This is a genomic window from Sphingomonas kyeonggiensis (genome assembly GCF_014196745.1).
Taxonomy (GTDB): Bacteria; Pseudomonadota; Alphaproteobacteria; order Sphingomonadales; family Sphingomonadaceae; genus Sphingomonas; species Sphingomonas kyeonggiensis.
In genome coordinates this window covers 390594-446646 of sequence record NZ_JACIEH010000001.1, presented here as the reverse complement: position 1 = coordinate 446646, position 56053 = coordinate 390594, and the positions used below count along the sequence as shown (strand labels likewise).

The window sequence follows — 56053 nt, the reverse complement described above, 5'->3', positions numbered from 1 at the left end:
TCGCACCCGGCGAAGTCCCCGTGGAACGCTCCGTGCGCTTCCGCACGCTCGGCTGCTATCCGCTCACCGGCGCGGTGGAGAGCGAGGCGGCTACGCTGGAGGCAGTGATCCAGGAGATGCTGCTGACCACCACCTCCGAGCGCCAGGGCCGCGCGATCGATCACGATCAGGCGGCGTCGATGGAGAAGAAGAAGCAGGAGGGGTATTTCTGATGACCTCCTACCGCCCAGACGCGCTCATCGCGTCCGACATCTCCGCCTATCTCCAGCTCCACCAGAACAAGTCGCTGCTGCGCTTCATCACCTGCGGCAGCGTCGATGACGGCAAGTCGACGCTGATCGGGCGGCTGCTCTACGATTCGAAGATGATCTTCGAGGACCAGCTCGCCAGCCTCGAGGCCGACAGCAAGCGCGTCGGCACCCAGGGTGGCGAGATCGACTTTGCGCTGCTGGTCGACGGCCTGGCCGCCGAGCGTGAGCAGGGCATCACGATCGACGTCGCCTACCGGTTCTTCGCCACCGAGAAGCGCAAGTTCATCGTCGCGGACACGCCGGGGCACGAGCAGTACACCCGCAACATGGTGACCGGCGCCTCGACCGCCGATCTCGCCGTGATCCTGATCGATGCGCGCAAGGGCGTGCTCACCCAGACGCGGCGCCACTCCTATCTCAGCCACCTGCTCGGCATCCGCCACATCGTGCTGGCGGTGAACAAGATGGACCTGATCGGCTACGATCAGGCCGCCTATGACGCGATCGTCGCGGACTATCGCGTGTTCGCGGAAAGCATCGGGATCACGGCGTTCACGCCGATCCCGATCTCGGGCTTCAAGGGCGACAACATCACCGGGCCGAGCGCGAACACGCCCTGGTACGCCGGGCCGGCGCTGCTCGAGCATCTCGAGACGGTCGCGCTCGACGCGGATGCCGATGCCGCCCGTCCCTTCCGGCTGCCGGTGCAGTGGGTGAACCGCCCGAACCTCGATTTCCGCGGCTTTGCGGGCATGATCGCCTCGGGCAGCGTGAAGCCGGGTGACAAGGTGCGCATCCTGCCTTCGGGCCAGACCACCCAGGTCGCGCGGATCGTCGGGTTCGGCGGGGACCGCGCGGAAGCGGTGGCCGGAGAGAGCGTGATGATCACGCTCGCCGACGAAGTCGATTGCTCGCGCGGCGACGTGATCGCCACGGCCGATGCGCCGCCCCAGGTCGCCGACCAGTTCCAGGCGACGATCGTGTGGATGGACCAGGCCGAGATGCTGCCGGGCCGCGCCTATTGGCTCAAGCTCGGCACCCAGACGGTGAGCGCCACCGTCCAGCCGCCGCGCCACGCGATCTGCGTCAACACCATGGCCGAGCTCAGCGTGAAGACGCTGGGACTCAACGACATCGGCGTGGCCGAAGTCTACACCGATCGCGGCATCGCCTTCGAGGCCTATGCCGACAGCAAGGACCTGGGCGGGTTCATCCTGATCGACAAGGCGACCAACGCCACCGTCGCCGCGGGCATGCTCAACTTCTCGCTGCGCCGCGCCCAGAACGTCCATTGGCAGGCGGTCGAGATCAACCGCGAGGCGCATGCCCGGCAGAAGCACCAGGCCCCCCGCCTGCTCTGGTTCACCGGCCTGTCCGGCTCGGGCAAGTCGACCATCGCCAACATGGTCGAGAAGCGCCTCCACGCGATCGGGAAGCACAGCTTCCTGCTCGACGGCGACAATGTCCGCCACGGCCTCAACAAGGACCTGGGCTTCACCGATGCCGACCGGATCGAGAATATCCGCCGCGTCGGCGAAGTGGCCAAGCTGATGACCGATGCCGGGCTGATCGTGCTCACCGCCTTCATCTCCCCCTTCCGGGCGGAGCGTGAGCTGGTGCGGGCGATGCTGCCCGAGGGCGAGTTCTTCGAGATCTTCGTCGATACTTCGCTCGAAGTGGCCGAAGCGCGCGACGTGAAGGGCCTCTACAAGAAAGCCCGCGACGGCCAGATCGCGCACTTCACCGGCATCTCCAGCCCCTATGAGGCACCCGAGCGGCCCGAGATCCGCGTGGACACGACGAAGGAAACCCCGGAGGAAGCCGCCGAACGGATCGTCGAGACGATCATGGGTACTTGGAGTCCGGTGATCTGATGACCGACGCTGAGCTGGCACGCGAAATCGCCGAAGAGGCAGGTGCGCTGCTGTTGCGCATCCAGGACGAGTGCGCCGGCGGCGATCGCGGTGATCGCGAGGCCAACACCCTGATCCTGGCTGCGCTGGCACTGGCCCGGCCCGACGATGCGATCCTCTCGGAGGAATCCGCCGACGACCCCGCGCGGCTCTCGGCCAGCCGGGTATGGATCGTCGATCCCCTGGACGGCACGCGCGAGTTCGCCGAACGGCGCGGCGACTGGGCGGTGCACATCGCCCTCGCCATTGACGGCCAGGCGGCGGTGGGCGCGGTCGCTCTGCCGCGGCTCGGCTGCACGCTCTCCAGCGATTGCCCGCCGGCGCTCCCCGAAGGCGAGCTGCCGCCACGGATGCTGGTCAGCCGCACCCGCCCGAGCGCGCTCTGCGCCGGCGTCGGCGAGCGGATCGGCGCGGTGCACATCGGCATGGGATCGGCCGGCGCCAAGGCGATGGCCGTGGTCCGCGGCGAGGCCGAGATCTACCTCCATTCGGGCGGCCAGCACCAATGGGACAATTGCGCGCCCGTCGCGGTCGCGCTCGCCGCCGGGCTGCATTGCTCACGGATCGATGGTTCGCCGATCGTCTACAACCAGCCCAGCACGAGCATTCCGGACCTGCTGATCTGCCGCAAGGAATGGGCGCCGATCGTGCTCGAGGCGGTGAAGGATTGCGGGGCCTGAACCCATTCCGTCCTCCCGGCGAAAGCCGGGATCTCGTGCGGCTCTTTCCCGCCTTCGCCTGAGATCCCGGCTTTCGCCGGGAGGACGGGTTTTGTGAGATTCCGCCCCTAAGTGACTCACGCTGACTCCCAGCGACTCGCGGAGTTACCGCGAGTCGCGCGTAGACGGCGAATCCTGGACATGGTAAATGCTCCGTTTGGGAGGGAGCGTTTTGACCGCCGATATCTGGTTCTTTCTGGCGATCGGATTCAGCTTTGCGGGCTATGCGACCTACCTGATCGGGCTGCGTCGCGAGCTGGTGGAGCCGAACCGTGCGTCCTGGCTGATCTGGAGCGCGGCGACCACGCTCGAGGCGCTGACCTATGCCGCGGTGAACCCCGGCGCGCCGCAGGGCTGGGTGTTCGCGCTCTCCTCGGTCGCCTGCATCCTGGTCACGCTCGGCATCTGGCGCCGCTCGTCCTGGGCCGCACCCTCGCCCACCGAGACCTTCTGCATCGCCGCCAGCCTTTCCGCGCTGATCCTGTGGCTCGCCTTTCGCGAGGCCTTCTGGGCGCACATGCTCGTCGTCCTCGCCGTGCCGGTGAGCTTCTGGCCGACCTGGGCGAGCGTATGGACCGATCGCAACCGTGAACGCTCACCGGCCTGGGGCCTGTGGACCTTCGGTGATCTCGCCACACTGCTGATCGCCGTCCGCGCGACCCAGCCGGGCGTCGCCGAGCTGGGCTATGTGATCGTCGAGTTCCTCTGCCATGCCAGCGTGTGGTTCCTGATCGGCCTGGCGACGATCAACCCGCTGCGCTCGTTCGGTACCCGCCGGGGCGGGCTGCTCTGGTTCGATCGCTACCGGCCTTCGAGCAATCTCTTCAAGGTGGGCGACAACCATCTGGGCAAGGCCGTCTATGCCGCGAGCGCCTTTGCCGAAGGCGACGTGCTGATCGAGTTCACCGGCCGCCGCTTCCGCGCCGATCAGATCCCGAGCCTGATGCGCGGCCGCGGAGACCGCTTCGTCCAGGTGACGCCCGATCATTATATGGGCCCGTCCGGCCGGATCGACGACCTGGTCAACCATAGCTGCGATCCCAATGCCGGGCTGCGCTTCACCGATACCGGCGTGTTCCTGGTCGCGGTGCGCACGATCCAGCCGGGCGAGGAGATCGCCTGGGACTATTCCACGACGCTGCGGGAATCGAACTGGCACATGATCTGCCAGTGCCGCTCGGAGGGTTGCCGCCGCGTGATCGGCAATTTCGACAGCCTCGATCCGGACCGCCAGGAATGGTTCCGGGCCAGGAACCTGGTCGCGCCGTATCTGCGCCGCAAGGACGAGGTGGCGGGCAAGCGGGTCGTGGGCGGGCGGTAAGCGCGTCCGAACCGGATGCGGTTCGGCCCCAATCGACGGAAAGCGGCATAGGCTCGCTTCTCCCTCTCCCCCTCAGGGGGGAGGGAGAACGCCGCTAGGCCGCGATCCCGCTCGGCTGGGCCAGCTGCGCCGCGCCCAGGGTCAGGATCGCCTTGGCGCCCGTGCCCTTGCCGTCGCTGATCAGCTCCAGCTTGCCTTCCATCGTCAGCATCGAATTGGCGCACCAGTGCAGCCCGAGCCCCCCGGACTTGTGCGCCCGGGTCGAGAAACCGCGCTGGAACAGCGTCGGCGCCACCGAAGGATCGAATCCCTCCCCATCGTCGCGAATATGGACTTCGGTGCTGTCGCCCTTGTCCCGGATCGTCACCGAAATCGAGCCGCTGCCGCGCCCGGTCGCCGCGATCGCCTCGGCGGCATTGGCGAAGAGGTTGCCGACCACCTGCGACAGGATCACCCGGTTGGCCATCACCCAATGCGCCTTGGACGGGAAGGTGAACGCGATCGAGGTCTCGCCCGAATAGCGCGCGATCGTGGCGTTCTGGGCGACGATGTCGGTGATGTCGCAGGCATCGAGCGGCGGGCGCTCGTGCGCGGCTTCCTGCTGCTGGCCGATGATCTCGAGGACATGGTGCAACGCCTGGCGACCGATGCCGATCTGTTCGCGGCGATCCGCCCGTTCCTGCTCGACGCTCTCGATCGCAGCGGCGAGGAAAGCGACCAGCTTCTGGCGGCGCACGGCGGGGACTTCCTCCCCGGCCAACTCGGAAAGCGCGCGGTCGAGCAAGGCACGATCCATCGGTGCACCGGCACCCAGCCCCTGGCTCAGCACGGTGCTGATCGGGTTCAGCGCGTTGCGGACATTGTGCATCACCGCCACCGCGCTCTCGCTGCGGCCCAGGGTGAAGCTCTGCACCTCGAGCTGCTCGCGCAGGTCCTTGAGCTGCTTGAGCATCGAATTGAAGCTGGTGACCAGGCTGCCGATCTCGTCGTCGCGCCGCTTGTCGGTGAGCAGGCCGAGCGTGCCCGAGGCACGGACCACGCCCATGTGACTCTCGACCCGCTTCAGCGGCGCGAGCACGAGCCGCGCGATCATCCGGCGCAGCACGAGCAGCACGATCGCCAACAGGATCGACGATCCGACCACGGCGAGCACCAGCATGCGGGTGCCCAGCGTCGAAAGGTCGCGCGGCACGGTATAGGTCGCGGTGGCCACCGGGCGTCCGTCCGGTCCGGGGATCGGCACGGCGATGCGCGTGCGGGTGGCACCGGGGGTCTTGGTGATCTCGGACACCGGATTGTCGAGCGGCAGGTTGACCTGGAGCTCGAGCAGCTTGCTGAGCTGCGCGGCGGTGACGGTGCGTGCCATCAGCACATAGCCGCGCGGATCGCCGCTGCCGTCGCTGCGGCGCACCTGGGCGATGCCCATGGCGACGAGCGTATCGCCCAGCCGCAGGAAGAAGCCGGTGGAGTTCTTCTCCTTCGACGCGGCCAGCACCTTCGCGAAATCGAGCCGCCCGATGGCATCGGTCAGCCGCGCGCGCATCGCCGGCACGTCGGTCTGCTTCTCCAGGTCGAGCCATCGCGCGATCACGATCGAGCGATCGGGCCGGACATAGGCCATGGCGTTGACGTCGAGATTGACCATGGCGAGCGTCGAGAAGCTCTCCTTCTCGAACGCGCGCGTCGGGTTGGCCATATAGTCGTAGGACGAGGTCCAGTCGCCATAGTCACGCACCGCCAGCTCGACCTTGGCCGAAACGTCGTGGACCACGGCCTGGGTGCGCGCGACATGCGCGTCGACCGCGTCGCGCTCCAGCCGGCTGAAGCTCGGCATGATGACGGTGGCGAGCATCACGGTGAGCGCGACCGCGCCGATCACGCCGACGCCGGTGAGGATCAGGACCAGTTTCGCGCCGAGCGAGGCCGGCGCCTTGAGGCGCCTGGTGAGGGCCATCAGCCGTGCGTCCCGTTGCCCAGCTCGAGCTCGGCCGGCTCTTCCCCGATATAGCCCCGGTTGGCGAGGACGAGCGCATCCTCGACGTCCATCGGGCGGGCGAGATAATAGCCTTGGAGATGGCTGCAGCCGGCTAGGCGGAGCGCCTGGAGCTGCGCTTCGGTCTCGACGCCCTCGGCGACCACTTCCATGCCCAGCGCGCGGCCGAGATGGATGATCGAATGGACGATCGCCGCGCTCTCACGCTCGCGGCCCATGCCGTCGACGAAGCTGCGATCGATCTTCAGGCAATCCAGCGCGAAGCGGCGGATATTGTAGAGGCTCGAATAGCCGGTGCCGAAATCGTCCAGCGCGATGCGGAAGCCCATCTGGCGCAGCTTGAACAGCGTCTCGGCAGCGCGCTCGACATCGTCGAAGATTGCCGTCTCGGTGATCTCGATCTGGAAGCGGCCCGGCTCGACGCCGGCATTGGCGACACGCTCCATCACATGCGCCACGAAATTGTGGCGGCGGAACTGGCGCGGCGAGAAGTTCACCGAGACATACTGCCCCGGCCAGGTCTTGAGCGTCTCGACCGCGCGGTCGATCACCCAGTCGCCCAGCTCGTGGATCAGGTTCGATTCCTCGGCGATCGGGATGAACATGCCCGGCGAGACCATGCCGTATTCGGGGCTGCACCAGCGGATCAGCGCCTCGAAGCCGGTGATCTCGAGCTGGTCGCGGGCGACGATCGGCTGGAAGACCAGCTTGAGCTCGCCCTTGGCGATCGCTTCGGACAGGCCACCCTCGATCTGGCGGCGGAAGCGGATCGACTCGTCCATCACTTCATCGAACAGGCGGACGATTCCGCGACCGCCATGCTTGGCTTCGTTGAGTGCCAGGTCGGCGCGGCGCATCACGTCGATCGGATCGTGGATCGTGCCCGGCTGGACGACCATCAGGCCGACCGAGGCACCGCCCTGGACCGAATGGCCGAACACCTTGAAGCTGATCGATACCGCCTTGAGCATCCGCTCGGCGGCCATCTCGGCCTCGTCCTCGCTGGTAACAGGATAGAGCATCGCGAACTCGTCGCCGCCCAGGCGGGCGACAAAGCCTTCGGCGGGTATATTGTCCTGGAGAATCTCGCAGACCATGCGGATCAACTCGTCACCGGCGAGATGGCCAAGCGTGTCGTTGACGATCTTGAACCGGTCGAGGTCCATCATCGCCATGGCGAAGCAGCGGTCGCCCTTCACGGCCTTGCCCAGCATGTGGAGGAAGGCGAGACGATTGGGCGCGTCGGTCAGCGAATCATGGTTGGCGATATGGACGGCGCGCGATTCATTGGCGGCCAGCTCGAGCTTCTGCTCCTCGAGCAGCGCGATGGCGCTGCGCAGCTTGGCATCGGCTTCCCAACGATGGGCAAGCGCGGTCGCGGTCTGCAGCACCTCTTCGGCCTGGAAGGGCTTGGCAATGTAGAAGATCTTGTCCGCCGGCCCGGCGGCGCGGCTGATGTCGAGGGGCGAAAAGTCCGAATAGCCGGTGACGATGACCAGGTTGATGTCAGGATCGAGCGCACGGATGCGGCGGGCCGTTTCCTTGCCGTCGATACCCGGCGGCATGCGCACGTCGATGAAGGCGACGGCGAAGCGCGCGCCAGTCTCGATCGAATCCTGAAGCGCCTCGACTGCGTCCAGGCCCTGGTTGAAATGCGCGCAGTCGAACTCGATCAGGTCACCAGCGGACGCCTTGGTTACCGGCTCTTCATCGCCGAACAGCTCGGCTGCCATGGCATTGAGCGCGCTGGCATTGCCGGCGCTCCGGGCCCCGAACACCTGGCGATACGACTCGTGCATCGCCGGTTCGTCGTCCACGATCAAAATGCGCACTTGCGAAATCCCCTCGCTCATTCCTTCAAACGAGGTAAGCGGACAGCGTTAAGGAGGGGTAAAATCGCGGGAGCGCCCAGGGGAAAAGCGCACAGAGAGGGTTAAGACCCCGGCCATGATCTGCGTTGGTTTACCCGCCCGCCGCCACGCGATAGCAATGCCCGCACAACAGGAGGATGCATGACCGACCCGCTGGCCGCCCGATCGCTGCTGTTCGCGCCCGGGGATTCCGAGCGCAAGCTCGCCAAGGCGGGCGCGAGCGAGGCCGATCTGGTGCTGCTCGACCTGGAAGATGCGGTGGCCGAGGCCAACAAGGCCGCCGCCCGCGCGCTGGTCGCCGAGCATCTCAAGACCGGCACGCGTGCCCAGCCGCATTGGGTGCGGATCAACCCGCTCGACACGCCGCACGCGCTTGCCGATCTCGCCGCTATCGTGCCCGGCCGGCCCGACGGGATCATGCTGCCCAAGGCGACCCGCGCCGAGGCGGAGCTGCTTCACCATTACCTGACCGCGCTCGAGGCGGCGCATGGCCTGCCTCAGGGCGGAATCCGCACGATCGTGGTGGCGACCGAGACTGCGCAGGCGATCTTCGGACTCGGCAACTATGCCGGCTGCCCGCGCCTCGCTGCGTTGACCTGGGGTGCGGAGGACAGCGCGACGGCGCTGGGGGCGACGCACAATCGCGACGAGAGCGGGGAGTATGACTTCCCCTATCAGGTGTTCCGCGCCCTTGCCCTTGCCGGGGCGGCGGCGGCGGGGGTCACGCCGATCGAGACGATCCATGGCGACTTCCGCGATCTCGATGGACTGGAGAAGGTCGCAACCAGGGCGCGCCGCGCGGGTTTCCGCGGGATGCTCGCGATCCATCCGGACCAGGTTGCCGTCATCAACCGCGCCTTTTCGCCCTCCACTGCCGAGATCGAGCGCGCCGAGCGGATCGTCGCCGCCTTCGATGGAGCACCGGGGGTGGGCACGATCGGCCTGGACGGCGAGATGCTCGACATGCCGCACCTCAAGCGCGCGCAGGCCGTGCTGGCGATGCGGCGGTGACAAGGCTATGAAATTCCGGATGTATTCCAGCGGGACCCGATGATCGAAACGCCGGCCGAACCCCTTCCGGTTGGCGAGGACGAGTTCCGCCTGATCGCGGACAGCGCCCCCGTCGCGGTATGGGTCACCCGCCTCGACCGCAAACGCAGCTTCGTCAACCGCGCCTATGTCGAGTTCCTCGGCGTCTCCTATGAGGAAGCCCTGGAGTTCGACTGGCGGCGGATCATCCACCCGGAAGACGCCGCGCGGGTTCTGGAAGCCTCGATCGCCGGTGAGGCCAGCCTGGGGACCTTCGCGCTGGAGGGGCGCTACCGCAACGCCGCCGGCGCATGGCGCTGGCTGCACTCCACCTCACAGCCCCGGCGCGACGCGCAGGGCCGGCATATCGGCTTCATCGGCGTCGCGCATGACGTGACCGAGGCCAAGACTGCCGAACTCGCCCTTCGGGAACGCGAGGCGCAGCTTTCCGCCTTCATCAACCAGACCACCGCCGGCTTCGGCCAGGTCGACCTGGAAGGCCGCTTCACGCTGGTCAACGACCGGTTCTGCGAAATCGCCGGCTGGAGCCGCGAGGAACTGCTCGGCATGACCATGCAGCAGATCACGCATCCCGATGACCTTGCCCGCAACCAGCCCCTGTTCGCCCGGGCGGTGCGCGACGGCACGCCCTATACCCACGAGAAGCGCTATATCCGCAAGGACGGCCGGATCGTCTGGGTGAACAATTCGGTGGCGGTGATCCGCCGGCCCAGCGGCGAGCCCTTCGGCGTGCTGGCGGTGGCGCTCGACGTCACCCAGCGGCGCGAGGACGAGGAGTCGCTGCGCAAGAACGAGGAGACGCTGCGCCTCGTCACCGAGACCGCCGGCATGGCCACCTGGGAAGCCGATCTGGAGACGCTCGAGGGCGAATGGTCGCCCAACCGCTTCGACCTGCTCGGCATGCCGCGGCGGCCCGACAGCCGCGGCACCTTCGAGGAGTGGATCGCGCGGGTCCATCCCGAGGACCGCCAGATGGCCCGCGCCGCGGCGGAGCGCTGCTTCACCAGGGGCATTCCTTACACGATCGAGTATCGGATCTGCCGCGCGGACGACAATAGCGAGCGCTGGCTGCAGAGCCATGGCAACCGGATCGACTATGGCGATAGCCGGCCGAGCCGCTTCGTCGGCGTCTCGTTCGACATCACCGGCCGCAAGCGCGCCGAAGAGGAATTGCGCGAGAGCGAGATCCGCTTCCGGACGATCTTCGAACAGGCCAACGACTTCCTGATCACCACCACGCTCGACAACCGCGTGACCTCGGTGAACCCCGCCGTGATCGCCGCGCTCGGCTATGCGGAGGACGAACTGATCGGCCACTCGATCCGCGAGTTCATGGACGAGGACCAGTTCGCGATCAGCATGGACGCTTTCAACCGCAAGCTCGTCCATGGCGGCTCGACGCGGCTGACCGTGAAGCTGCGAGCCAAGGACGGGCGCGAGCTGATCTGGGAGGTCAATTCGCGGCTCAGCCTCGACGAGCAGGGCCGGCCGGTGGCGCTGCACGCGATCGGCCGCGACATGACCGAGGCCAAGCGGGCCGAAGCGCATCTCCGCCTGCTGATCGACGAGCTCAACCACCGGGTGAAGAACACGCTGGCGATCGTCCAGGGGATCGCCCAGCAGAGCTTCAAGGACGACGTCCCGCCCCGCCAGGCCCGCGCCGCGTTCGAGGGACGGCTGGCCGCGCTCTCCGAGGCGCACAACCTGCTCACCCGCGAGCATTGGGGGCTCGTCTCGATGCACCAGATCATCGCGGACGCGCTGCGCCCGCACGGCGATGCCGGCCGCTTCACCCTCGACGGGCCCGACCTGATGATCCTCCCCAAGACCGCAATCAGCCTGGCGCTGGCGGTGCATGAGCTGGCGACCAACGCCGTCAAGCACGGCGCGCTGTCGCGGCCCGAGGGGCGGATCGCAGTGCACTGGCAACGCATCCGCGCGGGCTCGCCTGCCCGGCTCGCCCTTCGCTGGGAGGAGAGCGGCGGACCGCCGGTGCAGGAGCCGACCCGGCGCGGCTTCGGCACCCGGATGATCGAGCGCGGGCTGGCCGCCGAGCTGGGCGGCAGCGTGAAGATCGAGTTCCGTCCCGAGGGCCTGGTCTGCACCGTGGACGCGCCGCTGCCCGAGGGCGCCGAATGAGCGGGTTCGAGGGCCTGCGCGTGCTCGTCGTCGAGGACGAGCCGGTGGTCGCCATGTATCTCGAGGACCTGCTCGACGCGCTGGGCTGCGAGACGATCGGCCCCGCCAGCCGGCTGGCGGACGGGCTGGAGCTGGCCGAACAGGGCATGTTCGACGTGGCGATCCTCGACATCAACCTGGGCGGCGAGCGCAGCACACCGATCGCCGAGGCCTTGCGCGCCCGTGGCCTGCCCTTCGCCTTTGCCAGCGGCTATGGGGTCCCGCCCGAGGGCTTCGGGGCCGAGGTGCCGATGATCGAGAAGCCCTATCGCGAGGCCCAGGTGGCCGGGGCGCTCGGCCGGCTGCTGGCCTGAGGGCGAACCTTCAAAGATCGCGAAGGTCGTACACGCTACGCATCTGAGTTCGCGTAATATTCTTACGCGGACGGGATCCTATTTTTCCTACCGAAGTCAAAGAGCGGCCGGCCTGCAAACCGGCTCGCTCAAGCAATCATGCGAAATCCTACATTGCAAACCGCCGGATCGCGCCTTCGCAGGAGATCCCGGCTTCCGCCCGGATGTGGCGAGCGTGGACAGGCCCGGGGCGGCGTTGCCGCCGTCCCGGGCCCTCCCCCTCTTAGAAGCGCTTCGACAGGCGGATCTGGAGCGTCCCTGCCTTCTCGCCCTGGCCCGCGCGCAGGCCGGTCTCGAAGTCGAACGACCAACCACTGCTCAGGATGTCGAACCGGGTGCCGATGCTCAGCTGGAGCTGATCACGCTTCCAGTTCCTGCCTGCCAGATCGTAGATCGCGGCGCCCGGGATATCGGCATAGTCGAGCCACTGGGCATCGAGATCGGCGAACTCGTGGTTCCACTCGACCCGGATACGCGGGGTGACCGAACCGAAGCCCGTCTTCTGGCGATATTCGAAGCGACCGCCGACCGTACCGGTGACCGAGCGGACCTGGCGTGCATCGAAGCGCAGATTGTAGCGCCCGGCCCCGCTCTCGGCATAGGCGTCGAGATCGGCGTCGAGATACTCGCCCCGGCCGTAGATCGACCATTGCAGCGGGCCGCTGGAACGATCGACGCCCAGGGAGATCGCCGCGACGGTGTAGCTGCCGTCCCGGCTGCCGCGCGCCGTCGCGTTCACCGCCGCGGCAATGCGCCGGGTGGTGAAATCGAGCTGGCCGCGGCCGAGCATGCCGTCGATGAACGTCCCGCCGACAGGCTGGAGGCTGGCATAGGCGGCATAGAGCGTGCTGGTGCCACGCACCTGCGCCGCCGTGCCGATCCGGCTCAGATCATTGCCATAGCCGCCGCCCACACCGACCAGTACGCCTTCGGCGAGCTTGATGTCGGCGCCGGCGCTGAGGCCCGCGGTGGTGGCGGAGATCTTGCTGCGATCGGTGCGCTTGTCCTGCGTGCCGATGTCGATCGCGCCGCCGGCCCAGGTGGCCAGCGAGCCGACCCGGCGATTGCCGTCCTCGTCCACGCTGCCCGAGCCGCCCGAGCCCGGCGCCGCCGCGCTGGCATTGCCGCGGTCACGGGCACCGACACTCCCGGTCCCGCCGGTCGCGGCGACCGACCGGCCATAGCCGAGCTGGTCCGCCCGCGAGAGCGGCGACCGCGGATCGTTCACGACCTGGCCGAGCGCCGGATCCTCGCCCGAGACGCGCATGCGCTCGGTGATCGCGAGGCCCCAGTTCCTGTCGTCGGGCCGCTCGCGTACCGCCATGCCGTCACGCGAACCGAGGGTCACGCCCATGGCGAGGCCGGTGGTGCCACCGCCATTATGGAGCTGCTCGGTACGCCGCATGAAGTTCGACACCTGCGCGCGGGCGAAGCGGCGTGCCGTCTCGGCCTGGGCATCGCTGATCGCCGCCACGTCCGGATCATTGCGCGGATCCGGGCGTGCCTGGACCGTGACCGTGACCGTCGACGGCGCCGAGACACCATAGGTGTTGCTCAGCGCATAGGTGACCACGATCGTCCCGCCGAAGCGGTTGTTCGGCGTCACATCGAGGCGATAGGCGCCGCTGCCCGCTGCGACGACCGCAGTGGTCGCGGCATTCGCAGGCAGCATGCTCACCACCGTCGCGCCCGTGAACGGCCCGCGCTGCGCGCCGTCGGTGAGCATCACCGAGACCAGCTGGCCGTCGCCCGCCGTCGCCGTCTTGGGCGTGGCGACCGGCACCTGACCGACCACCGTGACCGTCACCGTGCCCGGTGCGGAGCTGCCACCCGGGCCGACCGCGACATAGGTGAAGCTATCGGCACCGGCATAGTTGGGCGTCGGCGTGTAGGTGGCGATGTAGGGCGAGACCGGCGCCGCGGCGACGGGGTTGAGGCTGGGCCCTGCCCCGCCGCTCAGCGTGACGGTGCCGTGCGCCGGCTGGCCGGCGATCTGGATCGAGTCATAGACCCCGGTGACCAGCGCGGAGAGATTGATCTGGACGCTGGTACCCGTCGTCGTGGTGCTGCCTGCGACGGTGGAGTTGCCCGGCGCCGCATTGGGCGGCGGCGGCGGCACCACGGTCAGGCTCACCGTCGCCGGCGCCGAAGTGCCGCCGTCGTTGGTTGCCGTATAGGTGAAGCTGTCTGCGCCGTGATAGCCGGTCGCGGGCGTATAGCTGAAGGTCAGCCCGCTGACCGTCACGGTGCCGTGCGTCGGCGCCGTGACGACGGCAACGCTGGTCGCGGTGCCCCCGCCGAGCGTCGGCGTGATCACATTGGCGCTGGACCCGTAAGCCACATTGGCAGTCGCGGCATTGGCGACCGGCACGACCGGGGTCGCGATGACCAGGGTATAGGCGACCGAGCCGGTATAGGGACCGGCACCGGTCGAGCTGTCCTGCGCGGAGACCGTGAAGTTGAACGTGCCGTGCACGGTCGGCGTGCCGGACAGCAGGCCGGCGGCGGTCAGGGTGACACCCGCCGGCAGCGTGCCCGTGCTGGTGAAGGTGTAGCCGGCCGTGCCGCCCGACGCGGTCAGCGCCTGGCTATAGGCTACGCCCATCTGCCCGTTGGGCAGGGTCGTGGGCGTGACCGCCACCGTCGGCGCGCCGATGGTCAGCGTATAGGCCTGGGTGACCGCATAGGGCGCCCCGGTGCCGGTCGAGCTGTCGGTCACCTTGATCGTGAAGTTGAACGGACCACCCGCGGTTGGCGTGCCGGCGATCGCGCCGGTGGCCGCGTTCAGGGTGATGCCTGCCGGCAACGCGCCGGCACTGACTTCGAAATGATAGGGCGCCGTGCCGCCGCTGGCCGAGACCGAGGCGGTATAGGCAACACCGATCGCCCCATTGGTGAGGGTGGCAGGGCTGAGCACCAGCGTCGGCCCGCCGACGATGAGCGTATAGCTCTGCGTGCCGCTATAGGGCGCGCCGGTACCGGTCGACTGGTCGGTCGCCTTCACGGTGAAGGTGAAGCTGCCCGACTGGGTCGGCGTGCCCGAAAGCGTTCCGTTCGTCGCCAGCGTGATCCCCGCCGGCAGCGTATCAGTAGTCGTGAAGCTGTAGGTGCCGGTGCCGCCCGTGGCGGTGATCGCCTTGGTATAGGCGGCGCCCACCGTTGCATTGGTCAGCGTGGCGGGGGCCAGCGTGATGGCCGGCGGGTTGACCGTGAGGCCGAGCGTGCGGTTGCCGCTGAACGGCCCGGATCCGCCCGAGCTGTCGGTCGCCGTCACCGTCAAGGTGAAGCTGCCGCCCTCGGTCGGCGTGCCGGAAAGGACGCCGGCGGTCGACAGGGTGAGCCCGGCCGGCAGCGTGCCCGTTACGCTGTAGTGATAGGGCCCAGTTCCGCCGCTTGCCGCGAGCGTCTGGCTATAGGCGCCCGCGACGGTCGCGGCAGGCAGAGTCGTGGTGTCGACCGTGATCGTCGGGGTGCCGATGACCAGGCTATAAGCCTGGCTGCCCTTGAACGGAGCCCCGGTGCCGGTCGTGCTGTCGGTGGCGTCGACCGTGAAGGCGAAGGTACCCGCACTGGTCGGCGTGCCCGCCAGGACACCGCCGGTCGACAGGGTGACGCCCACCGGGAGGGTGCTCCCGGCCGCCAGGGTGAAGCTATAGCCCGAGGTGCCGCCCGATGCGGTCAGCGTCTGGCTATAGGCCGAGCCGGGCATGCCGGCAGGCACCGTCGCCGGGGTGATCGTGATCGTCGGCTGATCGATCGTGACCGAATAATTCTGGGTGGTCGAGAAGGGTGCGCCCGCTCCGGTCGAGCTGTCGGTCGCACGGATCGTGAAGTTGAACACCCCCGCGGCGGTCGGCGTGCCGGAAATCGCGCCGGTGCTCGCATTCAGGGTGAGGCCCACGGGAAGCGTCGTCCCGGCGTCCAGCGTGTAGCTATAGGGCGTGGTGCCGCCCGTCGCGTTCACGGTCTCCGAATAGCTTACGCCGGCCTTGCCGTTGGGCAGGCTCGCCGGCGACAGCACCAGCGTGGCCGCACTGACGGTGAAGTTATAGTTGCTGCCCACAGCGAAGGGCGAACCAGCCCCGGTGGTGGTGTCGCGTGCGATGACCGTGAAGTTGAACGTGCCGGTGGCCGTCGGCGTGCCCGACAGCGTGCCGTCGGTGGCCAGGGTCATGCCGGGCGGGAGCGTGCCGGTCTTGCTGTAGGTGTAGGGCGCGGTGCCGCCACCGGCAACGAAATTGCCGGTATAGGCCTGGCCCACGGTCGCCGCGAGCGTCGGCGGGGTGAGCGTGAAGTTCGGCGGCAGCACGTCCACGCCGGTATAGGCGCGGGCGCCGCTATAGGGCGCGCCGGTGCCGGTCGAGCTGTCGGTCGCGGTGATCGTGAAGTTGAAGCTGTTCGACTCCGTGGCAGTGCCCGAGAGCACGCCGCTCGGCGAGAGCGTCCAGCCCGCCGGCAGCGGGCCGGTCGTGGAGAAGGTATAGCTGCCATTGCCGCCCGACGCGGTGATCGTCTGGCTATAGGCCGTGCCCGCCCGCCCGTTCGGCAGGCTGGCCGGGTTCACCGTGATCGTGGCCGCGCCGACGGTGAAGGAATAGGTGTGCGTCACGGTGAACGGCGCGCCGGTGCCGGTAGAATTGTCGGTCGCGGTGACGTCGAAGCTGAAGCTGCCGCCCTGGCTCGGCGTGCCGGAGATCGTGCCGGTGGACGACAGGGTGAGGCCCGCCGGGAGGGTCGTCCCGTTCGCCAGCGCGAAGCTGTAGGGCGCGGTGCCCCCCGATGCGGACAGCGTCGCGGTATAGGCGACGCCCGCGGTCGGGTTGGCCGGATTGGCCGGGTTCAGAACGATCGTCGGCGCTGCGATGGTGATCTGATAGGCCGCCGAGCCGCTATAGGGTGCGGCCGCACCGGTCGAGCTGTCCCTCGCCGTAACGGTGAAGTTATAGATGCCGGCTCCGGTGGGCGTTCCGGTGATGACACCAGCGCTGCTCATGGAGAGGCCCGGCGGCAAGGAGCCGGAGGTCACCTGCAGGTCATAGGGCGCGATGCCGCCACTGGCGTTGATCGTGTCGTTGTAGCTGGCTGCGATCGTGCCGGTCGCCAGCGTGGCCGGCGCGAGGATGATCACCGGGCTGGCGATCTGCAGGGTGTAGCTCTGCAGCCGCACGAGCGGGCCGCCGCTGCCGGCAGCCGTGCTGTCGGTCACGGTGATGTCGAAGCTGTACGAACCGACGCCCGTCGGCGTGCCCGAGAGCACACCACCGACGAAGGTCAGGCCCGGCGGCAGCGTGCCGGTCGCGTTGAAGCTATAGGGTCCGGTGCCGCCGCCGGCCGTGAAGCTCTGGGAGTAGCTGGCGCCGGAAGTGCCGCCCGGCAGCGCGCCCGCCGCGGGCGAGAAGCTGACCGGCGCGACATAGTCGAAGCTGGTCGTCGCGGTGCCACCCGGCGTCGTCACTGCGACGACCACCGCGCCTGCAACGTGCGCCGGCGTGACGAAGTCGAGGCTGGTCCCGACATTGTTGCTGGACGGCACGCCGGTGCCATCGACCGTGACGGTCGCGCCGGTCAGGTTGGTACCGTTGATCGTGACCGAGGTGCCGCCCGCGGTCGGGCCGCCGCTGCGCGAGAGCGAGCTGATCGTCGGCGCGGGCGTCGCACGGGTGAGCGTGATGACATAGTCCAGGACGGTCACGCCGTCCTGCGCCGTGACATGCGTCGTGATCGTGTTGGTGCCCACAACCAGGTTGATCGGCGCCGAGGGACTGCCCGAGGTGACGCCCGTGGTGTTGACCGTCACGGTGGCGTTCGCCTGGCTCACCGTCGGCGTCACGGTGACCGAGGTCACCCCGCTGGCGACACTGGCGGTATAGCTGGTGGTGCCGGCAGCGAAGCCCGGCGTCAGCGACACGACCGCGGCGCCATTGTTGACCACCAGGTTCGACAGGTCGGCATTGTTCGACAGGATGCTGAAGCCGATCGGCCGGTTGGTCGCGGTGAAGGCCGGGTTCGACTGGTCGGTGACGTTCACGCTGAAGTTGACCGTGCCTCCCGAAGGCGGCGTGCCGGTGAGCGTGCAATCGGAATTGACCGTGAGCCAGGCCGGCGGCGCCGTCGCGCCGGGCGCGCAGGTCCGCGTGCCGAGGCCACCCGACGTCGTGATGGAATAGCCGCTGAGCGGAGCGCCCGCCGCGGCGCCGCTGCCCGTCAGGCTGGCGGTGAGTACCGGATCGGCGACCGTGACGGTCACCGTCGCCGGCGAGGCCGACACGGTCGTGCCGTCCGACGCGACCGCGCGATAGGTGAAGCTGTCCGTCCCGTGATAGCCGGCGGTCGGCGTGTAGACGAGCGTCTTGCCCGCCGCGTTCGCGCCGACTGCCACGTCGAGCGTGCCGTGCGCCGGGTTGCTCGCCGGGCTGACGAAGCTGGCATTGGCGATCGAGGCGGTGAGGTCGATGCTGGTGGGCACTGCCGGCGAGCCGGTGCTGTAGGCGGCGTTCGCGCTCGCGTTCGACGCGGTGGGCGCCGGTGACACCACGGTGATCGTGCCGGTCGTGCCGTTGATCGAGCCGGTCACGGTATCGGTGGCGGTGATGGTCTGCGCGCCGACCGTGTTGAGCGTGGCCGAGAAGGTGCCCGTGCCACTGGCCAGCGTGGTGTTGGCGGGGAGCACCGCGGCACCATCGGTCGAAGTGAAGTGCACCGTGCCCGAATAGCCCGGCGTGTTGTTGCCCGCCGCATCCTTCGCCGTCACGCTCAGCGTGTTGAACGCAGCTCCCTGCGTCGCCGTGGAGGGCGCCGTTACCGTGAACTGCGTCGTCGCGCCGGGGGTGATGTTGAAGGTACCGCTGGTGGCGCTGGTCAGGCCGCTCGAGATGGCGCTCAACGTATAGTTGGTGCCGGTCTTGTTGATGCTGATCCCGTTGAAGGTCGCCACGCCGTTGACGGCGTTGACCGTGGCGGTGCCGGCGAGCGCGCCCGAACCCGGATTGGTGCCGATGGCGATCGTGACGGCAGCGGTGCTGTTGGTCAGCACGCCCGACGCGTCGAGGATCCGCACGGTGGGCGAAGGATTGATCGCGACATTCGAGACGGTGTTCGAGGGCTGGGTGCCGAAGGCGAGCTGGCTCGCGGGCCCGGCGCCCGGGGTGCAGGTTACAGTGATGGTCGAAAGCCCGGCACCCACCCCCGGATAGTTGTTCGTGGAGAGCTTCGAACGGATTTCCAGCGTCGTGGTGTTGGCGAGTATCGTGTACTCTTCTTCCTTGCTGACATTGTTGAATTCGCCGTTCGGCTGCCCCGCCCTCGTCGGAACGCTCAGGACCGGATCCGACGAGCTGGGCTTTATCAATGCCCAGCCCAGCATGTTCGTCCCGAGGACGACCTTCACCTTGATCTTGTCCCCTGCCGTGAAGGACAGGTTCGACAAGGTGTACATGTACAGCTCGTCGGAAGAATTTCCGGTGAAGGCAGCCGAACCGGAAGCCGGAGGCGTCACGTTGACGTCGTTGCCGCTCGTATCGATGGCGCCGCTCCAGGTAACGGCCCCCGCATTCAGGGCGTCGCATCCGGTGGAGGCCCAGGCGGCAGGCGTAGCCGCGATGCCGAACAGCGAAGCCGCGATCGACACCCGCCCGAAGAACTTGACCGCGCGGCGCGGGGCGCTGCTGCGGATATCGGGAACGGAAGACCTGCCCAGACGCACGAGCTTCTTCGCCAGCAGCACCAAAGAACCGCTAGCGGCACGCATGGGCGAGCCAAATATCGACGTCATTCCAGTATCCCCCAGGCGAATCCGCTTTTGAGGGATTCGCGCGGAGATCAATATAAGCGCGCAAAAAACCTGCACGCAAATGGAAATACATTCCGGAAATATAGAAGATCAGACATTACGGCCATTTACGGGACAATTGACTTCAAAACGGATTGAATCTTAAACCGAACTTAATGCAAATTTGGTCCATTATGGTTTAAATTCCCGTCGCAAATGACCCCTACAATCTTTGCAAATCATGACACCGCACGGATTTCGAAGCGATCCGACTTGCCAATCCCAATAAAAGGAACATTACTGCGCGCCGGCCGCTTGCGTGGCGGGGCCAATGCCTGTGACCGACCTAATTCCGCCCGCGCATCATTACCTACCGGGAGGGGTTCATGGAATATTACATGGGGCAGATCATGCAGGTCGGCTTCAGCTTCGCACCGCGTGGCTGGATGACCTGTCAGGGCCAGATTCTGGCGATCTCGCAGAACACGGCACTGTTCTCGCTGCTCGGCACCACCTATGGCGGCAACGGCCAGACCACCTTCGGGCTTCCCAATGCGCAGGGCCGCGCGTTCATCGGCGTGGGCCAGGGCCCCGGCCTGCCGCTCTACACCCAGGGCGAGATGGCCGGCACGCCGTCCGTCACGCTCACGACGGCGCAGATGCCCATGCACACCCATGGCGCGACGTTCACGCCGACCACCAGCACGCCCATCCAGGTGACGCCGCAGCTGCAGGCCACCGTCCTCGGGCGCGGCGGCGGCGCGAGCGAAACCGCAGCGCCGGCAGCCTCGTCGACGCTGGGCACCGTTGCGGACACGTCCTCCGTCGGCTCGACGCCGGTCTTCTACGTCCCGGCCGGGACCACCGGCACCGCGGTGAACCTGGGCGGCATCAGCGCCACGGCGACCGGCGGCCTGACGAACGGCAACGTGACGGTGGCGGTTGCCGGTGGCAGCCAGCCCTTCTCGATCATGCAGCCCTATCTGGCGGTGGTGACCTGCATCAGCACGTCGGGCGTCTTCCCGTCGCGCAACTGATCGCAGCAACGAACCCGGGATCGCACTACGGCGCGATCCCGGGTCTCGTGCCCGGGATCAGGTGAATACCGCCTCATAGTGGCGAAGCTTCGCCGAGGGCATCAGCTGGGTGATGTGGATCTCGTGCGGACCACCCTTCCCGCAATCGAACTGATAGCTGGTGTCGAGCAGGAAGACGTTGATCGGCGATTCGAAATACAGCGAGAAGGGCTCGCGCGTATCGATCCCGATGAGCGGCGCGTGACGCTGGATCCGCTCGAGCTTGATCTCCACCGGTGCGGGAAGCGTGTTGACGCGCACCTGACGACCGACCCAGGGCTCGAAATCTTCCGCCTTGAGCAATTGCATGATCTATTCCCCTCCCAGCCCGGCCAAGATGCGGACCTATCGTCACTTTCTTGCAGCCGGTGCCACCATGGGCAAGATGCGGATACCCCCGCTTTGAAGCAGTAATCGGATGCTCGCCTCGCTCCCGCCCTTCCCCCGCCCTCGCGGCACACTGCTCGACGATGCCCCGCTGCACGCGCACGGCATCCGCCTGCGCCGCGCCGAACATGCCGACCTTCCCGCCCTCGCCCACATCCATGGCCGGTGGCGCCAGAAGGACCTGCTGCTCGCGCCCTGGAGCGCCGCGCAGAAACAGGCGTTCGTCGACGACCAGTTCCGGCTGCAGCACAGCCATTATGTGCAACACCGGGCCAGGGCCGATTTCTGCGTGATCGTGCCCGCAGAAGGGAGTGGCCTGCTGGGCAAGCTCTATCTCGACCGGTCGTCACGCGAATGGCGGATCGTCGACCTGCTCCTCGACAGCGAAGCGCGCGGCCGCGGTCTGGGATCGGCACTGATCGGCTGGATCCAGCAAGCGGCGCGCGATGCCCGGGCGACGGGCGTGTCACTGCAGGTGGGGATCAACAATCCCCAGGCACAGGCGCTCTATCGCCGGCAGGGGTTCGAGCCCCTGCCCGGCGACGACGGCATGAACGTGACTTTCCTCTGGACCGCCGCGCCGCGCTGAGGCGCTATTCGACGGTGACCGACTTGGCGAGGTTGCGCGGCTGATCGACGTCGGTGCCCTTGGCCACTGCCACGTGATAGGCGAGCAGTTGCACCGGCACCGCATAGACGAGCGGCGCGATCAGCGGGTGGACCTTGGGCATGGTGATCGTCGCCACCGTGCCCTCGCCCGCCGCTTCGATCCCGTCATAGTCCGAGATCAGGATCACCTTGCCGCCGCGCGCCTGCACTTCCTGCATGTTCGACACGGTCTTCTCGAAGAGCGGACCCGAGGGGGCGATCACGATCACCGGCACGGCATCGTCGATCAGCGCGATCGGGCCGTGCTTCATCTCGCCAGCGGCATAGCCTTCGGCGTGGATATAGCTGATTTCCTTGAGCTTCAGCGCGCCTTCCAGCGCCAGCGGATAATCGGTGCCGCGGCCGAGATAGAGCACGTCGCGGGCAGCGGCGACGACGTGCGCCATCGCCTGGATCGCCTCGTCATAGGCCAGCGCGCCGTTGAGCGCAGCGGGCGCCTCGGCGAGATGCTTGACCAGCGCCTTCTCCTCGGCCTCGGACAGCCGCCCCTTCGCCTTGGCGAGATTGGCGGCGAGCGCGGCGAGCACCGCGAGCTGGCAGGTGAAGGCCTTGGTCGAGGCGACGCCGATCTCCGGCCCCGCGTGCGTCGGCAGCAGCAGGTCCGCCTCGCGCGCCATCGAGCTGGTGGGAACATTGACCACCGCGGCGATCTTCTGGCCCTCGCTACGGGCATGGCGCAGCGCGGCGAGCGTATCGGCGGTCTCGCCCGACTGGCTGATGACGATCATCAGACCGCCTTCCTCCATCACCGGCGCGCGGTAGCGGAACTCGCTGGCGACATCGAGGTCGACCGGCACGCGGGCGAACTGCTCGAACCAGTATTTGGCGACCATGCCGGCATAGAAGCTGGTGCCGCAGGCGACGATGGTGACGCGCTTGATCGCCGAAAGGTCGAAGTCCGGGATCGGCAGGGTGACCTGCTCTTCCATGCGCTGGAGATAGGAGCGCAGCGTCTGGGCGACGACGATCGGCTGCTCGTAGATCTCCTTGAGCATGTAGTGGCGGTGGTTGCCCTTGGAGACGAGATCGCCGGTGACCCCCGAGATGGTGATCGTGCGCTCGACGGGATTGTTGTCCTTGTCGAAGATCTGGGCGCCGTCGCGGGTGATGACGACCCAGTCGCCTTCCTCGAGATAGGCGATGCGCTGGGTGAGCGGGGCCAGTGCCAGCGCATCCGAGCCCAGATAGGTCTCGCCCTCACCATAGCCGACGACCAGCGGCGAGCCGAGGCGCGCGCCGACGAGCAGGTCCGGATGCTGGCGGAACAGGATGGCGAGCGCGAAGGCGCCGTGCAGGCGCGGCAGCACTTCGGCGACGGCTTCGGCCGGTGCCATGCCGGCTTCGACCTTCTCGCTGACCAGGTGCGCGACGACTTCGGTGTCGGTCTCGCTCTCGAACTTGCGGCCACGGGCGATCAACTCGTCGCGCAGCGCCTTGAAATTCTCGATGATGCCGTTGTGGACCAGCGCGACTTCGCCGGTGGCATGCGGGTGGGCATTGTTGGTGGTTGGGCCGCCATGAGTCGCCCAGCGGGTGTGCGCGATGCCGGTGGTGCCGGGCAGCGGATTGGCCGCCAGCTCCTTGCCGAGATTGACCAGCTTGCCCGAGGCGCGACGGCGCTCGATCCGGCCCTCTACATCGGTGGCGATGCCGGCGGAATCATAGCCACGATATTCGAGGCGCTTGAGCCCGTCGTACAGCCGCTCCGCGACGTCTTCCTTGCCGACGATTCCGACGATTCCGCACATGCTCTGGGTGTTCCTGCCTAAGCCCGGCGATCAGCCGAGGATTTCGATCTGGTCCGCCGTGTCGACGGCGATGCGAGTCTGGAAATGGGAGCCGGTGGGCACGCGACGGGCGATGCCCTTCACGCGGATGCGCTTGCCCTTGAGCATATCCTCGGCATGGCCGCCGAGCTTGTCCTTGAGCGCGTTGCGCCCCGTGGTGTTCAGCACGATCGAGAGGTTGCCGGGATCGCGATAATCGGCGGCCGAGTTGAGATAGGCGTTGAAGCCGCCCGCACCGGTGGAAGCGACGACGAACTCGAACGTGCCTTCCACTTCGCCGGTCTTCGAGGCGGCGACCGCCGCGATCGCCTGCGCAGGATTCATCGGCGCGGTCTGCGCGAAGGCAGGCACCGCGACGGCCAGGGCGAGAGCGGAAATCACGGTCATCATTCGCATCACTTCTTCGCCGCCTCCTTCTTCGCCTTCATCTTCTCGCGGAACGTCCGCGCCCAGCCCGGCTTCACCTGCTGCTCGGCCCGCACGATCCCCAGCGCATCGCTCTCGACATCGCGGGTCACCACCGATCCGGCGGCGACGATCGCGCCGTCGCCGATGGTGACGGGCGCCACGAGCGCGCTGTTGCTACCTACAAAAGCGCCGTTACCGATCGCTGTCCGGTACTTTAAGAAACCGTCATAATTGCAGGTGATCGTGCCCGCACCGATATTGGCCCCCGCCCCGACAGTGGCATCGCCGATATAGCTGAGGTGGTTGACCTTGGCGCCGGGGCCGATCGCGGCCTTCTTGATCTCGACGAAATTGCCGACCTTGGCGCCCTGCTCGATCCTGGCGCCGGGACGCAGGCGCGCATAGGGGCCGATATCGGCACCCGAGAGGATCTCGGCGCCCTCGATATGGCTGAAGGCGTGGATGACGACGCGGTCGGCCACGGTGACGCCGGGGCCGAACACCACGTTCGGCTCGATCGTGACGTCGCGGCCGACCACCGTGTCATGGGCGAACCACACCGTCTCCGGCGCGACCAGGGTGGCGCCCTCGACCATCGCGCGGGTGCGCCGGCGCTGCTGCCATTCCTGCTCGAGACCGGCCAGCTCGCCGCGGCTGTTGACCCCGGCGACCTCGATCGCGTCGGTCTCGATGCCGACCGAGAAGCGGCCATCCGCCCGGGCCAGCTCGACCAGGTCGGTCAGGTAATATTCGCCGGCGGCGTTGTCGTTCCCCAGCTGGGCGAGCAGGCGGAACAGGTCTGCCGAGCGGACCGCCATCAGGCCGGAATTGCAGAGGGTTACCGCCCGCTCCTCCGGCGTCGCGTCCTTGTATTCGACGATCTTGTCCAGCCGGCCGTCGGGGCCGACGATCACCCGGCCATAGGCGCCGGGATCGGCCGGGCGGAAGCCGAGCACCACCACGCTGGGATCGCCCGCGCCGTGCAGCGCGTCGAGCATCCGGCGCATCGTCTCGGCGGTGACCAGCGGCACGTCGCCATAGAGGATGAGGACATCGCCCTGGAAATCGGCCAGCGCCGCCTCCGCCATGCGCACGGCATGGCCGGTGCCGAGCTGCTCGGCCTGCTCGGCGGTCTCGACCCCCAGGGGATGCACCGCCGCCTCGACCTGCTCCTTGCCCGCGCCGACCACCACGACCTCGCGCTCGGCGCCCAGCGCCTTCACGCTGTCGATCAGGTGGAGCAGCATCGGCCGGCCGGCGATGGGATGGAGGACCTTGTGGGTATCGGACTTCATCCGCGTGCCCTTGCCGGCCGCGAGGATGATTGCTGCGATCGGTGCCGTCATTTTCCCTCCGTTGGCCAGTCCCCTGCCACGTTAGTCTTGCCAATTCCATAGGCCTGCTGGCAGGCAGCACCGCGATGGCTGATTTCCCTTTCGATATCGTCGGATTCGACCTCGACGGCACCCTGCTCGACACCAGCGCGGACCTGCTCGGCGCCACCAACCACGCGCTCGACCTGGCCGGGCGGCCGCGGCTGGAGATGGCGGCGGTGATGACCATGGTGGGGCGCGGCGCCAAGCACATGCTGGAGCAGGCGCTGGAGGCATCGGGCGGCTATGACGAAGCGCTGATGGCGCGGCTCTATCCGGCGCTGCTCGAATGGTATCGCGACCATGTTTCCGACCATTCGAAGCCCTTCCCCGGCATGATCGAGGCGCTGGACGCGCTGGCAGCCAGGGGCGTGACGCTGGCGATCGTCACCAACAAGTTCGAATATCTGGCCGTGAAGCTGATCGAGGAGCTGGGGCTTTCCGCGCGCTTCGCCACCATCATCGGCGGCGACACGATGGGCAAGGGCAATGCCAAGCCCTCCGCCCTGCCGATCCAGGAGATGATCCGGCGCTGCGGCGGGGGGCGGACCGCGTTCGTCGGCGATTCGATCTACGACACGCTGGCGGCGAAGAACGCCGGGGTGCCGAGCGTCGCGGTGAGCTTCGGCTTCCTCTCCCAGCCGATCGAGGAACTGGGCGCCGATGCGGTGATCGACAGCTATGCCGAGCTGGTGCCGGTGCTGGAGCGGCTGGGGGTGCCGGCGGTTTAGCGCTTATCCGTCATTCCCGCACAGGCGGGGATCCAGAGCCAAGCAGGACTGGCCGGGCAGAGAAACCCTCGATCCCCGCCTGCGCGGGGATGACGGGTTGAGAACTAATCCCGATTCTTCAGCTGGTGGAGCAGCACGGCATTGCCTTCGCTGTCCTGGATCACGCGCATCCGGCAGACTGGCGAGTGGATCAGGTCGGTCTTGAAGGTGACGCCCTTGGCTTCGAGATCGGCGCAGAGCGCGTCGAGATCCTCGACTTCGAAGGCGATGGTGCCGCCGGCGTCCGAGGCGGGCTTGTCGCCGGTGACCGTGGTGATCGCGAAGCAGCCGCCGCCCGGCAGATCATATTCCACCCAGGGAATGCCATATTCCGCACTGGCGGCTGGCAGGCCGAGCGTCTGCTCGTAAAAAGCCCGGGCGCGGTCCAGGTCGATGACCGGATACAGGGTGAAAGCAACCTTGCGGAACATCCGATCTCTCCCGTTGAACGCCGCGCAGGATAGGTACCGATCCCCTACAAGGCAAGCATTTGTTCTCTATTTGTTTCAACGCCTTCAGCCGACGGGCCGATAGCCCTTGCGGTATTTGGTCCAGAGGTGGCGGGCAAGCATCAGCGGCGGCATGCGGAGCCAGTGGCTGCGGACATAGAAGCCCAGCCGGGTGAGCCTGCGCCCCTGCCGCCCCCAGCCATCCCGTGCGGTGAGGCGGCGGAGATAGAGGTGGTCGAGCAGCCTGAGCCCCTGCCATTCGAAGGGGACTTCGGTGCCGTACAGGGCGTGGCTGAGGCGCCCGGCGCGGGCCATTTCCGCCCCCAGCCCGTGATGGCGGGCGCGCTCGGCCAGGCCCATCGTGCCTTCGTCCTGCACCAGACAGTGAAAGTCCCAAAGATTGCGCATACCGCCGGCCAGGTCCCCGTCCGCCAAGAGATGGGCGACCGCGTGCACCAGACGATCTGTCCGCGAAAGTGTGCACAGACCGTTTCCGAGCGGCTCGCTGTCGGCGAGCAGCGCCCTGGCGTCTGGACGGATTCGAGCTGTGAGGGGCAATATGGTATGGTGGACGTCGATCATCCGGTCCCGCTCGCGATGGATGAGCGGCGGCAGCTCGTGCATCCAGCGGCGATAATAGGCGTCGTCATAGGGATCGGGCTTCACCCATTCCCAGCCCGCGGCGAGCAGCGCGGCCTCGACTTCGTCCATCCGTTCACGGGGCACGAGGATGTCGAGATCGCCGATGTTGCGCCCCAGGCTGGGCGAGAGCCCGGCGGCGGCGAAGGCGGTGCCCTTGAGCAGCACCACCGGCACGCCGAGCGGCGCCAGGGCCCGCCTGGCCATCTCCGCCTCCCACAGCGCGGCGAGGCGGAGATGGCCGGCCGAGGCGATCGCGTCGTCGACCAGGCGCTGGACGGTCGGGTCGAGATCGAGGCCGTTCAGACGGTGGGCGAGCGTTCCCGCCATCTGCTCCGCCCGCGCGACGGCGAACAACTCCGTCCACTGGCGGGCCGAGAAATGCTCGGTCCGAGCGGGATCGCGCAACACCGCGGCGAGGCGCCAGCCGGGGGTCATGCCAGCGCCTCGACCAGGGCGATGCCACCATCCGTGTCCGGATAGTCTATCGCACGTGCCGGAACGGACTGGACGAGTCTGGTCAGCGCATCGAAGCCGCGCTCGGCGAGATGGACGTAATTGGTCGAGCTTTGCGTGAGGCGGACAAAGGCCTCGCTGGGCGGCACCGGGCGCTCGGCGGCATCGAAACCGAAGCGCGGGAAGAGCAGCAGCGCGGGCTCGGCCGGTTCCGCCATTTTCCGGATCGCGCGAAGATCGGGGACCAGGTGTCTGATGTCGCCCTTGGGCGTGCCGGCGAGCAGCGGACCGAAACGGCCGTCGGGGACTGCCGCCTGGGCAACCGCGATCGCCTGGTTCTTGAGGCTGATCAGTCGGGGAAAGGCATGGGCCAGGCCGGTGGCGGGATCGATCAGGACGAACTCGTCGCCCATCAGCCGCCAGCCCCTGGCCATCAGCAGCGCCGCGAGAGTGGATTTGCCGGCGCCGGAGATGCCGGTCATCAGCACCGCCTTCCCGTCCCTTTCGACCGCGGATGCGTGCAGCAGCAGATAGCGGCGCTGGGCGAGCGCCATCTGCAGGTTCATCCCCATCTCGGCGGCGAGCAGGCCCTGGGCGAGCGGCAGCGGGGCGGCGTCGGGGATGGTATAGTCGCCGCCGATCATCACCGAGGGACGGAGGATCTTCCGCCAGGGCCGCGCGGCGAAGAGGTGGACGTTGAAGTCCGGGATGCCCGGCTTGGGATAGTCGCGATAGAGGTCCTCGAGCTGGGCGATGGGCGCGCGCCAGTCGCTGCCGATGCGGAAGCCGACCGGACCGATGGTGAGATGGGTGACGTGCCTCACAGCCGCTCGACCAGGCCGGCCTCGACCAGCTCGTCGAGGCGGATGGCGAGGGCCGCGGGATCGGCGTCGAGCAGGTCGTAGCTATCGCTGAGGCGCGTGAGGAGCTGGTCGACGGTGAGATCGTCGCGGTCGAGCGCTTCGAGCATCTCGGGCACCGGCGCATCGACGACATGGGTGACGCCCGAGGCGCGGTGATAGACCAGGGTGAGCGCGTCGAGGGGGACGATGCGGAGGGTTTCCGGCGCGGCGGCGCGGTAAAGGGCCGTCATTTCAGGCCCCCTTCGTCATCCCGGCCGTCATCCCGGCGAAAGCCGGGGTCTCGTGCGGTTCTTGTCCCGCGCCTTCGCCTGAGATCCCGGCTTTCGCCGGGATGACGGTTATGGCGAACGGTCACGGCCTCAGCCGCGCGGCATCTGCAGCGAGGCGAAGCAGGTGAAGCCGCTGGTGCCCGACTGGAGGCGGCGGATGTAGTTGGTGTAGGCTCGGCTCTGTTCGTAGGTGGTGCCGGGCAGCGTGCCGCCGTTGAGGGCGTTCTTGACGTCCTGCGCCTTGAACGGGGTGCCAGCCGCGGGGAAGGCGCCCGGGGTGCCGGCGGGCACGAGCTTACCATCGGCCGCGACATATTGGCCGGCACGGCCCGGATCGGGGACCGGGATCTCGCAATTCATCACCGAGGCATTGGTCTGCGCCAGCGCCGGGCGGATCGAGACGATCGCCGACGCACCCGCCGCGCCCAGCATCAGCGCACGACGGCTAGCCTTCGGAACCTGATCTTCGTCTGCCATGACGCATTGTCCTGCGCCCTGCCCTCTTTCGCAATCGTAAATCGACGGTGCCTCTCGTCCCAAAAACCGTCATCCCCGCGAAGGCGAGGATCCAGGATGACAGCGCGAAGGCCTTCGTGACTCTGGATCCCCGCCTTCGCCGGGATGACGAGGAAGAGAGCGGGGATGACGAAGAAGAGGAACGGCGACGAAGTAGCGGGGTGACGAAAGGTTGAGCGCCCCCTAGAAGAGCCGCCACATGCCCTATTCCCCTGGTATCAAGGCGCTCGTGGCGCTCGGCATCGTCGCCGCCGGCGCGCTGGCGGGGCTGTTGCTGGGCGGCGACGTGCAGACCAGCCTGGTGATGCTGGTGTGCGGCGTCGCGGCCGTGCTGCTCGCCACCGCCGGCGCCGAGGCGCCGGGCACGTTCGATACCGCGCCGACCGTCAGCGAGGGGCCGGGCATCGCCGAGGTGCTCGACGCGATCGCCGAGCCGGTGCTGCTGATCGCCGACCGCCGGGTGACCGCCGCCAACCCGCCGGCGCGCACCCTGCTCGGCCAGCACATATTGGGCGAGGACGTCCGCGTCGCCATCCGCCATCCCGCCGCCGCCGAGCGGCTGATGAACACCAGCGACCAGAATCCGGGCGCGCCGATCCACCTGGTCGGCCTCGGCACGCGCGACCAGCGCTGGGAGATGCGGGTGACCGCGATCGCGGACGGGCGCCGGATCGTCCATCTGATCGACCGCACCGGCAGCTATGCCAGCGAACGCATGCGCGTCGATTTCGTCGCCAATGCCAGCCACGAGCTGCGCACCCCCCTCGCCTCGCTGCTCGGCTATGTCGAGACGCTGGAGGATGGCGCGGGCGAGGAGCCGGGGCTGCGCAAGCGCTTCCTGAAGATCATGCACGACGAGGCGCGCCGCATGCAGCGCCTGATCGACGACCTGATCTCGCTGAGCCGGATCGAGGCGGAGAAATATCGCGCGCCGGACAATCCCGTAGCGCTGGACGAGCTGATCGACGAAGTCTGCCTGGAGCTTTCGGGCGTGCCGCGCGCCGCCGATGTGGTGACCGAAGTGGCCGAGGTGCCTCCGGTGCGCGGTGACGCCTCGCAGCTCAGCCAGCTACTCCACAATGTCATCGGCAACGCGATGAAGTACGGCAAGGAAGGCACGCCGATCCTGGTCAGCCTGCTGCCCGAGGGCGAATCGATGATCCGCCTGACCGTGACCGACCAGGGCGACGGCATCGCCCCCGAGCATCTGCCGCGCCTGACCGAGCGCTTCTACCGGGTCGATGCCGGCCGCAGCCGCACGATCGGCGGCACCGGCCTGGGCCTGTCGATCGTCAAGCACATCGTCGAGCGGCACCGCGGGCGGTTCGACATCACCAGCACCGTCGGCAAGGGTTCGACGGTCACCGTGCTGCTTCCCGTCCAGCGCCTGTCATGACGCCGAGTGTCATCAACCTGTCACGCTAGAGTCCGAAGGGCGCGCTGGGGGGCGACCGTCCGGCGCATGCCCCCGTGATTCTCTCAACCCAGGGACAGGAGACGGCGATGCTTGGCAGACTTGCGCTTTTCGCGTTTTCCGCAGTGGCTCTCTCGGCTTGCGACGGTGGCGCGGTGCGCCCGATCCGCGCCGTGGGGTCCTCGACCGTCTTCCCCTTCACCACCGCGGTGGCCGAGGCCTTCGTCAACCAGGACAAGCGCCGCGCGGCGCCGGTGATCGAGTCGATCGGCTCGGGCGCGGGCTTCCGGGCGTTCTGCGAAGGCGTCGGCTCGCAATATCCCGACATCGCCAATGCCTCGCGCCGGATGAAGCGCACCGAATATGACCAGTGCCAGAAGAACAGCGTCGGCGAGATACTGGAAGTGCAGATCGGGCTCGACGGCGTGGTGCTGGCCGAGAGCAACAACGGGCCAAAGCTGAAGCTGAGCCGCAAGGACCTGTACCTGGCGCTCGCCGCCAACCCGATGGGCAAGCCGAACACCGCCAAGACCTGGCACGACGTCAATCCGTCGCTGCCGGCGATCCCGATCTATGTGATGGGCCCGCCCTCGACCAGCGGCACGCGCGACGCGTTCATCGAGCTGATGATGGAGCCGGGCTGCCTGGCCGCCTGGCCGGAGGCGAAGGCGAAGGCGAAGGCGATCAAGGACGGGCATGATCCCGCCAAGTTCCAGGACGCCTGCCTGCGGATCCGCGACGACGGCCCCTATGTCGACAAGGGCGAGAACGACAACCTGATCGTCCAGGGCCTGAGCCAGAACCCCAATGCGATCGGCATCTTCGGCTATTCGTATCTCGAGGAGAATATCGACCGGCTGCACGGCACCGAGATCGAGGGCGTGGGACCGACCAACAACGACATCGTCACCGGCAAATATCCCGGCGGCCGCCCGCTCTACATCTATGTGAAGAAGCGCCACATCAAGGCGGTGCGCGGGATGCAGGACTTCCTCGATCTCTATGCCACGATGTGGAAGCCCAAGGGCGAGCTGAACAAGCGCGGCCTGATCGCGGCACCCACCGACGTGCAGGACCAGTCCGCCAAAATCATCGCGGAGGGGATTGCGCTCGACCCCGCCCAGTTGCACTGAACGAGGACATCATCTCCCATTTCCTTGAATCCCGACCTGAGTTGACGTCCCGGTGAATGTCTTCGCGCTCCTGTTCGTCGTGGTGGGCCTTGGCCTGATCGGCTGGCTGACGGCGCGTGCGCGTGCCGTGCGGTTCGATCGCGGCGGACAGAAGCGGCTCCATTCGCTGCCCTCGCAGCATGGCTGGTACGTGGCGATGTGGACGGTGCTGCCGGCCCTGCTGTTCATCGCAGTTTGGAGCGCGCTGAGCCCGGCGCTGATCAAGGACCAGGTGCTCAAGTCGCCGGCGGCCAGCCAGCTCTCCGACTTCGCCTTCGAGCGCGACACGATCCTGGGCGAAGCGCGCGACGTGGCGCTGGGTCGCGCCGATGCGACCTTCGACGATACCGCCACCGCGCTGGTCGAGCCGATGCGCGCGGCGATCGCATTCTACGGCTGGACCGGCACCGGGATCGCGATCCTGCTCGCCTTTGCCGGCGGTGCCTTCGCCTTCACCCGGACCAGCCCGACCTTCCGCGCGCGCACCCGGGTGGAGCGCGGGCTGATGCTGATCCTGCTGCTCGCCTCGCTGATCGCGATCCTGACGACGGTGGGCATCTTCCTGTCGCTGTTCTGGGAATCGATGCGCTTCTTCGCGATGGTGCCGCCGCAGGACTTCCTGTTCAGCACGCACTGGAGCCCGCAGCTGATCGACCCGAACAATCCGGGCAAGTCGCTGGGCGCGGTGCCGCTGTTCTGGGGCACCTTCTTCATCGGCGCGGTGATCGCGATGCTGGTCGCCATCCCGTTCGGCCTGATGAGCGCGATCTACCTCACCCAATATGCCGCACCGCGCGTGCGCCGCTGGATGAAGCCGCTGCTCGAGATTCTCGCCGGCGTGCCGACCGTGGTCTATGGCTATTTCGCCGCGCTGACCGTGGCGCCGGCGGTGCGCAACCTGGCGGTGTTCCTCGGCATGCCCTTCGCCTCGGCCGAGAGCGCGCTGGCGGCCGGCCTGGTGATGGGGGTGATGATCATCCCGTTCGTCTCGAGCCTTGCCGACGACTCGATCGCCGCGGTGCCGACCGCGATGCGCGACGGCAGCCTGGCGATGGGCGCGACCAATTCGGAGACGATCTCGCGCGTGCTGCTGCCCGCGGCGCTGCCGGGCGTGGTGGCGGGCGTGCTGCTCGCCGTCAGCCGCGCGATCGGCGAGACGATGATCGTGGTGATGGCCGCGAGCGGCGCCGCCAACATCACGCTCAACCCGTTCGAGAGCGCGACCACCGTCACCAAGCAGATCGTCGACCTGCTGACCGGCGAGAGCGAGTTCGACAGCCCCAAGACGCTGGCGGCCTTCGCGCTGGGCCTGACACTGTTCGTGATCACCCTGCTGCTCAACATCGTCGCGCTGCGCGTCGTGAAGAAGTATCGCGAAGCCTATGAGTAAGCGCGTCGCCTCCCCTGCTCCCGCGCCCGAGCGGACGCCGACCGACTGGAAGAGCGCGGCGATGCAGAAGCGCATCCGCCGCCGCTATGCGCGCGAGCGGCGCTTCAAGCTGTTCGGGATGATGGCGGTGATCCTCTCCGCCGCCTTCCTCGCCTTCCTGATCGCGACGATGATGGCCAATGGCGCGCGCGGCTTCACCCGCAGCGAAGTGGCGCTGCACTTCGACTTCCCGAAGCTGGGCATCGAGATCGACCGTTCGCACCTCAAGACCCCGGGTGCCGACCTGGCGCTGGCCGGGGCCGGGCTGCAGGACAAGGTCGAGACGCTGGCGACCAGCCCGGCAGGCTATTCGCTCGCCTCGAACAGCGCCTGGGTGACGGTGCGCGACAGGATCAAGGCGCATCCCGCGATCCTCGACGGCAAGGCGACCATCTGGGTGCCCGCCTCGACCGAGCTCGAGATGGGATCGCGCGGCGAAGGCCCGGCGAACGTCCAGGCGGATGCCCGCAAGCTCAGCCAGGCGGGGCAGCTGCGCACCGGCTTCAACTGGGGCTTCTTCAGCGCGAGCAATTCGAACGATCCGGTGGCGGTGGGCATCTGGGGGGCGCTCAAAGGCTCGCTGCTGACCATGCTGGTGACCTTCCTGATCGCCTTCCCGGTCGGCGTGCTCTCGGCGATCTATCTCGAGGAATATGCCCCGAAGAACCGCTGGACCGACCTGATCGAAGTGTCGATCAACAACCTGGCGGCGGTGCCCTCGATCATCTTCGGCCTGCTCGGCCTGGCGGTGTTCCTGGGCAGCTGGCAGATCGGCGGCCACACTTTCGGCCCGCTCTTTCCGCGCTCGGCGGCGATCGTCGGCGGGCTGACGCTCGCGCTGATGATCATGCCGGTGATCGTCATCGCCAGCCGCAACGCGATCAAGGGCGTGCCCCCGTCGATCCGCGACGCCGCATTGGGCATCGGGGCGAGCCGGATCCAGGTGGTTTTCCACCATGTCCTCCCCCTCGCCATGCCGGGCATCCTGACCGGCACGATCATCGGCATGGCGCGTGCGCTGGGCGAGACCGCGCCGCTGCTGCTGATCGGCATGCGCGCCTTCATCGTCACCCCGCCGAGCGGCTTCACCGATCCGGCCACCGTGCTGCCCGTCCAGATCTTCCTGTGGTCCGACGAAGTCAGCCGCGGCTTCGTCGAGAAGACCTCCGCCGCGATCCTGGTGCTGCTGGTGTTCCTGCTCGCCATGAACGGGCTCGCCATCTATCTTCGCAACAAGTTCGAGACCCGCTGGTAATGACCGACGCCACTCCCTTTCCCACCGGCACCGGGCACAAGATGTCCGCCCGCGGCGTCAGCGTGTCCTACGGCGACAAGCAGGCGATCCGCGACGTCTCGATCGACGTCGACATGGACCATGTCACCGCGTTCATCGGCCCGTCGGGCTGCGGCAAGTCGACCTTCCTGCGCACGCTCAACCGGATGAACGACACGATCGCCAGCGCCCGGGTGACCGGTGAGATCACGCTGGACGGCGAGGACATCTATTCCTCCGCGATGGACGTGGTGCAGCTGCGCGCCCGCGTCGGCATGGTGTTCCAGAAGCCGAACCCCTTCCCCAAGTCGATCTACGAGAATGTGGCGTACGGCCCGCGCATCCACGGGCTGGCGGCGTCGAAGGGCGCGCTGGACGGGATCGTCGAGCAGTCGCTGCGCCGCGCCGGCCTGTGGGACGAAGTGAAGGACCGGCTGAGCGACAGCGGCACCGCGCTTTCGGGCGGCCAGCAGCAGCGCCTCTGCATCGCCCGGGCGATCGCCGTCGACCCCGAGGTGATCCTGATGGACGAGCCCTGCTCGGCGCTCGATCCGATCGCCACCGCCAAGATCGAGGAGCTGATCCACGAGCTCAAGGGCCGCTACGCCATCGTGATCGTCACCCACAATATGCAGCAGGCGGCGCGCGTCAGCCAGAAGACCGCCTTCTTCCATCTCGGCCAGCTGGTCGAGTATGGCGACACCGACAATATCTTCACCGCGCCGAAGCAGGAGCGGACGAAGGATTACATTACCGGCCGTTACGGCTAAGAGCAGGCATCATGTCGACTGGCCAGGAACATACCGTAAAGGCGTTCGATCAGGACATCGGGCAGCTGCGCGCGCTGATCTCGCAAATGGGCGGGCTGGCCGAGCAGGCGATCGAGGACGCCATGCTGGCGCTGTCGCGCGGCGATGCCGAGCTGGCCAATGAGGTCCGCAAGAAGGACAAGCAGATCGACGCGATCGAGGCCGAGCTGGAAAAGCTCGTCGTCCGGGTGATCGCGCTGCGGGCGCCGATGGCGGACGACCTGCGCGAAGTGATCGCCGCGCTCAAGATCGCCGCGGTGATCGAGCGGATCGGCGACTATGCCAAGAACATCGCCAAGCGCGTGCCGCTGATCCATGCCGAGGGCGAGGAGCGGATCGACGTCGTCTCGATCCTGCCGTCGATGGGCCAGCTGGCCGCGGACATGGTCCATGACGTGCTCGACGCCTATTCGGCGCGCGATCCCGAGGCTGCGATCCGGGTGTGCAAGCGCGACAATGCGCTCGACGATTTCTATGATTCGATCTTCCGCACCCTTGTGACCTATATGGTCGAGAATTCGAGGACGATCAGCCAGGTGGCGCACCTGCTGTTCGTGGCGAAGAACCTGGAGAGGGTGGGCGATCACGCCACCAACGTGGCCGAGATGGTCTATTTCGCGGCGACAGGCGAATATATGGCCGAGCGCGAGACCGGCGAGGCCGGAGCGAACTAAGCGGGGAAACGGGGAAAATATGGCCCGAGTTAAGATGCTTCTCGTCGAGGACGACGCCGCAATCGCGGAACTGGTCGCCTATCACTTCAAGCGTGAAGATTATGAGGTGAAGCACACCCCGGACGGGGAGGAAGCCCTGCTCCTCGCCAAGGAGGCGACACCGGACATCGTGCTGCTCGACTGGATGGTCGAGGGGCTGAGCGGCATCGAGGTCTGCCGGCGCCTGCGCCGCATGCCCGAGACCGCGAACGTGCCGATCATCATGCTCACCGCGCGCGGCGAGGAAGAGGATCGCGTCCGCGGGCTCGAGACCGGCGCGGACGACTATGTCACCAAGCCCTTCTCTCCGCGCGAGCTGGTTGCCCGCGTCGGCGCGGTGCTGCGGCGCGTGCGACCGGCGCTGGCCGGCGAGGCGCTGACCTATTCGGACATCGAGATGGACACGGTGGGCCACAAGGTCCGCCGCGCCGGCGAAGTGGTGCAGCTGGGGCCGACCGAGTTCCGCCTGCTCAAGCACTTCCTCGAGCATCCGGGCTGGGTCTTCTCGCGCGAGCGGCTGCTCGACGCGGTGTGGGGCCATGACAGCGACATCGAGAGCCGGACGGTGGACGTGCACATCCGGCGCCTGCGCAAGGCGATCAACAAGGGCAACCGGCCGGACATCATCCGGACGGTGCGCTCGGCCGGGTACGCGCTGGACGCGGGGAACTAATATCCGTCATCCCGGCGAAAGCCGGGATCTCGTGCGGCTCTTGCCCCGCGCCTTCGCCTGAGATCCCGGCTTTCGCCGGGATGACGGTGAGGGGTCGCGGGTTTTTGATGACTTCGATTTCACGAAACCAACCCCTCCCCCTCGCGTTGCTGGACCGGGCGTAACGAACACGCCCGGTTTCAGGAGACGCACCCCATGAAGCTCCTTGCCATGGCAGCCGCGCTGACGCTCGTCGCCGGCGCCACGCACGCGCAGACCTCCGCGCAGAAGGCCGAAGCGCCGACCAACAACGACGCCAGCAAGCTGGGTGGCTATGCCCCGGCCGCGCCGCTGTTCAGCACCGGCACCACCCCGCCGCCCGGAACCCAGGTGGTATTCGTGCCGAGCACCCAGACGCCGAGCCAGGCCTTCCCGCCGCCGGCGCCCAGGGAAAGCTACCCGCTGTGCAAGCGCGGCCAGTTCGACGGCTGCCGCCAGCGCGGCGGCTGAGCGCCAGACGCCCCTTTTTGCGGGACCGAAATGTGCCGGGCGCGCAACGTCGTGCCCGGCACATGCGTTTTCGAGGGGTGCAGGGGGAGCGACAGAGAGGAAGTTTTCGATGAAGTTCATGCTCCTGGCCTCGGCCGCCCTTGCGATCGGCGGCACTGCCATCGCGCAGGACATGCCCCAGACCAATCCGCAGCAGCAGACGACACCGGCCACGCCGCCGGCTCCCCCGCCGCCGCCGACCGACGCGCAGACCGCCCCGACCCCGCCTGCGGAACCCGCGACTCCGGCCGATCCGGCAGCGCCGCCGCCGCCCGCGACCAACCCGCCGCCCGCCGCCCCGGCCATGCCCGCGGCGCCGGATGCGACGACCACGCCGCCCGCCCCGCCGGCCGCTCCCGCACCGGATACGACCGCGGACGCGGCGGCCCCCGCCGCCCCGGCGACCGCTGCCGCGCCTATGCCCTCGGACCCGAAGAGCTATCCGCGCTGCTCGAAGACCATCAAGGATCACTGCCGCCAGTCGCGGTGATTGACGCGCCTGGGGGGCGGGCCGCGCGCTCGCCTCCCCTTCGTCATCCCGGCGAAAGCCGGGATCTCGTGCGGCTCCTTCCCCGCGCCATCGCCTGAGATCCCGGCTTTCGCCGGGATGACGGTTTGGGGCGGGTGACGGTTTGGGTTGTCTCCCCCTCCCCGCCCTGCCTAAGCTCTCTTCCAAAGGAGAGAGCTGCATGACCATCGACTTCAAGGACCGCGTCGCCATCGTCACCGGTGCGGGCGGCGGGCTGGGCCGCGCCTATGCCCTCGAGCTGGCGAAGCGCGGAGCCAAGGTGGTGGTCAACGACCTGGGCGGATCGCGCGACGGCACCGGGCATTCGGACGCGGCCCTGAAGGTGGTCGAGGAGATCGAGGCGCTGGGCGGCGAGGCGATGTCGAACGGCGGCAGCGTCACCGACTATGCCCACATGGTCGCGATGGTCGAGGCGGCGAAGGCGAAATGGGGCCGGATCGACATCCTGATCAACAATGCCGGCGTGCTGCGCGACAGGAGCTTCGCCAAGATGGAGCCCGAGGACTTCAAGTTCGTCGTCGACGTCCACCTGATCGGCTCGGCCAACTGCACCAAGGCGGTGTGGGAGACGATGCGCGAGGCCAATTACGGCCGCATCCTGATGACCGCCTCCTCCACCGGGCTGTTCGGCAATTTCGGCCAGGCGAATTACGGCGCGGCCAAGCTCGGCCTGGCCGGCCTGACCAAGACGCTCTACCTGGAGGGCGCGAAATACGGGATCAAGGTCAACACGATCGCCCCGGTGGCGGGCACCCGGATGACCGAGGACCTGTTCCCCGAGGAAGCCTTCAAGGCCTTCGCGCCCGAGAATGTGGCGCCAGCGGCGCTGTTCCTGGTAAGCGAGGACGCGCCGACCAACCAGATCGTCGGCGCCGGCGGCGGGGTGGTCCAGGCCGCCTATGTGACGCTGACCCAGGGTGCGAAGCTGGAAGCGCTCACCCCGGAGGCGGTGCAGGCGCAATGGGCGCAGATCACCGACCGGACCGGGGAGATCGTGCCGGGGTCGGGCAGCGAGCAGACGATGCTGATTCTGGGGAAGCTGCAGAGGGGGTAAGCGTCGCCCCTCCCCTTTTCGTCATCCCGGCGAAAGCCGGGATCTCGTGCGACTCCTGTCCCGCGCCTTCGCCTGAGATCCCGGCTTTCGCCGGGATGACGGTGTAAGGGGCAGAAGCCAACCGACTCACCGTATTGCATCACTAATACACATCGGGTATATCCTCCCCCACAGGAGGAGACTGCCATGTATAGCGAGAGCGATCTGGCCAGTGCCGTGGAAGCGGGGGCGCTTTCCCCCGCCGCCGCCAATGCGCTGCGCAACTATGTCGCCGAGCGTCGATCGACGCCCGCGGTGGACGAAGAGCATTTCAAGCTGCTCACCGGCTTCAACGACATCTTCGTGGCGATCGCCGCCGCGCTAATCCTGGTCGCGGCCGGGCGCATCGGCGCCTATGTCGGCGAGCTGCTGATCGGCGCCGGGCCGGAGCCGCGCGTCATCGGCGGCAACATGATCGGCGGGGGCTTCGCCGTGGCCGCGACGAGCTGGATGCTCGCCGAATATTTCACCGCCAAGCGGCGCATGGCGCTGCCCTCGATCCTGCTGCTGTTCGGCTTTGTCGGCGGCGTGGCAGCCGGCCTTTCGGGCATCTTCGCCGCCAACATCCCCTGGATCGAGGAGCAGATGCATCTGGCGAGCGACCTGCAGAAGCAGCAGCTTGGCGCCGGCATCGCCGCTGTGGTCGGCCTGCTGACCGCCGCCGCGACCTTCGTCCACTGGAAGCGCTTCATGGTGCCGATCACCGTCGCCGCGGGCGCGCTGGTCGTGGTCGGCATGCTGGTCGCGATCGTGCTGGCGCTGGTGCCGCTGGCCAAGGACTGGGTGAACGAGATGCTGCTCGTCGCCGGCGTGGCGATGTTCTTCTTCGCGATGCGCTGGGACATGACCGACCTGGAGCGCCGCACCCGCCGCTCGGACGTGGCCTTCTGGCTTCACCTCGCCGCGGCGCCGCTGATCGCGCACCCGGTGTTCCACATGCTCGGCGTGTTCGACGGCGAAGTTACCGGCCCGGTCGCGGCGGTGGTGATCGCGCTCTACGTCGCCTTCGCCTTCGTGGCGCTGGCGGTCGACCGCCGCGCACTGCTCGTCTCCAGCCTGATCTATGTGCTCTGGGCGATGTACGCGCTGTTCCAGGCGACCGGTGCGGTCGAGCTGGCCGCGGCGCTCACCGCGCTGGTGATCGGATCGGCGCTGCTGCTGCTCTCGGCCTTCTGGCAGCCGGTCCGCCGCACGGTGGTCGGCCTGCTCGGCGGGCTCGAGGAGCGGCTGCCCCCTACCCAGATCGTGACGGCCTGACCTGACATAGGCCGTCTCGCGGAAAGCAAGGTCCCCAGCCCGGCTTTCCAGACCCTGACCCCTCCCGTGCCCCAAGGCGCGGGAGGGGTTTTTCATGCGGGTTGTTCGGCCGCCTCGCCCGGTCCCGCACTGGTCGCGGTGCCGACCGAGGAAAGGACGATCAGGCCGATGGCGAACCATTGGATCCCGGTCAGCACCTCGCCGAGAATGAGGAACGCCATCAGCGCGCCCACCGCCGGCTCGACGCTGAGCAGGGTGCCGAAGGTGTTGGCGGGCAGCCGGGGCATCGCGATCATCTCGAGCGCATAGGGAATGGCGCTGGAGACGATGCCGACGAGCAGGCCGAGCATCAGCGCCTCGGGCCGGAGCAGCGCCGCTCCGGCATGGATCACCCCGACCGGGGCCGCCAGGCAGGCCGCGATCAGCATGCCTCCGGCCGCCGCGGCGGGGCCGTGCGCCTTGCCGGCGTGACGGCCGGCGAGGATGTAGGTCGCCCAGCAGGCACTGGCGACGAGTGCGAGGGCGACGCCGCGCCAGTCGAGATGCGCCGCGCCCTTCCAGATCGGCAGGAGCAGCAGCAGGCCGATCACGGCGAGGCCGATCCACAGGAAATCGACCCGGCGGCGCGAGGTGAGCACCGCCACCGCCAGTGGGCCGGTGAACTCGATCGCGATCGCGATGCCGAGCGGGATATAGGACAAGGCCTTGTAGAAGGTCAGGTTCATCACCCCGAGCACCAGGCCGTAGGCGAGCAGCGAGCGCCAGCCGGCATCGAACCGGATCCGCCAGGGCCGGAATATCGCCGACAGGATCGCGGCGGCGAAGATCAGGCGGAGCGCGGTTGCGCCCTCCGGCCCGACCAGGGGGAAGAGCTTCTTGGCGAAGGTCGCCCCCGTGGTGACCGAGAGCACCGCGACGGCCAGCGCGGCCAGGGCGACGAGATCGAGGCGCGCGGAAGCGGCACGCGGAGCGGCGAGAGTGGACATCTGGTACTCGGAAGGTTGCTGTTATCGGGTCCGAGGATATGTTTTTCCGGCGATAAGAGTGGTTTATTTTAGCGCTTACGTGATAAATTTTATCGGCATAGGCTCGCAGAATGACGAAGATTGAACCGCTCGATTCGTTCGACCTGAAGCTGCTCGAGCTGCTGCAGGTCGATGTGCAGCAGCCGGTCGCGGCGCTGGCGGAGAAGGTCGGCCTGTCCGCCCCCGCCTGCTACCGCCGGATCCGACGGCTGCGCGAGACCGGGGTGATCGAACGCGAGATCGCGGTGGTGCGCCCGAAGACGCTCGGCTGGCCGCTGTCGATGATCGTGCTCGTCACGCTGGAGCGCGAGACTGCGGACACGGTGAGCGAGATGTTCGAGATCTTCCGCCGCGAGCCCGAAGTGATGGAAGCCTGGAACGTCACCGGCGACCATGATTTCGCGGTGCGGATCATCGCACGCGACATGGAGAGCTATGACGACCTTGTCCGCCGGCTCTTCTCGGCCGACGAGCGGGTGCGGACCTTCGAGACGCTGGTGGTGATCCGCGAGACCGGCGGGATGAGCCCGGTGCCGGTGGGATTGGGGCGGTAGCCAGGACGCAAATCTTCTCCCCTCCCTTGCAGGGGAGGGGAATTCAGCTGCCCTATTCCTCCACGAGCTTCATCAGCCGGCGCTCGACCGGGGCCAGGACCGGGCCCAGTTCGTGGCCGCGCTTGAGGATCGTGCCGCTTTCGTTGACCAGCGCCCACATGCCTTGGCGGTTGCGCAGGCTCGGGCGCTTCTCGATGCGGAATTCCGGACGCTCGGCAGTGCGCCGGAAGGCGGCGAAGATCGCGGCGTCGAGATCGAACGACATCGCATAGTCGCGCCAATGGCCGGCGGCGACCATGCGGCCGTAGAGATCGAGGATGCGGGTGAGCTCGGGGCGCTCGAAGCCGACCTGGCCGGGGCGTCCGAGGGGGAGCGGGGTTACGGTGCCCATCTACGCGCTGTCGCGCTGCTCCCCTTCCGTCCGCCGCTCGGCGAGGACGGCGTCGAGCCGCTTGCGCATCGCCTCCAGCTCGCAGCGCATCAGCTCGAGCTTCTGGGTCTGCGGATCGAAGACATCGCTGCAGGGCGTGCCATAGGGCACGAAATCCTTCTGCCACTTCTCGGCCTCGACCAGGGTCGGCTTGGCGGGGATGCCGACCATCACCGCGCCGGGCGCGACGTCCTTGGTGACCACCGCATTGGCGCCGACACGCGCCCGCTCGCCGACGGTTATCGGGCCGAGCACCTGCGCGCCCGAGCCGAGGATCGCGCCGTCGAGCAGGGTCGGGTGGCGCTTGCCGGCCACGCCATTGTCCGGGCTGGTGCCGCCGAGGGTGACGCACTGATAGATGGTGACGTCGTCGCCGATCTCCGCGGTCTCGCCGATCACGACGAAGCCGTGGTCGATGAAGAAGTTGCGGCCGATCTTCGCGCCGGGATGGATGTCGATCGCCGTCACGAAGCGCGACCAGTGATTCACCACGCGCGCGAGGAAATAGAGGCGATTGCGGAACAGTGCGTGCGCGATGCGGTGATAGCCGAGCGCCCAGACGCCCGGATAGAGCAGGATTTCCGCGCGCGATCGCGGCGCGGGATCGCGCGCCTTGATCGAATCTAGATACGCCACCAGGCGCTGGAACATGGCCGGTCCCCTTTTATCGGGAGTCCACATAATAGCTAAACCGGCGGAATTCCAGAATGGCCCATTCTGGGCTTGGGCGCGGTAAAGCGTATGTATCTTGTTGGAACGTTCCGGGGCCGTCATCCATTCCTTCCCGGCCCAACCTTCAAGGTACGAATGATCTTTGGAATCGACCTGACGCTCCTGCTGCCGTTCATCGCGGTCGGATTCGCGGCCCAGATGGTGGACGGCGCGCTGGGCATGGCCTTTGGCGTGATCTCCAATACCCTGTTGCTGAGCCTGGGGGTGCCGCCCGCGGCAGCCTCTGCCGGCGTGCACACGGTGGAGACGTTCACCACGGCCGTTTCGGGCATCAGCCATGCAGTGCACAAGAATGTGAACTGGAAGCTGTTCCTGCGCATCGCCGTGCCCGGGGTGATCGGCGGCGCGCTTGGCGCCTATGTGCTCTCGAACATCGATGCCAGCACCGCCAAGCCGTTCATCCTCGCCTATCTGACCGGCATCGGCTTCTATCTGCTGTGGCGCAGCCGCCATTATCCGCCCAAGGAGAAGTCGCCCAAGATCGTCGAGCCGCTGGGCCTGGCCGGCGGCTTCCTCGACGCGGCGGGCGGCGGTGGCTGGGGACCGGTGGTGACCAGCAACCTGCTCGTCCAGGGATCGAGCCCGCGCACCACGATCGGCACGGTGAACACCGCCGAGTTCTTCGTCACCACGACGATCTCGGCGACCTTCATCACCCAGCTCGGCTGGGGCGCCTTCACCCTGGCGACGGTGGGCCTGCTGATCGGCGGCGTGATCGCAGCACCGTTCGGCGCGCTGCTCGCCAAGCGGGTGGAGCCAAAGACACTGATGCTGCTGGTCGGCATCGTGCTGACGCTGACCAGCTTGTACAATCTTTACCTGGCGTTGGGGCGGTAGGTTCACGCGATCATCCCGACGGGTCTCACGGCCGTCCCGCGCCTCAAGCCGTCATCCCGGCGAAAGCCGGGATCTCGTGCGGCTCCTGTTCCGCGCTTCTGCCTGAGATCCCGGCTTTCGCCGGGATGACGGGAATGGGCGCAGGATGACGAATATTGCCGCGAGGATGGCTGTTGGTGACTTTACGCCTTCCTTACGCCCCGCCCCACATTCCCTCTCGAAGCTTTACGCCGATCCATCCCACATCCTCGCGCATGTGGGACAGCAGCAGGAACAGCCGCCACGGGCGGATACGGCGCGTCGGCGCGCAGGAAAGCAGATGGCAGCGGCGCTGGGGCCGGATCGTCGACTGGCTCGGCGCCTGCCGGCCGCTCGACCTGATCCTGGGCAGCATGATCGTGATCACCGTGATCGCGACGATCGCCCGGGCCCTGTGATGCCCTGATCCGGATCCGGACCATTCTCCTCCGGCGAGGCCTTGCCAAGCAGCCGGGATAGGAAGACCCTGCGGGCCGGAGGGGGACATTCGATGTTCTGGACGATCGGCCTGGCCATCGCGCTGGCGAACCTGCCCATGGCGGGCGCGGAGCTGAAATGCGGATTCGCAACGCTGCAGCAAGGCGATTTCGAAATGACCGTCGCCGCCGTGCAGCAGGATGCCCTGCCGGCAAGCGTCACCCGCGTTCAGCTCCAGTCCTTCGATGCCGGGCACGGCTTCGCGCTCGGCGCGGTCTATTCTCCTGAGGGGATGGCGCTGGGCCCACCCACCGAGCTGTTCGCCACCAGCCTCGTCGCGCTGGCGAGCGATGCCCAGGGCCCGGTCGAGCAGTTGCTGGCCTTCCCGGAAGGCGCGGCGAAGGAGGACGGGTCTCCGGCTGGATCGTCCATCGCCGCACGCCGCCGACAACCATTGCCAGCGCCTCGATCTCGATGGGCCGGGCCGGCACCACGATCGTCGATCATGCCAATCGGGGCGGTGCCTATCGAATCGAGCGGCGGGACAGGGATGGCAAGCTTCTCGGCGCGGGCATCGTGCGCCTTCCGGCCGACTCCGTGACGAGCGCACTCTTCCTGAAGGCGCGGACTGCCGCGATCGCAGCCCTCAAGCCCTGCCAGCTTCAGATGCGACTGGAGCCACCCCCGCCCATGCTGCCCCCCGCACAGCGGCCAAAATAGTCCTTTACACCTTGCGGCGCAGCAGGGTGCATCGCGGAACCCCACTTCCCCGCGCCATGTGAAGAGTGCGGTGTGACGCGCATAACTGCACGGCATTGCATATATATCATTCGATCAATCAGTTTATCGGAACTGATCGACTAAACCGATCAACACGACCGGCTATTCCAATTTCACATTGCGATGCAGCGGGCCTATCTCGCCATTGCAACAACAACCCCCGTTCTGGAGGAATACCAAGCAATGGCTCTCATCGGCAGCACCATCAAGCCGTTCACCGCGCAGGCCTATAAGGAAGGCAAGTTCGTCCAGGTCACCGACGCGGACACGAAGGGCAAGTGGGCGGTGTTCTTCTTTTACCCGGCGGACTTCACCTTCGTGTGCCCGACCGAACTCGAGGACCTGGCGGACATCTACCCGCAGCTCCAGAAGATGGGCGTCGAGGTCTACTCGGTTTCGACCGACACCCATTTCAGCCACAAGGCCTGGCACGACACCTCGCCCGCGATCGGCAAGATCAACTATTACATGCTGGGCGACCAGAACCACGTCCTGTCGACCAACTTCGACGTGCTCCGTGAGGGCCAGGGCCTGGCCGACCGCGGCACCTTCGTCGTCGATCCGGAAGGCGTGATCCAGCTGGTCGAGATCACCAGCGAGGGCGTTGGCCGCAACGCGGCCGAGCTGCTCCGCAAGATCAAGGCTGCGCAGTACATCGCAGCGCACCCGGGCGAAGTCTGCCCCGCCAAGTGGGAAGAGGGCGAGGCCACGCTGGCTCCGTCGCTCGACCTGGTCGGCAAGATCTGATCCCCCAGGCGCTCGCTAGCCCCCTTGCGGGCGCCCCCAGCGGCCCGGGACGGCAGTACACCTTCTGTCCCGGGCCGTTTTGTATCTGAATTCTGTGGAGTTTCTGCCATGCTCGACGCAAACCTGACCCAGCAGCTCAAGGGCTATCTCGCGAACATCCGCGAGCCGATCGAGCTGGTCGCCAGCCTCGGTGACGATGCCAAGTCGCGCGAGCTGGAGGAGCTGCTGAACGAAATCGCCGCGCTCTCGGACAAGGTCTCGGTCGTCCGCACCGATGACGACAGCCGCAAGCCGAGTTTCCTGATCCACCGCACCGGCACCGATATCGGCGTGCGCTTCGCGGGCCTGCCGATGGGGCACGAGTTCACCTCGCTGGTGCTCGCCCTGCTCCAGGTCGGCGGCCATCCGAGCAAGGCGGCGCAGGAGCTGATCGAGCAGGTGAAGAACCTGGACGGCGACTATGTGTTCGAAACCTATTTCTCGCTGACCTGCCAGAACTGCCCCGACGTGGTGCAGGCGCTGAACCTGATGGCGGTGCTCAACCCGCGCATCCGCCACACGTCGATCGACGGCGGGCTGTTCCCGGCCGAAGTCGAGGCACGCCAGGTGATGGCGGTGCCGAGCGTGTTCCTGAACGGCGAGCCGTTCGCCAGCGGCCGCATGGAGCTGGAGCAGATCGTCGCAAAGATCGACACCGCGGCCGGCGCGCGCACCGCCGCCAAGATCGCCGGCAAGGAGCCGTTCGAGGTGCTGGTGGTCGGCGGCGGCCCTGCCGGTGCCGCAGCGGCGATCTATTCGGCGCGCAAGGGCATCCGTACCGGCATCGCGGCGGAGCGCTTCGGCGGCCAGGTGCTCGACACCATGTCGATCGAGAACTTCATCTCGGTGTCGCACACCGAGGGGCCTAAGCTCGCCGCGCATCTGGAGCAGCACGTCAAGGATTACGACGTCGACATCATGAACCACCAGCGTGCCGCCAGGCTGGTGCCGGCCAGGCATGAGGGCGGGCTGCACGAGGTGGTGCTGGAGAATGGCGCGACGCTGAAGGCGCGCACCGTGATCCTCTCCACCGGTGCCCGCTGGCGGACGATGGGCGTGCCCGGCGAGGAAGAATATCGCAACAAGGGCGTGACCTATTGCCCGCACTGCGACGGACCGCTGTTCAAGGGCAAGCGCGTGGCAGTGATCGGTGGCGGCAATTCGGGTGTGGAAGCCGCGATCGACCTGGCCGGTCTCGTCGCGCACGTCACGCTGATCGAATATGACAGCCAGCTGCGTGCCGATGCGGTGCTGCAGCGCAAGCTGGGCAGCCTGCCGAACGTCAAGGTGATCACCTCGGCGCTCACCACCGAAGTGGCGGGCGACGGGCAGAAGCTCACCAGCCTGACCTACAAGGACCGCAACCACGGCACCGAGCATCAGGTCGAGCTGGAAGGCATATTCGTGCAGATCGGCCTGGTCCCGAACACCGAGTGGCTGAAGGACAGCATCGCGCTGTCGCCGCGCGGCGAGATCGAGATCGATGCGCGCGGCGAGACCTCGCAGAAGGGCATCTTCGCGGCGGGCGACTGCACCACCGTGCCCTACAAGCAGATCGTGATCGCGATGGGCGCGGGCTCGACCGCAGCGCTCTCGGCGTTCGACTATATGATCCGGCTGCCGGACGAGCTGAGCGAAGCAGCGTAACTTTTCCCTAAGGACGAATTGGAGGGCCGGGACGCGTTCCCGGCCCTTTTCCTTTGCGCGGGCGCGGGGCAGGATCGCGGCATGGCAGGCCTTCTCCCCCTGATGCTGGCCGTTGCTGCGTGGAGCGGCACGGCCGAGCATCGCACCGCCTTCGGATCGATGACACTTATCCAGGAGGAATGGACCCGCGATCCGGGCGAGCTGCCGATCATGCATGCGCCCAATGCCTGGAAGAAGCTCCACCTGCGCTGGGACGCGCGGGAGAGCGACATGTCGGTCGAGCTGCTCGACGATGGCCGGATCCTGCAGATCGGGGTCCGCGGCCATGACTGCCTGCAGGCGGCGACCTTCTATCACTATGCGCGGCGGACGGGCGAGCCTGCGTTGTGGCGGGACATGGTCGGCCAGCTCGATGCGCTGACCAAGGCCTGCCCGCGCGTTTCCGCGGAGCGAAGGGGCGCGTTGAACCGCGAGTTCGCGGCTGCGCGGGACGATTTCGTGGTCGGCGTCGAGGCGCTCAAGAAACGCGCGGCGACGGTGGTGGCGCGAGACCTGAACCGGTGCAGCTTCAAGAGCTTTCGCACGGGCCCGCGAGTGATCGTTCCCGACCCCAATGTCGGTGTTTGCGGGCCGATGCGGTAGCGGGGTGACTTGATCGTCCCACTCACTATATAAACGCCATACAATCGAAACAGGCGATCAATGGCGCAGACCACCTACCTACCCACGCTCAAGCAGCTGCAGTATCTCGTCGCGCTCAAGGACCATGGCCATTTCGGCCGGGCGGCGGAGAGCTGCTACGTCACCCAGTCGACGCTCTCGGCAGGTATCCGCGAGCTGGAGACGCTGATCGGCGTGGTGCTGGTCGAGCGGACGCGGCGGGTGGTGCGCTTCACGCCGCTGGGCGAGCGCATCGTAGAAAAGGCGCGGCGGGTGCTGCGCGAAGCGGACGAGCTGGGCGACCTGGCTCGCGCCGCCGGACGGCCGCTCTCGGGGGAGATGCGGATGAGCGTGATCCCGACGATCGCCCCCTTCCTGCTGCCGCGCATCCTGCCCAAGCTGCGCCGCGACTATCCCGACCTGAAGCTCTACCTGCGCGAGGAGACCAGTGGCCAAGCGTGCGAGGGGCTGAACCATGGCCGCACCGACTGCGTGCTGCTAGCCCTCCCCTATGCGTGTGGCGACGTGGAGACGGCGCCCTTGTTCGACGATCGGCTGTTCGTCGCCTATCGCGAGGGCGAGATGGATCCGAGCGCCTCGATCCGCCCGGCCGAGATCGACGAGACGCGGCTGCTGATGCTCGAGGACGGGCATTGCCTGAAGGAACATGCGCTGGCGGCCTGCAACCGGCCGGAGATGCGCGCCGAGGCGACGATGATGGGCACCTCGCTGCACACCATGGTGCAGATGGTCGACAACGGCCTGGGCGTGACGATGCTGCCGGAGATGGCGGTGGATGCGGGAATCCTAGACCACACCCAGGTCGCCGCGCGGCCGTTGGACGCGGACAATGCCTCGCGACGGATCGCGCTTGTGTGGCGGAAAGCCTCGCCGCGGGAGCGGGACTTCCGGTTGCTGGCGGACGTGCTGGCAGAGGCCAGGCCTTAACTCTTCTCCCTCTCCCGCAAGCAGGAGAGGGAGTTTCACCACCTGGAAGCAGCTTCCGCGTCGCTCTCGCGCGCCTCGACCCAGCTCGCCGCCTCCCCCCGCCATTCCCGCTTCCAGAAGGGCGCGTCGGTCTTGAGCCGGTCGATCAGATAGGCGCAGGCGGCCAGCGCCTCGCGACGATGCGCGGCGGCGGTGCCGATGAAGACGATGCGCTCGCCGACTTCCATGCGGCCGACACGGTGGAGGACCGTGACGCCGAGCAGGCTCCAGCGGTCCATCGCCTGCTCCGCCAGGGTGCAGAGCGCGTCCTCGGTCATGCCGGGATAATGTTCGAGCTCGAGTGCGGTGATGCCGTCACCGCCGCGGACCACGCCGGTGAAGCTTGCCACCCCGCCCGCGCCGCGTTCCTCGAGGGCCGCCAGCTCCAGTGCCAGCTCGATCGGGGCGGGATCGATCGAGACGCGGATCATCCGCCGGTCACCGGGGGGAAGAGCGCGACTTCCTTCGCGCCGTGCAGCGGCGTGTCGAGCGAGACGAAGCGCTGGTCGATCGCGGCGCGGAGCTTGGTGGGGTCGGCAAAGGCGGCGGCGTGGCCGGGGCTCTGCCCGGCGAGCCAGCAGATCAGGTCGGCGACATTATAGACCGCTTCGGGCGGGTCGACACGCTCCTGCCCCACTCCCACGGCCTCGCGGACCCAGGCGAAGTAGAGCAGCTCCATCAGGTGTCCATGTGCCGCAGGCCGACGCGCAGATAATCCCAGCCGGTGATCAGGGTGAGCGCGGCGGAAACCCAGAAGGCGGCGAGCGCGGCGCCCCACAGCCAGGGGAGCGGCAGCGCGCCGGCGAGGATCAGGCCACCCAGCGCGACCAGCTGGAGCATCGTCTTCCACTTGGCGAGGCGCGAGACGGGGAGCGAGACCTGGATGCCGCCGAGGAACTCGCGCAGGCCCGATACGGCGATCTCGCGGACCAGGATCACCAGCGCCGGGATCAAATGGAGATCGGTGATCACGCCGCGCCCGGCGAGGATCAGCAGCACCGCGGCGACCATGATCTTGTCGGCGATCGGATCGAGGAACACGCCGAGCTTCGAGACCGTGCCCTGGGCGCGGGCGAGATAGCCGTCGAAATAATCGGTGACGCCCATCAGGCAGTAGATCGCGAAGGCGATGCCGTAGCCGAGCCGCCATTCGGGCCACCAGAGGAACGCCGCGAGCAGCGGAACGGTGATGATGCGCGACAGGGTGAGGATGTTGGGCAGCGTCAGCATGCCCCCTGCTCTACCACCGGAATTGCACCGTCGTCATCCCCACCGCTCGTGTTGTCTGTCCCACCCCTCTTCACCACCACTCCGTTATCCCGGCGAAAGCCGGGATAACGGAGTGGGCGCGGGATGACGGTTATTTGGGAGTGAAGACTGAGAGCCCCCCTATTTCAGCAGTTTGAAGCGGACCGCCTGGCCACCGCCGGGGGCCAGTGCGAGATCGAGCGTGTCCGCGCTGGTCACCACGCGCTTCTCGATCGTGTAGGCCACCGGCTTCTTCACGTAATCCGCATCCGCCGCGTCGCGGTAGATCTGCGCCTCGTACTTCTTGCCCGGTGCGAGGAAGTCCAGCTTCACCGGCAACACACGCGCCATCTCGTCGGTGATCGCGCCGAGATACCAGTCGCCGCCGCCACGCGGCTGGCGGGCGACCACGACATAGTCGCCGATCTCGGACGCCAAGGTCTTCGTCACTTCCCAGTCGGTCGGCACGTCGCGGATGAACTGGAAAGCGTCGAGATGCTTCTCGTAATTCTCGGGCAGGTCGGCAGCCATGTGGATCGGCGAATAGAGCACGACATATTCGGCGAGCTGGGCCGCCAGCGTCGACTGGTTGCGCTCGGTGAGCAGCGTCTTGCCATGCTCCAGGTCGAAGATGCCGGGCGTGAAGTCCATCGGCCCCGCCAGCATGCGGGTGAAGGGCAGGATCGTCAGATGCTCGGGCGGGTTGGTCGGGCGGCCCCAGGCGTTGAACTCCTGCCCGCGCGCGCCCTCGCGGCTCACCCAGTTTGGCCAGGTGCGGCGCAGCCCGGTGTCCTTCACCGGCTCGTGCGTGTCCATGGTGATATGGCGTTTCGCCGCCGCCTCGATCACCTTGAGGTGATGCTGGACCATGAACTGGCCGGCGAACCACTCCTTGCCGCCCTCACGATCGAGGATATCGCCCGAGTGGCGGACATAGCCGGTCTTCACCGAGGGCACGCCGACCTTCGCGTACAGATCGAGCGCGGCCTCGAGCTGGTTCTCGTAGTTCACCACCGCGCCGGCGGTCTCGTGATGGCCGATCAGGTGGACGCCCTTCGACTTGGCGTAGGCCGAGAGCATCGGCAGGTCGAAATCGGGATAGGATTTGGTGAAGCTGAACTTGTCTCCGTTATTGATCCACTCGCCGTCCCAGCCCTGGTTCCAGCCTTCGACGAGCACGCCGTCGAAACCGTATTTCTCGGCGAAGTCCACATAGCGCTTCACATTGTCGTTATTGGCGCCGTGGGTCGGGCCGCTGCCCCAGATGGTCTTGTTGAGATGCATCTCCCACCAGACGCCGACATATTTGCCAGGCTTGAACCACTTGCCGATGTCCGGGAGCTTGTTCGGCTCGTTGAGGTTCAATTCGATCCGGCTGTCGGCCAGCGCGCCGGGCGTGGTGCCGACCAGCAGGGTGCGCCAGGGCGTGCTGAACGGGCCGGTCTTCTTCGCGCCGACGCCGTCGGGCCAGGGCATCAGCCAGGCGGTGAGCTTGCCCGCCCCGTCGCCCTGGAGGAGCATGCTCGGAAAATCGACCAGCGCCGCCTCGTGGATCGAGAGGTACAGGCCGTTGTCGCCCTTCAGCGTCAGCGGCGTCTCGGCCAGGGTGATGCGGCGCGCGTCGGTCTGGGTGTAGAGATACTCGTCGCGCTCCTGGCCCAGCCCCTCGTACCACCAGGCCTGGTAGCTGCCCTTGGTGCGGAACTGGGTGCGATCGGCAGTGACGCCGACCGCCTGCCCCGCCGGAATGCCGGCATAGGTGTAGCGGAAGCCGATACCGTCGTCGAAGATGCGGAAGGTGACCTGCATCGCCTTGTTGAACGCGGTGTCGCCGGCAATGGTGACGGCGAGCTCGGCATGGTTGTCGCGGATCAGGCGCTGCTCGCCCCAGGGCTGCTCCCAGCTGCTGTCCGATGCCGAGCGGCGGGCATCGGTGATCGCGGTGTAGCGCGCGGCCGGCTCGCCGGCGAAGCTGAGGCCAAGTTCCGAAGCGGCGATCACGATCACGTCGCCGCGCTTAACTTCATAGCGCGCCGCGCCGCCTTCGACCGAGACGCAGAGCTCCAGCACCTTGCCGGGCGACTGGGCGCATTCGCGGTCGGCCGCCAGGGCGGTGCCGGGCGCGGCGAGCGCGAGAAGCGAGACGAGGGTACGAGAGAGCATCCGGTTTCTTTCTTGTGGGGAGGTCATGATTTGAGGAACGCGGCGCGCAGGCGCTGGCGGAGCGATGCCCGCTCGCCGAGCCGCATCGCGCCGAGGGTGCCGCGCTGCGTGGGCGGGATATGGTCGGCGCCGTGGTCGCCGAAGACATGCGCCTCGAACATCGCCCGCCAATAGGCGCGCTCGTGCGGCGGCAGATGCTTGTAGGCGAGCAGCGAGGCGAGGAAGACGTCGTTGGGCTGATCGAGCCCGATCGCGTCGTCGCCCCACCAATAGTTCACCATCGCGTTGAACGGGCCGAGCGAGCTGACATGATGCCACCAGGTGCGCGGGATGAAGAGCGCGTCGCCCGGATCGAGGAGCGCAACGCGGGCGGTGGCCAGCGCATCGGCGAAGAGCGGGAAGCGGACGAAGTCCGGCGCTTCCGGATCAACCAGCGAGAGCGGCGGCGGGTTGTCCAGCGGGCCGACATAGAGGTTGGCGACCTGATCGGGCGGGAAGAGCAGGAAGCGGCGGCGGCCGGTCAGGACGCAGGCAAGGTTGTGGTCGCGATCGTTGTGCGTGCGGGTGTGAACCGGGCCGCCGACCCAGAGGCGCGGGGCGACGCCCGCCGGGAGCAGCGGCATCGGGTTCTGCGCGACGAAGCCGGGCATCTGCGCCGCCAGCGGCAGCATCTGGACCGCGACATGGGGCGCGTTCTCCTCGCCGGCGAGGCGCAGGATGCGGTCGAGCGCGTCGCTGAGGCTAGCGCTGCGGCGGCTGAAGTTGAACTCGCGCAGGTCCGCGCCATAGCCGAACTTGCCCCCGGTGCGCGCGGGCGCCTCCATCACCGGGACGGGCGCGCCGCGATCATGGCCCTTGAGATAGGCGGCAAGCTCCCCTGCCCCGGCCCGGCCGGCGGCGAGCGCGGGCCAATGCTCGAACAGCCCCTTGAGGACGACGGGCACGCCGGCGTCGATCAGCTCGGCAAGATCGGCCGGTGGTGGCGCGGTGCGCGCGGCAACGCGCGGCAGGCCGTCGAGCGGACTCGGCTCGGGATCGGGCACGCGGCGCAGCGGCTCAGGCACGGGCGAGCCACTCGGCCTGGGTCGGCTGGCGCAGCACCTGTTCTCGGACGAAGCCGAGCATGCGACGGAACTGGGCCTTCACTTCCTCGGGCGGGACACGATCGGTCGCCGGCGGCCAGCTTTCGGGTTCGACGCCGTGCCCGAGGAGCAAGGCGCGCCAGCTGTCCGGCGGGAGATTTTCCTCCTCGAACGGGGCGAGCTCGGCGCGGGCGCGGAACAGCGCGATGGCGTGAGCGAGATCCGCGGAGACTTCGGTCGCACGAGCGGCTTCCCAGAAGGGGCCGGCATAGCGGGCCAGCGCATAATGGGCGGACTGGAAGTCGCGGAGGCGATCGAGCGCTTCCGGTGTGACGCGGTTGTACTCGGCGCGCTCGGCGGCGAAGCCGGTGCCTGCCGGGAAATCGGCGAGGAGCTGGACCAGGCTGACCTGGAAGCCGAGCAGGTCCAAGCCGTGGACGGGATCGAAGCTGGCACCGAGCGTGACGGTGTTGCCGGTCCAGGGCTGGGCCGGGCAGCCGGGCTCAACTGCGCGAATCACGACGCCGGCGAGCGGCAGGCCGGAGGCGGTGCTGGCGGCCGCTAGGGCCTCGTCGTCGGTGGCAAGGACGCTCGACCAGGCGTGGGTGACATAGGTCGCCGGGCGGCTCGGGTAGAGCGCGGTCCAGCCGGTGGGGCCCGCGCGGTTCTCGGCATAGACGGGGATGTTCGCGAAGGCCGGTGCGGCGGCGGTGAGGACGCGGTCGACCGGGAAATACTCGCGCCAGCTGTGGAAGGTGGCAGCGCCCAGGACGTTGCCGGCATCGACGAACAGGTCGGCGGTGAAATGGCGATCCTCGCCCAGTTCGATCGCGGTGATCGTATCGCCGTCGTGCTCCACCGCGAGCTGGTCGGCGGCGTGGAGCGTCGCGCCGTAGCGGATCGCGGCTTCGCGCAGCAGCCGGGCATAGGCGATGGCCGGCAGGTGATAGCCATAGTCGCAGCGGCCATAGATCGCGTTCTCCTCGTCGGGGAACATGAGACGGCCCTGCCGCGCGGCGGCGGCGGTGAGCGAGAAATCATCGAGCGGGACGTTCAGGCCGTAGCGGCGCGCCTTGACCCAATGGGCGAAGAAGTCGCTGTCGCCGATCCGGGCGCCGGCCGAGCCATAAGCGTGGAGGAAGGGCGGATATGCACCGGCGAGATCGGTGAAGTTCTGGCCGAGGGTGAGGCTGGCGACGGTGGCGCGGAGCAGGCCCGCCTCGTCTAGTCGGAGCTGGTTGTGCAGCGCCTCGAGCGCCGGAAAGGTCGCGTATACGTCCGCGGGGGTGAGCGCGCTGGGCAGCTCTACCGCTTCGACCTTGACGCCTGACGGCGCGAGACTGCGCGCCAGCGCGGCGGCGGCGAGCCAGAGCGGGGCGTCGCGGCCGGCGACGATGACGGTGAAGGAGCCGCTCATGCCGACACCGCCTGGTCTTCGGCCTTGTCGGCTCCCGCAGCACAATAGCTGGTGATGAACTCGGCATGCGCGGGCAGCGACGCCGCGTTGGTGGCGATCCGCTCCCTCAGGTCGGTGAGACGCTCGACCACCTCGTCCAGCGGCAGGCGATCGGCGAGGCGATCGTGCGCGCGGGGCTCGATCCCCTGCCCGACCAGCACCGCCAGCCAGGAGTCGCGCGAGAACAGGCCCAGCTTGTAGTCGGGCGCGCGGCCGGCGGCGCGGAACAGCTCGATCTTGTGGGCTAGGCTGTCCGGCAGCGCCATGGTGCGGACATGGTCCCAGAGCGGTTCGCCGTGGCGGGCGTTCGCGGTGTAGTGGAGCACCAGGAAGTCGCGGGTACGGTCGTAATGGATCTCGTAGAGCCGGTTGAACTCGGCGGCGAGGCGCGGATCGGGCGCGCAGCCGGGGAACGGCATAAGCTTGGCGAGATCGGTAATCGCCGCCTGGATCAGGAAGATGCTGGTCGATTCGAGCGGCTCGAGGAAGCCGGACGACAGGCCGATCGCGACGACATTGCCTTCCCAGCCCTTTGCACGACGCCCGGCCTGGAAACGCAGCAGGCGCGGATCGGCGGGCGGAGCGCCGTCGATCGCGCCGAGCAGCGTCTCGCGGGCCTGTTCCTCGGAGCAGAAGGTGCTGGAGAAGACATAGCCGTTGCCGGTGCGGTGCTGGAGCGGGATGCGCCAGGTCCAGCCGCCGGCCTGGGCGGTGGCGCGGGTATAGGGGGTGATGCCGTCGACGCTGGCGCAGGGCAATGCCATGGCGCGGTCGCAGGGGAGCCATTCGCTCCAGTCGTGCCAGGCGACGCCCATCGTGCTGCCGAGCAACAACGAGCGGAAGCCCGAGCAGTCGATGAACAGGTCGCCCTCGATCATCGCGCCGGACTGGAGCGTGACGCTCTCGACCAGTCCGCTTTCGGGGTTCCGCGTGACCTCGGTAATCTTGCCCTCGATGCGCCGCACGCCGCGCGGCGTGGCCCAGCCGCGCAGGAACGCGGCATAGAGGCCCGCGTCGAAATGATAGGCATAGGCGAAGGTCGAGCGGATCGAGCGGGTGTCTTCGTTGGGCAGGTCGAACACGCCCTCGCGGCACATCGCCGCGGCGAAGCAATAGTCGGCGAGGTCGCCGACATCGTGGCCCGCCGCCCGGGCGCGCAGCCAGTGGTGCTGGAAATCGGTGCCGCCCCAGCGCTCGCCGAACACGCCGAAGGGATGGAAATAGCGGCCGCCCGGCTTGTC

At 67.7% G+C, this 56053-nt stretch carries 51 protein-coding genes (2 of these 51 only partly in view); 29 read left to right on the top strand and 22 right to left on the bottom strand.

Annotated features, from left to right (window positions below):
* From cysD to GGR46_RS02140, 4 genes are all read left to right on the top strand, one after another.
* Window positions 1-212, top strand: the 3' end of a protein-coding gene (cysD, locus tag GGR46_RS02155) for a sulfate adenylyltransferase subunit CysD (protein ID WP_183996655.1). The gene continues 733 nt to the left of window position 1, outside the view; only the last 212 of its 945 coding nucleotides appear in the window; its start codon lies beyond the left edge, outside the window; its stop codon occupies window positions 210-212.
* Window positions 212-2125, top strand: a complete 1914-nt coding sequence (gene cysN / locus GGR46_RS02150) for a sulfate adenylyltransferase subunit CysN (protein ID WP_183994135.1) — start codon at window positions 212-214, stop codon at window positions 2123-2125. The genes cysD and cysN overlap by 1 nt, the downstream gene beginning before the upstream one ends.
* The gene (locus GGR46_RS02145; RefSeq protein WP_183994133.1) at window positions 2125-2844 is read left to right on the top strand and encodes a 3'(2'),5'-bisphosphate nucleotidase CysQ; all 720 of its coding nucleotides are present in this window, start codon (window positions 2125-2127) and stop codon (window positions 2842-2844) included. The genes cysN and GGR46_RS02145 overlap by 1 nt, the downstream gene beginning before the upstream one ends.
* A 211-nt stretch (window positions 2845-3055) precedes the next feature.
* Entirely contained in the window at window positions 3056-4204 is a 1149-nt protein-coding gene (locus tag GGR46_RS02140; protein WP_183994131.1) for an SET domain-containing protein, read from the top strand.
* Between the two features lie 94 nt (window positions 4205-4298).
* Here GGR46_RS02140 and GGR46_RS02135 read toward each other — a convergent pair whose 3' ends face one another.
* Window positions 4299-6158: a CHASE4 domain-containing protein gene (locus GGR46_RS02135; protein WP_183994129.1), complete on the bottom strand. Its 1860-nt coding sequence runs from the start codon at window positions 6156-6158 to the stop codon at window positions 4299-4301.
* The gene (locus GGR46_RS02130) at window positions 6158-8050 is read right to left on the bottom strand and encodes a putative bifunctional diguanylate cyclase/phosphodiesterase (protein WP_183994127.1); all 1893 of its coding nucleotides are present in this window, start codon (window positions 8048-8050) and stop codon (window positions 6158-6160) included. The genes GGR46_RS02135 and GGR46_RS02130 overlap by 1 nt, the downstream gene beginning before the upstream one ends.
* 159 nt (window positions 8051-8209) lie before the next feature.
* Here GGR46_RS02130 and GGR46_RS02125 point away from each other — a divergent pair, with 159 nt between their 5' ends.
* Genes GGR46_RS02125 through GGR46_RS02115 form a run of 3 tightly spaced genes read left to right on the top strand, consistent with a single transcriptional unit; the run spans window position 8210 to window position 11610 of the window.
* Window positions 8210-9079 carry an HpcH/HpaI aldolase/citrate lyase family protein gene (locus tag GGR46_RS02125; protein ID WP_183994125.1) on the top strand — a complete coding sequence of 290 codons (870 nt, stop codon included), beginning with the start codon at window positions 8210-8212 and terminating at the stop codon, window positions 9077-9079.
* A gap of 39 nt (window positions 9080-9118) precedes the next feature.
* The gene (locus GGR46_RS02120) at window positions 9119-11257 is read left to right on the top strand and encodes a PAS domain-containing sensor histidine kinase (protein WP_183994123.1); all 2139 of its coding nucleotides are present in this window, start codon (window positions 9119-9121) and stop codon (window positions 11255-11257) included.
* Window positions 11254-11610: a response regulator gene (locus GGR46_RS02115; protein ID WP_183994121.1), complete on the top strand. Its 357-nt coding sequence runs from the start codon at window positions 11254-11256 to the stop codon at window positions 11608-11610. The genes GGR46_RS02120 and GGR46_RS02115 overlap by 4 nt, the downstream gene beginning before the upstream one ends.
* Before the next feature lie 262 nt (window positions 11611-11872).
* On the opposite strand, the gene GGR46_RS02110 is transcribed toward GGR46_RS02115, so the two are convergent.
* The gene (locus GGR46_RS02110) at window positions 11873-19420 is read right to left on the bottom strand and encodes a putative Ig domain-containing protein (protein ID WP_183994119.1); all 7548 of its coding nucleotides are present in this window, start codon (window positions 19418-19420) and stop codon (window positions 11873-11875) included.
* A 383-nt stretch (window positions 19421-19803) separates the two neighbouring features.
* Here GGR46_RS02110 and GGR46_RS02105 point away from each other — a divergent pair, with 383 nt between their 5' ends.
* Window positions 19804-20454, top strand: coding sequence for a phage tail protein (locus tag GGR46_RS02105; protein ID WP_183994117.1), 651 nt, complete (start codon window positions 19804-19806; stop codon window positions 20452-20454).
* A gap of 57 nt (window positions 20455-20511) precedes the next feature.
* On the opposite strand, the gene GGR46_RS02100 is transcribed toward GGR46_RS02105, so the two are convergent.
* Window positions 20512-20802, bottom strand: coding sequence for a DUF6916 family protein (locus GGR46_RS02100; RefSeq protein ID WP_183994115.1), 291 nt, complete (start codon window positions 20800-20802; stop codon window positions 20512-20514).
* Between the two features lie 109 nt (window positions 20803-20911).
* Between GGR46_RS02100 and GGR46_RS02095 the strand changes: the two genes are divergently transcribed.
* The gene (locus GGR46_RS02095; RefSeq protein WP_183994113.1) at window positions 20912-21469 is read left to right on the top strand and encodes a GNAT family N-acetyltransferase; all 558 of its coding nucleotides are present in this window, start codon (window positions 20912-20914) and stop codon (window positions 21467-21469) included.
* Between the two features lie 4 nt (window positions 21470-21473).
* Here GGR46_RS02095 and glmS read toward each other — a convergent pair whose 3' ends face one another.
* Genes glmS through glmU form a run of 3 tightly spaced genes read right to left on the bottom strand, consistent with a single transcriptional unit; the run spans window position 21474 to window position 25090 of the window.
* Complete coding sequence (gene glmS / locus GGR46_RS02090) at window positions 21474-23297, bottom strand: glutamine--fructose-6-phosphate transaminase (isomerizing) (RefSeq protein ID WP_183994111.1); 1824 nt, start codon at window positions 23295-23297, stop codon at window positions 21474-21476.
* A 30-nt stretch (window positions 23298-23327) separates the two neighbouring features.
* Window positions 23328-23723, bottom strand: a complete 396-nt coding sequence (locus GGR46_RS02085; protein ID WP_183994109.1) for a hypothetical protein — start codon at window positions 23721-23723, stop codon at window positions 23328-23330.
* Between the two features lie 8 nt (window positions 23724-23731).
* Window positions 23732-25090, bottom strand: a complete 1359-nt coding sequence (gene glmU, locus GGR46_RS02080) for a bifunctional UDP-N-acetylglucosamine diphosphorylase/glucosamine-1-phosphate N-acetyltransferase GlmU (RefSeq protein WP_183994107.1) — start codon at window positions 25088-25090, stop codon at window positions 23732-23734.
* 74 nt (window positions 25091-25164) lie between these two features.
* Between glmU and GGR46_RS02075 the strand changes: the two genes are divergently transcribed.
* The gene (locus tag GGR46_RS02075) at window positions 25165-25848 is read left to right on the top strand and encodes an HAD-IA family hydrolase (RefSeq protein WP_183994105.1); all 684 of its coding nucleotides are present in this window, start codon (window positions 25165-25167) and stop codon (window positions 25846-25848) included.
* Between the two features lie 104 nt (window positions 25849-25952).
* Here GGR46_RS02075 and GGR46_RS02070 read toward each other — a convergent pair whose 3' ends face one another.
* The 5 genes from GGR46_RS02070 to GGR46_RS02050 form a co-directional block, all read right to left on the bottom strand.
* On the bottom strand, window positions 25953-26318 hold the full coding sequence (locus GGR46_RS02070; protein WP_183994103.1) for a VOC family protein: 366 nt from the start codon (window positions 26316-26318) through the stop codon (window positions 25953-25955).
* A gap of 84 nt (window positions 26319-26402) precedes the next feature.
* Window positions 26403-27413 carry a nucleotidyltransferase domain-containing protein gene (locus tag GGR46_RS02065; protein WP_183994101.1) on the bottom strand — a complete coding sequence of 337 codons (1011 nt, stop codon included), beginning with the start codon at window positions 27411-27413 and terminating at the stop codon, window positions 26403-26405.
* Window positions 27410-28255 carry an HprK-related kinase A gene (locus tag GGR46_RS02060; protein WP_183994099.1) on the bottom strand — a complete coding sequence of 282 codons (846 nt, stop codon included), beginning with the start codon at window positions 28253-28255 and terminating at the stop codon, window positions 27410-27412. The genes GGR46_RS02065 and GGR46_RS02060 overlap by 4 nt, the downstream gene beginning before the upstream one ends.
* Window positions 28252-28524 carry an HPr-rel-A system PqqD family peptide chaperone gene (locus tag GGR46_RS02055; RefSeq protein ID WP_183994097.1) on the bottom strand — a complete coding sequence of 91 codons (273 nt, stop codon included), beginning with the start codon at window positions 28522-28524 and terminating at the stop codon, window positions 28252-28254. Before GGR46_RS02055 ends, GGR46_RS02060 begins: the two co-directional genes overlap by 4 nt.
* 129 nt (window positions 28525-28653) lie before the next feature.
* Window positions 28654-29040, bottom strand: a complete 387-nt coding sequence (locus tag GGR46_RS02050) for a hypothetical protein (RefSeq protein ID WP_183994095.1) — start codon at window positions 29038-29040, stop codon at window positions 28654-28656.
* Between the two features lie 238 nt (window positions 29041-29278).
* Between GGR46_RS02050 and GGR46_RS02045 the strand changes: the two genes are divergently transcribed.
* From GGR46_RS02045 to GGR46_RS01995, 11 genes are all read left to right on the top strand, one after another.
* Window positions 29279-30475, top strand: coding sequence for an ATP-binding protein (locus tag GGR46_RS02045; protein ID WP_183994092.1), 1197 nt, complete (start codon window positions 29279-29281; stop codon window positions 30473-30475).
* A gap of 107 nt (window positions 30476-30582) precedes the next feature.
* Window positions 30583-31626, top strand: a complete 1044-nt coding sequence (locus tag GGR46_RS02040) for a substrate-binding domain-containing protein (protein WP_183994090.1) — start codon at window positions 30583-30585, stop codon at window positions 31624-31626.
* Window positions 31627-31678: 52 nt separating this feature from the next.
* Entirely contained in the window at window positions 31679-33055 is a 1377-nt protein-coding gene (pstC, locus tag GGR46_RS02035; protein ID WP_183994088.1) for a phosphate ABC transporter permease subunit PstC, read from the top strand.
* Window positions 33048-34349, top strand: a complete 1302-nt coding sequence (pstA, locus tag GGR46_RS02030; protein ID WP_246425872.1) for a phosphate ABC transporter permease PstA — start codon at window positions 33048-33050, stop codon at window positions 34347-34349. The genes pstC and pstA overlap by 8 nt, the downstream gene beginning before the upstream one ends.
* Complete coding sequence (gene pstB, locus GGR46_RS02025; RefSeq protein WP_183994086.1) at window positions 34349-35137, top strand: phosphate ABC transporter ATP-binding protein PstB; 789 nt, start codon at window positions 34349-34351, stop codon at window positions 35135-35137. The genes pstA and pstB overlap by 1 nt, the downstream gene beginning before the upstream one ends.
* 11 nt (window positions 35138-35148) lie before the next feature.
* Window positions 35149-35850 carry a phosphate signaling complex protein PhoU gene (gene phoU / locus GGR46_RS02020; RefSeq protein WP_183994084.1) on the top strand — a complete coding sequence of 234 codons (702 nt, stop codon included), beginning with the start codon at window positions 35149-35151 and terminating at the stop codon, window positions 35848-35850.
* 19 nt (window positions 35851-35869) lie between these two features.
* Window positions 35870-36562 carry a phosphate regulon transcriptional regulator PhoB gene (gene phoB, locus GGR46_RS02015; protein ID WP_086128782.1) on the top strand — a complete coding sequence of 231 codons (693 nt, stop codon included), beginning with the start codon at window positions 35870-35872 and terminating at the stop codon, window positions 36560-36562.
* A 195-nt stretch (window positions 36563-36757) separates the two neighbouring features.
* Window positions 36758-37051 carry a hypothetical protein gene (locus tag GGR46_RS02010; RefSeq protein ID WP_183994082.1) on the top strand — a complete coding sequence of 98 codons (294 nt, stop codon included), beginning with the start codon at window positions 36758-36760 and terminating at the stop codon, window positions 37049-37051.
* Window positions 37052-37160: 109 nt separating this feature from the next.
* Entirely contained in the window at window positions 37161-37580 is a 420-nt protein-coding gene (locus GGR46_RS02005) for a Fe-S oxidoreductase (RefSeq protein ID WP_183994080.1), read from the top strand.
* 199 nt (window positions 37581-37779) lie between these two features.
* Window positions 37780-38673 carry an SDR family NAD(P)-dependent oxidoreductase gene (locus tag GGR46_RS02000; protein WP_183994078.1) on the top strand — a complete coding sequence of 298 codons (894 nt, stop codon included), beginning with the start codon at window positions 37780-37782 and terminating at the stop codon, window positions 38671-38673.
* A gap of 186 nt (window positions 38674-38859) precedes the next feature.
* Window positions 38860-39969: a hypothetical protein gene (locus tag GGR46_RS01995; protein WP_183994076.1), complete on the top strand. Its 1110-nt coding sequence runs from the start codon at window positions 38860-38862 to the stop codon at window positions 39967-39969.
* 92 nt (window positions 39970-40061) lie between these two features.
* Here the strand turns inward: GGR46_RS01995 and GGR46_RS01990 are convergent, their stop codons facing one another.
* Window positions 40062-40955, bottom strand: a complete 894-nt coding sequence (locus tag GGR46_RS01990; RefSeq protein ID WP_183994074.1) for an EamA family transporter — start codon at window positions 40953-40955, stop codon at window positions 40062-40064.
* A 110-nt stretch (window positions 40956-41065) separates the two neighbouring features.
* On the opposite strand from GGR46_RS01990, the gene GGR46_RS01985 reads away from it, so the two are divergent.
* The gene (locus tag GGR46_RS01985) at window positions 41066-41548 is read left to right on the top strand and encodes an Lrp/AsnC family transcriptional regulator (protein ID WP_183994072.1); all 483 of its coding nucleotides are present in this window, start codon (window positions 41066-41068) and stop codon (window positions 41546-41548) included.
* 52 nt (window positions 41549-41600) lie between these two features.
* Here the strand turns inward: GGR46_RS01985 and GGR46_RS01980 are convergent, their stop codons facing one another.
* A complete protein-coding gene (locus GGR46_RS01980; protein ID WP_183994070.1) occupies window positions 41601-41939 on the bottom strand; it encodes a DUF2794 domain-containing protein in 339 nt (112 codons plus the stop codon).
* Entirely contained in the window at window positions 41940-42629 is a 690-nt protein-coding gene (gene epsC / locus GGR46_RS01975; protein ID WP_183994068.1) for a serine O-acetyltransferase EpsC, read from the bottom strand. It lies immediately after the preceding gene.
* A gap of 156 nt (window positions 42630-42785) precedes the next feature.
* Here epsC and GGR46_RS01970 point away from each other — a divergent pair, with 156 nt between their 5' ends.
* From GGR46_RS01970 to GGR46_RS01940, 7 genes are all read left to right on the top strand, one after another.
* Window positions 42786-43547: a sulfite exporter TauE/SafE family protein gene (locus GGR46_RS01970; RefSeq protein ID WP_183994066.1), complete on the top strand. Its 762-nt coding sequence runs from the start codon at window positions 42786-42788 to the stop codon at window positions 43545-43547.
* Window positions 43548-43801: 254 nt separating this feature from the next.
* Window positions 43802-43984: a hypothetical protein gene (locus GGR46_RS01965; protein WP_183994064.1), complete on the top strand. Its 183-nt coding sequence runs from the start codon at window positions 43802-43804 to the stop codon at window positions 43982-43984.
* A gap of 92 nt (window positions 43985-44076) precedes the next feature.
* A complete protein-coding gene (locus tag GGR46_RS01960; protein WP_183994062.1) occupies window positions 44077-44604 on the top strand; it encodes a hypothetical protein in 528 nt (175 codons plus the stop codon).
* Between the two features lie 362 nt (window positions 44605-44966).
* Window positions 44967-45530 carry an alkyl hydroperoxide reductase subunit C gene (gene ahpC, locus GGR46_RS01955; protein WP_183994060.1) on the top strand — a complete coding sequence of 188 codons (564 nt, stop codon included), beginning with the start codon at window positions 44967-44969 and terminating at the stop codon, window positions 45528-45530.
* 108 nt (window positions 45531-45638) lie between these two features.
* On the top strand, window positions 45639-47216 hold the full coding sequence (gene ahpF, locus GGR46_RS01950) for an alkyl hydroperoxide reductase subunit F (RefSeq protein ID WP_183994058.1): 1578 nt from the start codon (window positions 45639-45641) through the stop codon (window positions 47214-47216).
* An 81-nt stretch (window positions 47217-47297) separates the two neighbouring features.
* Entirely contained in the window at window positions 47298-47858 is a 561-nt protein-coding gene (locus GGR46_RS01945; protein ID WP_183994056.1) for a hypothetical protein, read from the top strand.
* A 60-nt stretch (window positions 47859-47918) separates the two neighbouring features.
* Window positions 47919-48824, top strand: a complete 906-nt coding sequence (locus GGR46_RS01940; protein ID WP_183994054.1) for a hydrogen peroxide-inducible genes activator — start codon at window positions 47919-47921, stop codon at window positions 48822-48824.
* Window positions 48825-48859: 35 nt separating this feature from the next.
* On the opposite strand, the gene GGR46_RS01935 is transcribed toward GGR46_RS01940, so the two are convergent.
* From GGR46_RS01935 to GGR46_RS01905, 7 genes are all read right to left on the bottom strand, one after another.
* Window positions 48860-49294 (bottom strand): molybdenum cofactor biosynthesis protein MoaE, encoded by a 435-nt coding sequence (locus tag GGR46_RS01935; protein ID WP_183994052.1) that lies wholly within the window; start codon window positions 49292-49294, stop codon window positions 48860-48862.
* Complete coding sequence (moaD, locus tag GGR46_RS01930) at window positions 49291-49542, bottom strand: molybdopterin converting factor subunit 1 (RefSeq protein ID WP_183994050.1); 252 nt, start codon at window positions 49540-49542, stop codon at window positions 49291-49293. The genes GGR46_RS01935 and moaD overlap by 4 nt, the downstream gene beginning before the upstream one ends.
* Window positions 49542-50093, bottom strand: coding sequence for a CDP-diacylglycerol--glycerol-3-phosphate 3-phosphatidyltransferase (gene pgsA, locus GGR46_RS01925; protein ID WP_183994048.1), 552 nt, complete (start codon window positions 50091-50093; stop codon window positions 49542-49544). Before pgsA ends, moaD begins: the two co-directional genes overlap by 1 nt.
* A gap of 159 nt (window positions 50094-50252) precedes the next feature.
* Window positions 50253-52274, bottom strand: coding sequence for a glycoside hydrolase family 97 protein (locus tag GGR46_RS01920; RefSeq protein ID WP_183994046.1), 2022 nt, complete (start codon window positions 52272-52274; stop codon window positions 50253-50255).
* A 23-nt stretch (window positions 52275-52297) separates the two neighbouring features.
* Complete coding sequence (locus GGR46_RS01915; RefSeq protein WP_343057947.1) at window positions 52298-53338, bottom strand: cupin-like domain-containing protein; 1041 nt, start codon at window positions 53336-53338, stop codon at window positions 52298-52300.
* Complete coding sequence (locus GGR46_RS01910) at window positions 53331-54773, bottom strand: tryptophan 7-halogenase (RefSeq protein ID WP_183994045.1); 1443 nt, start codon at window positions 54771-54773, stop codon at window positions 53331-53333. Before GGR46_RS01910 ends, GGR46_RS01915 begins: the two co-directional genes overlap by 8 nt.
* Window positions 54770-56053, bottom strand: partial view of a tryptophan halogenase family protein gene (locus GGR46_RS01905; RefSeq protein ID WP_183994042.1) — the 3' portion only. It continues 279 nt past the right edge of the window; 1284 of the gene's 1563 nt are visible here — the last part of the coding sequence; its start codon lies beyond the right edge, outside the window — the gene reads right to left on this strand; its stop codon occupies window positions 54770-54772. Before GGR46_RS01905 ends, GGR46_RS01910 begins: the two co-directional genes overlap by 4 nt.

Excerpts from the sequence above, each read along its gene's own strand:
- phoB (WP_086128782.1), top strand. The coding sequence starts at position 35,870 with ATGGCCCGAGTTAAGATGCTTCTCGTCGAGGACGACGCCGCAATCGCG.
- GGR46_RS01990 (WP_183994074.1), bottom strand. The coding sequence starts at position 40,955 with ATGTCCACTCTCGCCGCTCCGCGTGCCGCTTCCGCGCGCCTCGATCTC.
- GGR46_RS01995 (WP_183994076.1), top strand. The coding sequence starts at position 38,860 with ATGTATAGCGAGAGCGATCTGGCCAGTGCCGTGGAAGCGGGGGCGCTT.
- GGR46_RS02045 (WP_183994092.1), top strand. The coding sequence starts at position 29,279 with ATGCCCTATTCCCCTGGTATCAAGGCGCTCGTGGCGCTCGGCATCGTC.
- glmS (WP_183994111.1), bottom strand. The coding sequence starts at position 23,297 with ATGTGCGGAATCGTCGGAATCGTCGGCAAGGAAGACGTCGCGGAGCGG.
- GGR46_RS02065 (WP_183994101.1), bottom strand. The coding sequence starts at position 27,413 with ATGACCCCCGGCTGGCGCCTCGCCGCGGTGTTGCGCGATCCCGCTCGG.
- GGR46_RS02105 (WP_183994117.1), top strand. The coding sequence starts at position 19,804 with ATGGAATATTACATGGGGCAGATCATGCAGGTCGGCTTCAGCTTCGCA.
- GGR46_RS02040 (WP_183994090.1), top strand. The coding sequence starts at position 30,583 with ATGCTTGGCAGACTTGCGCTTTTCGCGTTTTCCGCAGTGGCTCTCTCG.
- GGR46_RS02000 (WP_183994078.1), top strand. The coding sequence starts at position 37,780 with ATGACCATCGACTTCAAGGACCGCGTCGCCATCGTCACCGGTGCGGGC.
- GGR46_RS01910 (WP_183994045.1), bottom strand. The coding sequence starts at position 54,773 with ATGAGCGGCTCCTTCACCGTCATCGTCGCCGGCCGCGACGCCCCGCTC.
- ahpC (WP_183994060.1), top strand. The coding sequence starts at position 44,967 with ATGGCTCTCATCGGCAGCACCATCAAGCCGTTCACCGCGCAGGCCTAT.
- GGR46_RS02145 (WP_183994133.1), top strand. The coding sequence starts at position 2,125 with ATGACCGACGCTGAGCTGGCACGCGAAATCGCCGAAGAGGCAGGTGCG.
- ahpF (WP_183994058.1), top strand. The coding sequence starts at position 45,639 with ATGCTCGACGCAAACCTGACCCAGCAGCTCAAGGGCTATCTCGCGAAC.
- GGR46_RS02075 (WP_183994105.1), top strand. The coding sequence starts at position 25,165 with ATGGCTGATTTCCCTTTCGATATCGTCGGATTCGACCTCGACGGCACC.
- GGR46_RS01940 (WP_183994054.1), top strand. The coding sequence starts at position 47,919 with ATGGCGCAGACCACCTACCTACCCACGCTCAAGCAGCTGCAGTATCTC.
- GGR46_RS01960 (WP_183994062.1), top strand. The coding sequence starts at position 44,077 with ATGTTCTGGACGATCGGCCTGGCCATCGCGCTGGCGAACCTGCCCATG.
- cysN (WP_183994135.1), top strand. The coding sequence starts at position 212 with ATGACCTCCTACCGCCCAGACGCGCTCATCGCGTCCGACATCTCCGCC.
- pstA (WP_246425872.1), top strand. The coding sequence starts at position 33,048 with ATGAGTAAGCGCGTCGCCTCCCCTGCTCCCGCGCCCGAGCGGACGCCG.
- pgsA (WP_183994048.1), bottom strand. The coding sequence starts at position 50,093 with ATGCTGACGCTGCCCAACATCCTCACCCTGTCGCGCATCATCACCGTT.
- epsC (WP_183994068.1), bottom strand. The coding sequence starts at position 42,629 with ATGTTCCAGCGCCTGGTGGCGTATCTAGATTCGATCAAGGCGCGCGAT.
- GGR46_RS02005 (WP_183994080.1), top strand. The coding sequence starts at position 37,161 with ATGAAGTTCATGCTCCTGGCCTCGGCCGCCCTTGCGATCGGCGGCACT.
- GGR46_RS02085 (WP_183994109.1), bottom strand. The coding sequence starts at position 23,723 with ATGACCGTGATTTCCGCTCTCGCCCTGGCCGTCGCGGTGCCTGCCTTC.
- GGR46_RS02110 (WP_183994119.1), bottom strand. The coding sequence starts at position 19,420 with ATGACGTCGATATTTGGCTCGCCCATGCGTGCCGCTAGCGGTTCTTTG.
- GGR46_RS02135 (WP_183994129.1), bottom strand. The coding sequence starts at position 6,158 with ATGGCCCTCACCAGGCGCCTCAAGGCGCCGGCCTCGCTCGGCGCGAAA.
- GGR46_RS02100 (WP_183994115.1), bottom strand. The coding sequence starts at position 20,802 with ATGCAATTGCTCAAGGCGGAAGATTTCGAGCCCTGGGTCGGTCGTCAG.
- moaD (WP_183994050.1), bottom strand. The coding sequence starts at position 49,542 with ATGGAGCTGCTCTACTTCGCCTGGGTCCGCGAGGCCGTGGGAGTGGGG.
- GGR46_RS01920 (WP_183994046.1), bottom strand. The coding sequence starts at position 52,274 with ATGCTCTCTCGTACCCTCGTCTCGCTTCTCGCGCTCGCCGCGCCCGGC.
- GGR46_RS02130 (WP_183994127.1), bottom strand. The coding sequence starts at position 8,050 with ATGAGCGAGGGGATTTCGCAAGTGCGCATTTTGATCGTGGACGACGAA.
- GGR46_RS01935 (WP_183994052.1), bottom strand. The coding sequence starts at position 49,294 with ATGATCCGCGTCTCGATCGATCCCGCCCCGATCGAGCTGGCACTGGAG.
- pstB (WP_183994086.1), top strand. The coding sequence starts at position 34,349 with ATGACCGACGCCACTCCCTTTCCCACCGGCACCGGGCACAAGATGTCC.
- GGR46_RS02055 (WP_183994097.1), bottom strand. The coding sequence starts at position 28,524 with ATGACGGCCCTTTACCGCGCCGCCGCGCCGGAAACCCTCCGCATCGTC.
- glmU (WP_183994107.1), bottom strand. The coding sequence starts at position 25,090 with ATGACGGCACCGATCGCAGCAATCATCCTCGCGGCCGGCAAGGGCACG.
- GGR46_RS02115 (WP_183994121.1), top strand. The coding sequence starts at position 11,254 with ATGAGCGGGTTCGAGGGCCTGCGCGTGCTCGTCGTCGAGGACGAGCCG.
- GGR46_RS02010 (WP_183994082.1), top strand. The coding sequence starts at position 36,758 with ATGAAGCTCCTTGCCATGGCAGCCGCGCTGACGCTCGTCGCCGGCGCC.
- GGR46_RS01945 (WP_183994056.1), top strand. The coding sequence starts at position 47,298 with ATGGCAGGCCTTCTCCCCCTGATGCTGGCCGTTGCTGCGTGGAGCGGC.
- phoU (WP_183994084.1), top strand. The coding sequence starts at position 35,149 with ATGTCGACTGGCCAGGAACATACCGTAAAGGCGTTCGATCAGGACATC.
- GGR46_RS02120 (WP_183994123.1), top strand. The coding sequence starts at position 9,119 with ATGATCGAAACGCCGGCCGAACCCCTTCCGGTTGGCGAGGACGAGTTC.
- GGR46_RS01980 (WP_183994070.1), bottom strand. The coding sequence starts at position 41,939 with ATGGGCACCGTAACCCCGCTCCCCCTCGGACGCCCCGGCCAGGTCGGC.
- GGR46_RS02070 (WP_183994103.1), bottom strand. The coding sequence starts at position 26,318 with ATGTTCCGCAAGGTTGCTTTCACCCTGTATCCGGTCATCGACCTGGAC.
- GGR46_RS01970 (WP_183994066.1), top strand. The coding sequence starts at position 42,786 with ATGATCTTTGGAATCGACCTGACGCTCCTGCTGCCGTTCATCGCGGTC.
- GGR46_RS02125 (WP_183994125.1), top strand. The coding sequence starts at position 8,210 with ATGACCGACCCGCTGGCCGCCCGATCGCTGCTGTTCGCGCCCGGGGAT.
- GGR46_RS01985 (WP_183994072.1), top strand. The coding sequence starts at position 41,066 with ATGACGAAGATTGAACCGCTCGATTCGTTCGACCTGAAGCTGCTCGAG.
- GGR46_RS02095 (WP_183994113.1), top strand. The coding sequence starts at position 20,912 with ATGCTCGCCTCGCTCCCGCCCTTCCCCCGCCCTCGCGGCACACTGCTC.
- GGR46_RS01965 (WP_183994064.1), top strand. The coding sequence starts at position 43,802 with ATGTGGGACAGCAGCAGGAACAGCCGCCACGGGCGGATACGGCGCGTC.
- GGR46_RS02050 (WP_183994095.1), bottom strand. The coding sequence starts at position 29,040 with ATGGCAGACGAAGATCAGGTTCCGAAGGCTAGCCGTCGTGCGCTGATG.